This is a genomic window from Enterobacter sp. RIT418 (assembly GCF_003057745.1).
In the GTDB taxonomy this organism is placed as follows: Bacteria; Pseudomonadota; Gammaproteobacteria; order Enterobacterales; family Enterobacteriaceae; genus Enterobacter.
Window position 1 is genome coordinate 1 of record NZ_QBJD02000005.1, and the last position, 57,671, is coordinate 57,671.

At 57.3% G+C, this 57,671-nt stretch carries 44 protein-coding genes and 1 riboswitch (1 of these 45 running past the window's edge); of the genes, 33 read left to right on the forward strand and 11 right to left on the reverse strand.

The genetic code is table 11. The features are described 5' to 3' along the window. The first annotated feature begins 1,040 nt into the window (after positions 1-1,040). From DBY73_RS22075 to fbaB, 4 genes are all read left to right on the forward strand, one after another. Positions 1,041-1,220: a hypothetical protein gene (locus DBY73_RS22075; RefSeq protein ID WP_146745753.1), complete on the forward strand. Its 180-nt coding sequence runs from the start codon at positions 1,041-1,043 to the stop codon at positions 1,218-1,220. Positions 1,221-1,440: 220 nt separating this feature from the next. Continuing rightward, positions 1,441-1,538: riboswitch (TPP riboswitch) on the forward strand. Positions 1,539-1,573: 35 nt separating this feature from the next. Further along, the gene (gene thiM, locus DBY73_RS06785) at positions 1,574-2,344 is read left to right on the forward strand and encodes a hydroxyethylthiazole kinase (protein ID WP_112010421.1); all 771 of its coding nucleotides are present in this window, start codon (positions 1,574-1,576) and stop codon (positions 2,342-2,344) included. Continuing rightward, complete coding sequence (gene thiD / locus DBY73_RS06790) at positions 2,341-3,141, forward strand: bifunctional hydroxymethylpyrimidine kinase/phosphomethylpyrimidine kinase (protein ID WP_112010422.1); 801 nt, start codon at positions 2,341-2,343, stop codon at positions 3,139-3,141. Before thiM ends, thiD begins: the two co-directional genes overlap by 4 nt. A gap of 139 nt (positions 3,142-3,280) precedes the next feature. Beyond that, positions 3,281-4,333, forward strand: a complete 1,053-nt coding sequence (gene fbaB / locus DBY73_RS06795) for a class I fructose-bisphosphate aldolase (protein ID WP_112010423.1) — start codon at positions 3,281-3,283, stop codon at positions 4,331-4,333. A 114-nt stretch (positions 4,334-4,447) separates the two neighbouring features. Here fbaB and yegS read toward each other — a convergent pair whose 3' ends face one another. The 8 genes from yegS to DBY73_RS06835 form a co-directional block, all read right to left on the reverse strand. Further along, positions 4,448-5,347, reverse strand: coding sequence for a lipid kinase YegS (gene yegS / locus DBY73_RS06800; protein ID WP_112010424.1), 900 nt, complete (start codon positions 5,345-5,347; stop codon positions 4,448-4,450). A gap of 248 nt (positions 5,348-5,595) precedes the next feature. Then, the gene (gene yegQ / locus DBY73_RS06805; RefSeq protein ID WP_112010425.1) at positions 5,596-6,957 is read right to left on the reverse strand and encodes a tRNA 5-hydroxyuridine modification protein YegQ; all 1,362 of its coding nucleotides are present in this window, start codon (positions 6,955-6,957) and stop codon (positions 5,596-5,598) included. Between the two features lie 205 nt (positions 6,958-7,162). Next, positions 7,163-7,885 (reverse strand): two-component system response regulator BaeR, encoded by a 723-nt coding sequence (gene baeR / locus DBY73_RS06810; protein ID WP_112010426.1) that lies wholly within the window; start codon positions 7,883-7,885, stop codon positions 7,163-7,165. Next, positions 7,882-9,285, reverse strand: coding sequence for a two-component system sensor histidine kinase BaeS (baeS, locus tag DBY73_RS06815; RefSeq protein WP_112010427.1), 1,404 nt, complete (start codon positions 9,283-9,285; stop codon positions 7,882-7,884). Before baeS ends, baeR begins: the two co-directional genes overlap by 4 nt. Next, a complete protein-coding gene (locus tag DBY73_RS06820) occupies positions 9,282-10,697 on the reverse strand; it encodes an MFS transporter (RefSeq protein ID WP_112010428.1) in 1,416 nt (471 codons plus the stop codon). Before DBY73_RS06820 ends, baeS begins: the two co-directional genes overlap by 4 nt. Continuing rightward, a complete protein-coding gene (mdtC, locus tag DBY73_RS06825) occupies positions 10,698-13,775 on the reverse strand; it encodes a multidrug efflux RND transporter permease subunit MdtC (protein ID WP_112010429.1) in 3,078 nt (1,025 codons plus the stop codon). Beyond that, on the reverse strand, positions 13,776-16,898 hold the full coding sequence (locus DBY73_RS06830; protein WP_112010430.1) for an MdtB/MuxB family multidrug efflux RND transporter permease subunit: 3,123 nt from the start codon (positions 16,896-16,898) through the stop codon (positions 13,776-13,778). It lies immediately after the preceding gene. Beyond that, positions 16,898-18,127, reverse strand: coding sequence for an MdtA/MuxA family multidrug efflux RND transporter periplasmic adaptor subunit (locus DBY73_RS06835; RefSeq protein WP_112010431.1), 1,230 nt, complete (start codon positions 18,125-18,127; stop codon positions 16,898-16,900). The genes DBY73_RS06830 and DBY73_RS06835 overlap by 1 nt, the downstream gene beginning before the upstream one ends. Positions 18,128-18,851: 724 nt before the next feature. On the opposite strand from DBY73_RS06835, the gene DBY73_RS06840 reads away from it, so the two are divergent. The 8 genes from DBY73_RS06840 to DBY73_RS06875 all read left to right on the forward strand — a co-directional run bounded on the left by DBY73_RS06840 (position 18,852) and on the right by DBY73_RS06875 (position 28,127). Beyond that, a complete protein-coding gene (locus DBY73_RS06840) occupies positions 18,852-19,439 on the forward strand; it encodes a common pilus major fimbrillin subunit EcpA (RefSeq protein ID WP_112010710.1) in 588 nt (195 codons plus the stop codon). 49 nt (positions 19,440-19,488) lie between these two features. Then, entirely contained in the window at positions 19,489-20,166 is a 678-nt protein-coding gene (locus tag DBY73_RS06845; RefSeq protein WP_112010432.1) for a hypothetical protein, read from the forward strand. A gap of 47 nt (positions 20,167-20,213) precedes the next feature. Continuing rightward, positions 20,214-22,712, forward strand: coding sequence for a CS1-pili formation C-terminal domain-containing protein (locus tag DBY73_RS06850; protein ID WP_112010433.1), 2,499 nt, complete (start codon positions 20,214-20,216; stop codon positions 22,710-22,712). A gap of 10 nt (positions 22,713-22,722) precedes the next feature. Next, complete coding sequence (locus DBY73_RS06855) at positions 22,723-24,330, forward strand: fimbrial protein (protein ID WP_112010434.1); 1,608 nt, start codon at positions 22,723-22,725, stop codon at positions 24,328-24,330. Further along, on the forward strand, positions 24,327-25,031 hold the full coding sequence (locus DBY73_RS06860; protein ID WP_112010435.1) for a fimbria/pilus periplasmic chaperone: 705 nt from the start codon (positions 24,327-24,329) through the stop codon (positions 25,029-25,031). Before DBY73_RS06855 ends, DBY73_RS06860 begins: the two co-directional genes overlap by 4 nt. Positions 25,032-25,118: 87 nt before the next feature. Then, on the forward strand, positions 25,119-25,847 hold the full coding sequence (locus DBY73_RS06865; protein ID WP_112010436.1) for a winged helix-turn-helix domain-containing protein: 729 nt from the start codon (positions 25,119-25,121) through the stop codon (positions 25,845-25,847). Further along, positions 25,822-26,352: a DUF5094 domain-containing protein gene (locus DBY73_RS06870; RefSeq protein WP_258458387.1), complete on the forward strand. Its 531-nt coding sequence runs from the start codon at positions 25,822-25,824 to the stop codon at positions 26,350-26,352. The genes DBY73_RS06865 and DBY73_RS06870 overlap by 26 nt, the downstream gene beginning before the upstream one ends. Positions 26,353-26,657: 305 nt before the next feature. Further along, on the forward strand, positions 26,658-28,127 hold the full coding sequence (locus DBY73_RS06875; RefSeq protein WP_112010437.1) for an EAL domain-containing protein: 1,470 nt from the start codon (positions 26,658-26,660) through the stop codon (positions 28,125-28,127). Between the two features lie 28 nt (positions 28,128-28,155). Here the strand turns inward: DBY73_RS06875 and yegD are convergent, their stop codons facing one another. Further along, complete coding sequence (gene yegD / locus DBY73_RS06880; RefSeq protein ID WP_112010438.1) at positions 28,156-29,511, reverse strand: molecular chaperone; 1,356 nt, start codon at positions 29,509-29,511, stop codon at positions 28,156-28,158. Between the two features lie 130 nt (positions 29,512-29,641). Between yegD and alkA the strand changes: the two genes are divergently transcribed. Further along, positions 29,642-30,481 (forward strand): DNA-3-methyladenine glycosylase 2, encoded by an 840-nt coding sequence (alkA, locus tag DBY73_RS06885; protein WP_112010439.1) that lies wholly within the window; start codon positions 29,642-29,644, stop codon positions 30,479-30,481. On the opposite strand, the gene DBY73_RS06890 is transcribed toward alkA, so the two are convergent. Continuing rightward, positions 30,478-33,807, reverse strand: a complete 3,330-nt coding sequence (locus DBY73_RS06890) for a diguanylate cyclase (RefSeq protein WP_112010711.1) — start codon at positions 33,805-33,807, stop codon at positions 30,478-30,480. The two genes, alkA and DBY73_RS06890, sit on opposite strands and share 4 nt — an antisense overlap. Positions 33,808-34,150: 343 nt before the next feature. Between DBY73_RS06890 and udk the strand changes: the two genes are divergently transcribed. From udk to asmA, 3 genes are all read left to right on the forward strand, one after another. Then, the gene (gene udk / locus DBY73_RS06895) at positions 34,151-34,792 is read left to right on the forward strand and encodes a uridine kinase (protein ID WP_112010440.1); all 642 of its coding nucleotides are present in this window, start codon (positions 34,151-34,153) and stop codon (positions 34,790-34,792) included. Positions 34,793-34,883: 91 nt separating this feature from the next. Next, on the forward strand, positions 34,884-35,465 hold the full coding sequence (gene dcd / locus DBY73_RS06900) for a dCTP deaminase (RefSeq protein ID WP_112010441.1): 582 nt from the start codon (positions 34,884-34,886) through the stop codon (positions 35,463-35,465). 22 nt (positions 35,466-35,487) lie between these two features. Then, positions 35,488-37,338 (forward strand): outer membrane assembly protein AsmA, encoded by a 1,851-nt coding sequence (gene asmA / locus DBY73_RS06905; protein ID WP_112010442.1) that lies wholly within the window; start codon positions 35,488-35,490, stop codon positions 37,336-37,338. Positions 37,339-37,505: 167 nt separating this feature from the next. On the opposite strand, the gene DBY73_RS06910 is transcribed toward asmA, so the two are convergent. Next, positions 37,506-39,089, reverse strand: coding sequence for a TerC family protein (locus DBY73_RS06910; protein WP_112010443.1), 1,584 nt, complete (start codon positions 39,087-39,089; stop codon positions 37,506-37,508). A gap of 693 nt (positions 39,090-39,782) precedes the next feature. On the opposite strand from DBY73_RS06910, the gene DBY73_RS06915 reads away from it, so the two are divergent. The 17 genes from DBY73_RS06915 to wzxC all read left to right on the forward strand — a co-directional run. After that, positions 39,783-40,922, forward strand: coding sequence for a polysaccharide export protein (locus DBY73_RS06915; RefSeq protein WP_112010444.1), 1,140 nt, complete (start codon positions 39,783-39,785; stop codon positions 40,920-40,922). A gap of 6 nt (positions 40,923-40,928) precedes the next feature. Then, the gene (wzb, locus tag DBY73_RS06920; RefSeq protein WP_112010445.1) at positions 40,929-41,372 is read left to right on the forward strand and encodes a low molecular weight protein-tyrosine-phosphatase Wzb; all 444 of its coding nucleotides are present in this window, start codon (positions 40,929-40,931) and stop codon (positions 41,370-41,372) included. Position 41,373: 1 nt separating this feature from the next. Then, positions 41,374-43,536, forward strand: coding sequence for a tyrosine-protein kinase Wzc (gene wzc / locus DBY73_RS06925; protein WP_112010446.1), 2,163 nt, complete (start codon positions 41,374-41,376; stop codon positions 43,534-43,536). A gap of 149 nt (positions 43,537-43,685) precedes the next feature. Next, positions 43,686-44,528: a colanic acid biosynthesis glycosyltransferase WcaA gene (wcaA, locus tag DBY73_RS06930; RefSeq protein ID WP_112010447.1), complete on the forward strand. Its 843-nt coding sequence runs from the start codon at positions 43,686-43,688 to the stop codon at positions 44,526-44,528. Then, positions 44,528-45,019: a colanic acid biosynthesis acetyltransferase WcaB gene (gene wcaB / locus DBY73_RS06935; RefSeq protein WP_112010448.1), complete on the forward strand. Its 492-nt coding sequence runs from the start codon at positions 44,528-44,530 to the stop codon at positions 45,017-45,019. The genes wcaA and wcaB overlap by 1 nt, the downstream gene beginning before the upstream one ends. Beyond that, positions 45,016-46,233, forward strand: coding sequence for a colanic acid biosynthesis glycosyltransferase WcaC (wcaC, locus tag DBY73_RS06940; RefSeq protein WP_112010449.1), 1,218 nt, complete (start codon positions 45,016-45,018; stop codon positions 46,231-46,233). The genes wcaB and wcaC overlap by 4 nt, the downstream gene beginning before the upstream one ends. Further along, positions 46,208-47,428 (forward strand): colanic acid polymerase WcaD, encoded by a 1,221-nt coding sequence (gene wcaD, locus DBY73_RS06945; RefSeq protein ID WP_112010450.1) that lies wholly within the window; start codon positions 46,208-46,210, stop codon positions 47,426-47,428. Before wcaC ends, wcaD begins: the two co-directional genes overlap by 26 nt. Before the next feature lie 16 nt (positions 47,429-47,444). Further along, on the forward strand, positions 47,445-48,191 hold the full coding sequence (gene wcaE, locus DBY73_RS06950) for a colanic acid biosynthesis glycosyltransferase WcaE (RefSeq protein ID WP_112010451.1): 747 nt from the start codon (positions 47,445-47,447) through the stop codon (positions 48,189-48,191). A 16-nt stretch (positions 48,192-48,207) separates the two neighbouring features. Beyond that, positions 48,208-48,762 carry a colanic acid biosynthesis acetyltransferase WcaF gene (gene wcaF, locus DBY73_RS06955; RefSeq protein WP_112010452.1) on the forward strand — a complete coding sequence of 185 codons (555 nt, stop codon included), beginning with the start codon at positions 48,208-48,210 and terminating at the stop codon, positions 48,760-48,762. 21 nt (positions 48,763-48,783) lie between these two features. After that, on the forward strand, positions 48,784-49,905 hold the full coding sequence (gene gmd, locus DBY73_RS06960; RefSeq protein WP_112010453.1) for a GDP-mannose 4,6-dehydratase: 1,122 nt from the start codon (positions 48,784-48,786) through the stop codon (positions 49,903-49,905). 2 nt (positions 49,906-49,907) lie between these two features. Continuing rightward, positions 49,908-50,873, forward strand: coding sequence for a GDP-L-fucose synthase (locus DBY73_RS06965; protein WP_112010454.1), 966 nt, complete (start codon positions 49,908-49,910; stop codon positions 50,871-50,873). A 2-nt stretch (positions 50,874-50,875) separates the two neighbouring features. Then, positions 50,876-51,355: a GDP-mannose mannosyl hydrolase gene (locus DBY73_RS06970; RefSeq protein WP_112010455.1), complete on the forward strand. Its 480-nt coding sequence runs from the start codon at positions 50,876-50,878 to the stop codon at positions 51,353-51,355. Continuing rightward, positions 51,352-52,575 carry a colanic acid biosynthesis fucosyltransferase WcaI gene (gene wcaI / locus DBY73_RS06975; RefSeq protein WP_112010456.1) on the forward strand — a complete coding sequence of 408 codons (1,224 nt, stop codon included), beginning with the start codon at positions 51,352-51,354 and terminating at the stop codon, positions 52,573-52,575. Before DBY73_RS06970 ends, wcaI begins: the two co-directional genes overlap by 4 nt. 3 nt (positions 52,576-52,578) lie before the next feature. After that, positions 52,579-54,015 (forward strand): mannose-1-phosphate guanyltransferase, encoded by a 1,437-nt coding sequence (cpsB, locus tag DBY73_RS06980; RefSeq protein ID WP_112010457.1) that lies wholly within the window; start codon positions 52,579-52,581, stop codon positions 54,013-54,015. Between the two features lie 108 nt (positions 54,016-54,123). Beyond that, positions 54,124-55,494, forward strand: a complete 1,371-nt coding sequence (gene cpsG / locus DBY73_RS06985; protein WP_112010458.1) for a colanic acid biosynthesis phosphomannomutase CpsG — start codon at positions 54,124-54,126, stop codon at positions 55,492-55,494. 133 nt (positions 55,495-55,627) lie between these two features. Next, entirely contained in the window at positions 55,628-57,022 is a 1,395-nt protein-coding gene (gene wcaJ / locus DBY73_RS06990; RefSeq protein ID WP_112010459.1) for an undecaprenyl-phosphate glucose phosphotransferase, read from the forward strand. Between the two features lies 1 nt (position 57,023). Next, positions 57,024-57,671, forward strand: the 5' portion of a protein-coding gene (gene wzxC, locus DBY73_RS06995) for a colanic acid undecaprenyl disphosphate flippase WzxC (RefSeq protein ID WP_112010460.1). It continues 831 nt past the right edge of the window; only the first 648 of its 1,479 coding nucleotides appear in the window; its start codon is at positions 57,024-57,026; its stop codon lies off the right edge, out of view.

Sequence of the window (57,671 nt, forward strand, 5' to 3'; positions counted from 1 at the left end):
AAATATTTGGTATTATCCCAAATTATGACGAAAATTAATCTATTTTTAACTTTTTTTTAAATATTGGTGAAAGTGGAACCAAAAACGCTATTTTTGTAATATATGCTTATAGCATAGCTATTTAGCATGTGTGCAGGGCACACTAGCTAAGCTGCGTAAGAGATAAGCTATAAGCATAAAGTTCAGCCCTAGCTCTATCTAAAGATAGATGATCTTCTTCTTATAAAAGAAAACAGATCCGTTAGAAAAAGGAACTCATTCACTCTGTTCATTCGTAAAAGAAAAAGTATGATGTGATTAGAGTAAATTAATTTCCCTCCAATATCCTCTAATAGCTGTAGAAATCAAAAATTTCTCAGCGCCAAAAGAAAAGTAATATCCCTAGAATATCTTATTAATGCGTCGGAATTAATCTATAACTTTCTTTTGCCTTTAATCATTTCCTTATCGGACGTTCACGCATGTGAACATAATTATATCCGTGAAAATAATCACTTTCAAACTGTGGCTTTTTTGCCAGCATTTTTTCTGTCAGTAAACCTATAAATATTCCGACAGATTAAACTAACTTTATTTTTTATCTCTTAATTAGTGAAGATAGGAACTAAATAACTAACATTTGTAATATGCATATATACAAGGATGATAAATAATATGGATGATTAAAATCTATGACGACTATTTCTATTTTAAAAGTTGGTGATGTATTTGAATATAAAGATTTTGGGGATTTTTAAATAATTGAAATGGTCAGTAGCAAGCATGTTAAAATCAAATTCAAAAATACAGGTTATGAAAAAACTGTAATTAAATCCCTAGTCCGTCAGGGAATGATTAAAGATCCCAATTCCAGAAGTGTCTACGGTGTCGGATTAATTGGGGAAGGTCACAAGGCACAAAAAGACGGCAAAATGTTTAGGCCGTATGTGCTTTGGAAAGAGATGTTACGCCGTTGCTATGATGTAAAGCATTTAGCTAAATATCCGATATATAGAGGGTGTGAAGTGTCTCCACGTTGGCATAATTACTAAAACTTCTATATGGATATTCAAACTCTTGAAGGGTATGAATCTTGGTTAGATCCTGAAAATAAATTTCAGCTTGATAAAGATATTAAGATCCCTGGTAATAAAGTTTATGGCGAAGCTACCTGCATGTTTGTTTCCGACACACAAAATTCAATCGATGCTAACGCTAGACGACACAACAAAAAGAGCTAATCTGTAACCTCGCATTCTGGCGGGGTTTTGTTGTTTTTGGGGGAGATGTTGACCGATTCAAATCTGTTAGAAAATCACCACTCACTTAAACATAGCTGAGATAGTTACTTTGATAGATGTTTAAAAAACAATCTAAAAAGAAACCTCTTGCGCTAGGACTGTACACCCGGTTAAACTAATCACCTACGAAATATTTACGTGTAATTGATTGAATTAAATAGAATTTGACTCGGGGTGCCCTTCTTAAATGAAGGCTGAGAAATACCCGTATTACCTGATCTGGATAATGCCAGCGTAGGGAAGTCAGATGCCTTCCCGGTCATCGCTTCTTCACGTAAGGCAGGAGCGAAACCATGCAGCCTGACCTGCTCGATCTACACGTTTTACATCAGTTCCATTCCCACTCGCCGCTCACGCACTGTATGACCAACGACGTCGTGCAGGCCTTTACCGCCAACGTGTTACTGGCCCTCGGCGCCTCCCCGGCGATGGTGATCGAGGCCGATGAAGCGGAACACTTTGCCTCTGCGGCAGACGCTCTGCTGATTAACGTCGGTACGCTGACCGCGCCGCGCGCCCAGTCGATGCGCCGGGCGATTGAAAGCGCCGTCGCGGCGGGAAAACCCTGGACGCTCGACCCGGTTGCCGTCGGCGCGCTGGCGTTTCGCACCCGCTTTTGCCAGCAGGTTCTGTCCCTTAAGCCCGCCGCCATTCGCGGCAATGCCTCCGAAATTCTGGCCCTGGCCGGAATGAGCGCAGGCGGTCGCGGCGTAGATTCCACCGACAGCGCGTCCAGCGCGTTGCCCGCGGCGCAGGCGCTGGCCGAACGGACCCGCGCCATCGTCGTGGTCACGGGGGAGGTGGATTACATCACCGACGGACAGCGAACCCGCACGGTCGCCGGCGGAGATCCGCTGATGACCCGCGTGGTAGGGACGGGGTGCGCGCTTTCTGCGGTTGTGGCCGCCAGCTGTTCGCTCCCGGGGGATCGGCTGGACAACGCGGCGGCGGCCTGTAAGTGGATGAAGCGCGCCGGGTCGCGCGCGGCTGCGGACGCTCGCGGGCCGGGCAGCTTCGCCTCCGCTTTTCTTGACGCGCTGTACGCGCTGGAGGTGCAGGCATGAAGCGGATTAACGCACTCACTATCGCAGGCACCGATCCGAGCGGCGGGGCGGGGATCCAGGCCGATTTAAAAACCTTCTCCGCGCTTGGCGCGTACGGGTGTTCGGTCATTACCGCGCTGGTGGCGCAGAATACGCGCGGCGTGCAGTCGGTCTACCGCATTGAGCCGGATTTTGTCGCGGCCCAGCTGGACTCCGTGTTCAGCGACGTGCGTATCGATACCACCAAGATTGGCATGCTGGCGGAGACGGATATCGTGGAGGCCGTGGCCGAGCGGCTGCAGCGCTATCAGGTGCAAAACGTGGTGCTCGATACCGTGATGCTGGCGAAAAGCGGCGATCCGCTGCTCTCTCCGGCCGCGGTTGACACGCTGCGCAAAAAGCTGCTGCCGCAGGTGGCGCTCATTACGCCAAACCTGCCCGAAGCCGCCGCGCTGCTGGATGCGCCGCACGCGCGGAATGAACGCGAAATGAAGGCGCAGGGCCACGCGCTGCTGGCGCTGGGCTGCGGTGCGGTGCTGATGAAGGGGGGACATCTTGACGATGCCGAAAGCCCCGACTGGCTGTTCACCCGCGACGGGGAGCAGCGTTTTACCGCGCCGCGCGTGCAAACGAAAAACACCCACGGGACGGGCTGTACGCTCTCCGCGGCGCTGGCCGCCCTGCGCCCGCGACATCAACGCTGGAATGATACGGTGCTCCACGCCAAGACCTGGCTTTCCGCCGCGCTGGCGCAGGCCGACACGCTGGAGGTCGGCCACGGTATTGGGCCGGTTCATCATTTTCACGCGTGGTGGTAACGCGGCGCGATGTACACGAATCGAGCCAGCAGAATGTGCTGAATAACGTTGCAAATGGTGGAAAATCTGTTAAGTCGGTACCAGGCTTAGTCTGCCCACAACGCTGTGGGCCTGGATAACACGCTACGGGAGAATAGCTATGACCGATATTGCGCAGTTGCTTGGCAAAGACGCCGACGGCCTTTTGCAGCATCGCTGTATGACCATTCCATCCGACCAGCTTTACCTGCCTGGCCACGACTACGTAGACCGCGTGATGGTGGATAACAACCGTCCGCCGGCGGTGCTGCGAAACATGCAGACGCTCTACAACACGGGCCGACTGGCCGGTACGGGCTATCTGTCCATTCTGCCGGTTGATCAGGGCGTTGAACACTCTGCGGGCGCGTCGTTCGCGGCCAATCCGCTCTATTTCGATCCGAAAAACATCGTGGAGCTGGCGATTGAAGCCGGCTGTAACTGCGTGGCGTCAACCTACGGCGTGCTGGCCTCCGTATCGCGCCGCTACGCGCACCGCATTCCGTTCCTCGTCAAGCTGAACCACAACGAAACCCTGAGCTACCCGACCGAATACGATCAGACGCTCTACGCCAGCGTCGAGCAGGCGTTCAATATGGGCGCGGTGGCGGTCGGGGCGACGATCTATTTCGGCTCCGAGCAGTCTCGTCGTCAGATTGAAGAGATCTCCGCGGCCTTCGAGCGCGCGCACGAGCTGGGCATGGTGACGGTGCTGTGGGCCTATCTGCGCAACTCCGCGTTCAAGAAGGACGGCGTGGACTATCACGTTTCTGCCGATCTCACCGGGCAGGCGAACCACCTGGCGGCCACGATTGGTGCGGATATCGTCAAGCAGAAAATGGCGGAGAATAACGGTGGCTACAAGGCGGTGAACTTTGGCTACACCGATGACCGTGTCTACAGCAAGCTGACCAGCGATAACCCGATCGATCTGGTGCGTTACCAGCTGGCGAACTGCTACATGGGCCGCGCGGGGCTGATTAACTCCGGCGGCGCGGCGGGCGGCGAAACCGACCTTTCTGACGCGGTACGCACGGCGGTGATTAACAAACGCGCGGGCGGCATGGGGCTGATTCTGGGCCGTAAGGCGTTTAAAAAATCAATGGCCGACGGCGTGAAGCTGATCAATGCGGTTCAGGATGTCTATCTGGACAGCAAAGTCACGATTGCCTGACGCCTCCATCCCCCTCTCCCAGTGGGAGAGGGGACAGGCCGAGCGCGGTATGGTTTTCTCCCTCTCCCGTGGGAGAGGGTTGGGTGAGGGCATCATCGCGCACCGTGTAAAACATCAGCGCAGCAGCACGCAGTCCGGCGGCAAGCGGCACTGCAGCGCGCCCGGAATGACCTCAATGCGGAACTGCGTCCCGCTCAACGGCTCGCCGTCAAGGTTAAACGTCATCCCGTGCGGGGCGTTAATCTCAAACCATGCCGATTTCCCGGCAATGATATTCGGGCTCTCTTCCGGCTGCGTCAGCGTGGTAAACAGCGCGGGCAGCAGCCCGTCTCCGGTAAAAATACGCAGCTGGAGCTGACCGTCGTTGATCAGCGCCTCCGGGCACAGCTGCTGTCCGCCGCCCGCCTGGCGGCCGTTGCCAATCCCAATGACCAGCGCGTCGCCCTGCCAGTGGAAATTCTCGCCGTGAATCTCACAGCGGTCGGGCTTCAGCGTATCCATGCGCATCAGGCCATGAATCAAATACGACACGCCGCCCAGCGCGGCCTTTAGCTTCTCCGGCGTTTCGCTGGTGATGCGGGTGCCAAAGCCGCCCGTGGCCATATTGATAAAACAGGTTTTATCATTCACCTGGGCAATATCCACCGCGGTCGCCTTGCCGAGGATCGCCAGCTGGAGTGCTTTGCCTAACTCCTCCGGAATCCCCGCGCTGGTGGCGAAATCATTGGCCGTGCCGAGCGGTAAAATGCCCATCGCCGGACGTTCAGCCGCGTCCAGATCGACAAGCGCGCTCGCAATTTCGTTGATCGTGCCGTCGCCGCCGCCGGAAATGATGGTCTCGACGCCCAGCCGACGGCCTTCGTCGATATAGCGCGCCGCGTCGCCTTTCTCCCACGTGACGCGCACGTGGATGCGGGCTCCGTCTTCGCGTAGCGCGGTAATTGCCTGGCGCAGAATATCGTTGCCTGCACTTTTGCCATTCAGAATCAATAAACTGTCTGGATAGGTTGCCATTTACATTATTCCCTTTTTAGCTCTATCAAGAGTGTATCGCAGCGGGGAAAAAAGCGGGTAAGAACTGGACGAAAGGCAAAAAATAAGCCCACGTAAGGGAGATTACGCGGGCTAAGGAGGTGGTTCCTGGTACAGCTAGCATTTATGGGTTATGTTTTTCAGCGGGAGGGATAATACCCGCATTGAGCGAAGCGGTATGTGATCCGATTCTAAGAATCATCCCCGCGTGAAAAAATTACCCTGATTAACTATTTGCCGTGGGGATTACGCGTGCTTTCGCCGTTGAAGTTGCGCATCAGCAGCGCAAATTTCAGCTCGATCTCTTCCGGCACCGGCATCCAGACGGTGTGCCCGTCGCCCGGTGCGACCTCAATCGCTTCCCCTTTGCCGTTTTCCAGATGCTCCAGCGTGAAGTTCATGTTGCCCTGCGGGGTCATCAGCTCCAGGCTGTCGCCCTTGGTGAACTTGTTTTTCACCGCCACGGCCGCCAGCGCGCCCTTGCGCTCGCCGGTGAAATCGCCGACGAACTGCTGGCGCTCGGAAACGGAGTAGCCGTGCTCGTAGTTCTGGTAGTCGTCGTGGGTGTGACGACGCAGGAAGCCCTCGGTATAGCCGCGGTGCGCCAGGCCTTCCAGGGTTTCCAGCAGGCTGGTATCAAACGGTTTGCCGGCTGCGGCATCGTCGATGGCCTTACGGTATACCTGGGCGGTGCGCGCGCAGTAGTAGTAAGACTTGGTGCGGCCTTCGATTTTCAGGGAGTGCACGCCCATCTGCGTTAAACGCTCAACGTGCGCAATGGCGCGCAGATCTTTCGAGTTCATGATGTAGGTGCCGTGCTCGTCTTCAAAGGCGGTCATGTACTCGCCCGGACGCTTGGCCTCTTCAATCATAAACACGCTGTCGGTCGGCGCGCCGATGCCGAGCGTCGGCTCCACGTTGGTAACCGGAATCGGCTCGTGCTTGTGGACGATATTGCCGATGTCGTCTTCTTTGCCTTCCTGAACGTTATATTCCCAGCGGCAGGCGTTGGTGCAGGTGCCCTGGTTCGGATCGCGCTTGTTGATATAGCCGGAGAGCAGGCAGCGGCCGGAGTAGGCCATGCACAGCGCGCCGTGAACGAAAATTTCGATTTCCATATCCGGCACCTGGGTGCGGATCTCTTCGATCTCTTCGAGAGACAGTTCGCGAGACAAAATGACGCGCGTCAGCCCCATCTGCTTCCAGAACTTGACCGTCGCCCAGTTGACGGCGTTGGCCTGCACGGACAGGTGAATGTCCATCTCCGGGAAGTTTTCGCGAACCAGCATGATTAAACCCGGATCCGACATGATCAGCGCGTCCGGCCCCATATCCACCACCGGCTTCAGGTCGCGAATGAACGTCTTCAGCTTGGCGTTGTGCGGCGCGATGTTAACCACCACGTAGAATTTTTTGCCAAGGGCATGCGCTTCGTTGATGCCGAGCTGCAGGTTCTCGTGGTTGAATTCGTTGTTACGCACGCGCAGCGAGTAGCGAGGCTGGCCCGCGTATACGGCGTCGGCACCATAGGCGAAAGCGTAACGCATATTTTGCAGCGTTCCCGCCGGGGAGAGGAGTTCCGGTTTAAACATGTTTGTTCTCGTTCTGATGACAGGTCAGATCCGCGCGCACCCGGTGCCGCGGTGAGGGGATGATCCCCTACTTTAAGGGCGGGCATTGTAGCGCCGAGGGGCAGGGAGGTAAAGTTTTTGCCCCCTCACCCCAAAGAGGAGAGGGTGAAAACCGCAGCTTACGGTCCCCTCGCCCCTTTGGGGTGAGGGGGAGGAGAATATTGTGTCACGCAATCCTGCACGCGTCCGCTTCCCAGCGATACCCCACGCCGTACACCGCGCGAATAAACGACTGCTCGGCGTCCAGCGCCTCCAGCTTGCGGCGCAGGTTTTTGATATGGCTGTCGATGGTGCGGTCGGTTACCACGCGGTAATCGTCATACAGGTTGTTCAGCAGCTGCTCGCGCGAGAACACCTTGCCCGGCTCGTGGGAGAGCGTTTTAAGCAGGCGAAACTCGGCGGGCGTCAGGTCCAGCAGCTTGCCGCGCCAGCTTGCCTGGAAGCGGCTTTCGTCGACGATCAGCGGGCTTTCGGCATCCAGCGTCTGCAGCTCGCGCTGCGGCCTGCAGCGGCGCAGGATGGTCTTCACGCGGGCCACCACCTCGCGCGGGCTGTAGGGCTTGCAGATGTAATCGTCCGCGCCAATTTCGAGGCCCAGCAGGCGGTCGATCTCTTCGATTTTGGCGGTGACCATTACGATAGGCACGTCCGAGAAGCGGCGGATTTCCCGGCACAGGGTCAGGCCGTCGGTGCCTGGCAGCATCAGGTCCAGCAGGATCAGGTCCGGCGGCGTCTGGCGCACGTAGGGCAGCACCTGGTCGCCGTGGCTAATCAGCGAAGGGGCGTAGCTTGCCGCGCGCAGGTAGTCGATCAGGAGCTGCCCAAGCTTGGGCTCGTCTTCCACGATCAGGATGCGCGGCGTGTTTTCATCAATGGGTAACTCGGTCATGCTTCTCTCGATAACTCCCGTTCCAGCGGTAATTCTACTGTAATGCTAACCCCGCCAAAAGGCGAATGGGCGGCGCGGATCGTGCCGTTGTGCGCTTCGACGATGTTCACGCAGATTGCCAGCCCCAGTCCGGAGCCGCCGCTCGCGCGGTTGCGCGAGCCTTCCGTGCGGTAAAAACGCTCGAACAGCTTTTCCAGCTGCGCCTCCTGCACGCCGGGGGCAGAATCCGCAAAGGTGAGGGCAAAGCGGCCGTTTTCCCGCGTGCCGGAAATGTGCAGCCCGCCGCCGCTGTCGGTGTAGCGCAGGCTGTTTTCCAGCAGGTTGTTGAAGAGCTGCATCAGGCGGTCTTTGTCGCCAAACACCACGGCGCTGTCCGGCAGCGAAAGGTCAATCTTCAGGTTACGGCTGGCGAAGCGCTCGCGGAAGGCGCCGCTCGCCACTTCAAGAATGTTAATCACGTCCACCGGCGCTTTCTGGTAGGCCAGCGCGCCCTCGTCGGACATGGAGAGCTGGTGCAGATCGTCCACCAGCTTGGTCAGCGTGCCCACCTCCGCCTGCAGGGAAGCGACGGATTCAGGGGTGAACTGGCGCACGCCGTCCTGGATTGCCTCCAGCTCGCCGCGCAGCACCGCCAGCGGGGTGCGCAGCTCGTGCGAAATGTCGGCCATAAAGTCCCGGCGCATCTGCTGATTTTTTTCCAGCGTGCTCGCGAGCTGGTTAAAGTCCTGCGCCAGCTTGCCCAGTTCGTCCTGGCTGCGGGTGTCTACGCGGGTGGAAAAATCACCGGCGGCCAGCCTGTGCGTGCCCTCCACCAGCCGCTTGACCGGCGCAAGCAGGCCGCGCGCCAGCGGGAAGGTGGCGAGTGCCGCCAGCAGCGTGGAGAGCGCGACGATAAGCCAGCTGGTCTGGCGCTGCTGGCGGTCAAAGTTGATATCGGTATTGCGCGTCAGGCGCTCCACCGGAGAGGCGATCACCCAGCCGACGATGGCATTGTCTACCTTGACGGCGCGCTTTGAGCCGTCCGGCGGTACCGGCGCGCGCGGGCCGACCAGCACGCGCTGGTCCTGGTCGATCACCCAGAACTGGGTGCGCCAGCCGTGCGGCGGCATGCCGGGGCCAGGGCGATCGTCGTCGTTATCGTGCTCCAGCGAGCGCAGGATCTGGAAAATAAAACGGTCGTTATTGCGCAGGAACCGCCAGTTGCCGTGCAGGGCGTACTGCTCGCCCAGCGCGTCGCTCAGCCCCTGCAGGCGCTGCTCGTTGCCGTGCTTGATGTAGTCGATAAACCCGCGCTCAAAGCTCACCCGCACCGCCCAGTGCATGGTGATCAGCAGAACCATACAGGTGGCTAAAATCGCCACAAAAAGCTTGCCGGTAATGCCCGGTCGCCACAGTTTCATGGTGCACTCCTTTTGCCGCGCCGGATAACGACGTTCTTGCTGGTATCCGCCGGTACTCTGGCGAAGATGAAAGCGGGCAGGGCGATAATCACCGCCATGCTGAGGTAGGTATATAAAAAGACCTGGTGGGCAACCGGGGTGTCTACGCTGAGATGGTGCTGCCCGTACATCCCGAGCAGCAGCCCCGCAACGGTAACGCCCACGCTCATGGAGAGCTGCATGATCATCGACAGCAGGCTATTGCCGCTGCTGGCCAGCTCGTCGGGCAAATCCTTCAGCGTCAGGGTATTCATCGACGAGAAGCGCATGGAGTTGATAATTCCCTGGCAGAAGAGCACCAGCGGCAGCGCGTAGTACCAGCCCATCAGCGCCACGCCCATGAACAGCAGGCTGACCAGCGCCAGCCCGAGCGTGGCGGCGACCAGCACGCGGCGATAGCCAAAGCGGTTAACCACCTGCACCACGATGCGCTTCATGCCCATGCTGCCGAGCACCATCGGGATCATCATCAGGCCCGCGTGGAACGGCGAAAAGCCCATGCCGATCTGTAGAAATACCGGCGTCATAAACGGCAGCATGCCGCTGCCGATGCGCCCGGCAAAGCTGCCGAACAGCCCCAGACGGTAGGTGGCGTTTTTGAACAGCGCCAGGCTGAACAGCGCGCGCTCGTTGCCTCTGGCGTGCCACAAATACCACAGGATGGCAGCGATACCGATCGCCACCAGCGCCGCGAGCGAGAGCGATGAAATTCCCAGCCCCTTTTGGCCGTCGAGCGCCAGCGTCAGCGTGGCCATCCCCGCCGCCAGCAGAATAAAGCCGGTGAAATCAAAGCGCCGGGTCTGCATTTTGTAGTTCGGCATCAGCGTCAGGGTGGCAATCGCCCCGATGATGCCGACCGGCAGGTTGATCAGGAAAATCCAGTGCCACGAGGCGTACTCCACCAGAATACCGCCCAGCGCCGGACCGAGCAGCGGCCCCACCTGGCCGGGCAGGGTGACGAAGGTCATCGCCGCCATATACTGCTCGCGCGGCACGATTTTCATCACCGTCAGCCGCCCGACGGGCACCATCATCGCGCCGCCCACGCCCTGCAGCACGCGCGCCATCACCAGCTGGTCGAGCGTGTTGGCCTGGGCGCAGAACAGCGACCCGGCGGTGAACAGCACTATCGCGGTGAAAAAGATATTCCGCACGCCCACCTTGTCCGCCAGCCAGCCGCTGGCGGGCAGCATGATCGCCACCGTCAGCACGTAGGAGACAATCACCATATGCATATGCAGCGGGCTCTCCCCCAGGCTTCTCGCCATCGAGGGAAGGGCGGTATTGACGATGGTCGTGTCCAGCGACTGCATAAAGAAGCCGAAGGCGACAATCCAAAGCTGCCAGCGAACGCTGCTGGGGAGAACGGTCATTTACTCGGTCACCGTTGTTCTGTTTTTACGCGAAAAGCGCAGCCGCAGGCGGTCAAAGAAAAGATAGACCACCGGCGTGGTATAGAGCGTGAGCAGCTGGCTCATCACCAGCCCGCCGACGATGGTGATCCCCAGCGGCTGGCGCAGCTCGGAGCCGTCTCCGCCGGAAATCACCAGCGGCAGCGCGCCAAACAGCGCCGCCAGCGTGGTCATCATAATCGGGCGGAAGCGCAGAAGACAGGCCTGGAAGATGGCCTCTTCCGGCGTCATGCCGCCGCTGCGCTGGGCGTCCAGCGCGAAGTCGACCATCATGATCGCGTTTTTCTTCACGATGCCGATGAGCAGCATGATCCCAATCAGCGCGATAAGGCTAAACGGCGCGCCGAACAGCTCCAGCGCTAGCAGCGCCCCGACGCCCGCCGACGGCAGCGTGGAGAGAATGGTCAGCGGATGCACGTAGCTTTCGTACAGCACGCCGAGCACGATGTAGACCGTCGCAATCGCCGCCAGAATCAAAATGACCTGCGAGTTCATCGTCTCCTGGAATACCTGCGCCGTGCCGGCAAAGCTGCCGCGCACCGTGGACGGCACGCCGAGCTGGGTCATGGCCCGAGTAATGGCGTCGCTGGCCTCCGAAAGCGAGGAGCCGGTTGGCAGGTTAAACGAGATGGTTGACGCCGCGGACAGCCCCTGGTGGTTCACCGAAAGCGGCGCGTTCGACGGCTGCCAGCTGGCGAAGTACGAAAGCGGAATCGCCTTGCCGTCGCTGTTGATCACAAACATTTTGTCCAGCGCGCTGATGTCCTGGGTATAGCGCGGGTCAACCTCCATCACCACCTTGTACTGGTTCATCGGCTGGTAGATGGTGGAGATCTGGCGCTGGCCAAAAGCGTTGTTGAGCAGGCTGTTCGCCGCCTCGACGTTAATGCCCAGCCGCGACATGGTTTCGCGATCGTAAATGAGCGCCATCTCCGCACCGTTATCCTGCTGATCGGAGTTAACGTCCGCCAGCTCCGGCAGGGCGGCCAGCGCCTTGCGGATCTTCGGCTCCCACTCGCGCAGGGCGGCAAGGTCGTCAGAGAGCAGGGTGTACTGGTAGCTGGCGTTGGCCTGGCGGCCGCCGACGCGGATATCCTGAACGGCCATCAAAAACAGGTTTGCCCCCGGCTCTTTGGCGAGCTTCACGCGCAGGCGGTCGATCACCTGCTGCGCGGTTTCGCTGCGTTCGTCGCGCGATTTGAGGGTGATAAACATCATGCCGCTGTTCACGCGGGAGCCGCCGGTAAAGCCGGTCACGTTATCCACCGCCGGATCTTCGCGGATGATCTTCATGAAGTCCTGCAATTTACCGCGCATCGCCTGGAACGAGATGCTCTGGTCGGCCTGAATGCCGCCCATCAGCACGCCGGTGTCCTGCTCCGGGAAGAAGGTTTTCGGGATGGTAATGTACATCCAGACGTTCAGCGCGATGGTGCCAATCAGCACCAGGCCAACGATGCGGGTGTGCCTGAGCACCCAGCGCAGTGATTTCCCGTAGCCTTCCTGCATCGCCACAAGGACGCGGCCAAAGCCTTTGCGGCGCGGCTGCGACTGCGGCCTGCTGCGCTTGAGCATCCAGCCGCACATCATTGGCGTTAGCGTCAGCGAAATCACCAGCGAAATGCCTATCGCCACCGAGAGCGTGACCGCAAACTCGCGCAGCAGCCGCCCCGGCAGGCCGCCCATCAGCAGCAGCGGCAGGAAGACCGCCACCAGCGACAGGCTCATGGAGAGCACCGTAAAGCCGACCTCGCGCGTCCCCTGAAGCGCCGCCTGCAGCGGCTTCATGCCCGCCTCAAGGTGGCGGGAGATGTTCTCCAGCACCACGATGGCGTCGTCGACCACAAAGCCGGTGGCGATAGTCAGCGCCATCAGCGACAGGTTGTTAAGGCTAAACCCGCACAGGTACATGGCGGCAAACGTCCCAATCAGCGACACCGGAACGGCCACCGCGGGGATCAGCGTTGCGCGCCCCGAACGCAGGAACACGAACACCACCAGGATCACCAGCGCGATGGAGATGATCAGCGTTTGCTCCACCTCCTCAAGCGAGGCGCGGATCGTCGGGGAGCGATCCTGGGCAATTTGCAGGTCGATCGCTGCCGGAATGGTCTCCTTCAGTTCCGGCAGCCGTTCGCGAATGCCGTTGACCGTCTGGATAATGTTGGCTTCCGGCAGCTTGCGGATCATCAGCAAAATCGCCGGCTTCGCGTTGGTCATCCCGGCGTTGCGCACGTCCTGCACGGAGTTGGTCACGCTGGCAACGTCGCTTAGCCGCACCGCCGCGCCGTTGTTGTAGTGAATAATCAGCGGCTCATACTCGGCGGCCGTTTTTAGCTCGTCGTTGGTCTGGATCTGCCAGCGGTGGCTGTCGTTCTCAATCGCGCCCTGCGGCTTACGCACGTTGGCATTGCTGATGGCGCTACGCACGTCGTCCAGCGATACGCCCTGGTTAAACAGCGCCTGCGGGTTAAGGCCCACGCGCACGGCGGGCAGCGAACTTCCGCCCACGTCCACGTCGCCCACGCCGTCGATCTGGGCGATGGTTTGCGCCAGCTGGGTGGAGGCGAAATCGTACAGCTCGCCCTGGGAATAGGTGTCCGAGGTGAGCGTTAAGATCATAATCGGCGCGTCGGAGGGGTTGGCCTTGCGGTAGGTCGGCCTGCTCGGCATGCCGCTCGGCAGCAGGCTCTGCGCGGCGTTGATGGCCGCCTGCACGTCGCGCGCCGCGCCGTTGATGTCGCGATCGAAGCTGAACTCCAGGATGATGCGCGTGCTGCCGAGCGAGCTGCTGGAGGTCATCTCGTTGACCCCCGCGATGCGCCCGAGCGAGCGCTCAAGCGGCGTGGCGACGGACGAGGCCATGGTCTCCGGCGACGCGCCCGGCAGCGAGGCGCTGACCATAATCACCGGAAAATCCACCTGCGGCAGCGGGGCCACCGGCAGCAGCCGGAAGCCGAGCACGCCGCACAGGGTGATAGCGACCGAGATTAAAATCGTTGCCACCGGGCGATAAATGAAGAGGGCGAAAAACTTCACTTACGCCTCCTCTTCACGTTTCGGGAAGCGGCTTTTGGTCCACAGCGCCAGGCGGTCAAACAGCAGGTAGATCACCGGTGTTGTAAACAGCGTCAGCACCTGGCTGACCAGCAGCCCGCCGACCATGCCGATCCCCAGCGGGCGGCGCAGCTCGGCCCCGACGCCGGTGCTGAGCATCAGCGGCAGCGCGCCTAACAGCGCCGCGAGGGTCGTCATCAGGATCGGGCGAAAGCGCAGCAGGCAGGCCTGGAAAATGGCGTCGCGCGGGGACATGCCCTGCTCGCGCTCGGCGGCCAGGGCGAAGTCGATCATCATGATGGCGTTTTTCTTCACGATGCCGATCAGCAGGATGATCCCGATAATCGCAATCACGTCCAGCTCGCTGCCCGCCAGCATCAGCGCCAGCAGGGCACCCACGCCGGCGGTCGGCAGGGTAGAGAGAATGGTGATCGGGTGAATAAAGCTCTCGTACAGCACGCCGAGCACGATGTACATCGCCACCACCGCGGCAACGATCAGCCAGACGGTGCTGCCCAGCGCGGCCTGAAACGCCAGCGTGCTGCCCTGGAACTGGGTCTGTATATCCGACGGGAAGCTGATGGTTTTTTCCGCATTCTGGATCGCCTCGACCGCGTCGCCCAGCGAATACCCGTCCGCGACGTTAAACGAAACGGTGGTGGACGGGAACTGATCCAGATGGTTGATGGAAAGCGGGGCGTAGCGCTCTTCGACGCTGGCAATGGCGCTGAGCGGCACGATGCCGCCGTCCTTGCTGGTCAGGCGCACCGTGTCCAGCGCGGCGAGCCCCGGCGTGCTGTCGGTGTTGTGCTCCAGCACCACGCGATACTGGTTTGCCTGGGTGTAGATGGTCGAAATCAGGCGCTGGCCGAAGGCATTGTACAGGGCGTTATCCACGTCCGCCATGGTGATGCCCAGGCGGCTGGCGGCGTCGCGGTTCACGTTGACGTAGGCCGCCAGACCTTTGTCCTGCCAGTCGCTGCTGACGTCGGAAAGCTGCGGCAGCGCCTGGAGCGTGTTGACCAGCTGCGGCACCCAGGTGCTGAGCGCGTCGAGGCTGGTGGCCTGAAGCGTAAACTGGTACTGCGTGCGGCTCACCTGGGTGTCAATGGTCAAATCCTGAATCGGCTGCAGGTAAAGCGAAATGCCCGGCACCTTCGCCACCGCCTGCTGCAGGCGCTCAATCACCGCGTTCACGCGGTCCTCACGCTCGTCGAGCGGCTTGAGGTTAATTTGCAGCCGCGCGCTGTTCAGCGACGGGTTGGTGCCGTCCACGCCGACGTAGGCGGTCAGGCTTTCCACCGCCGGGTCCTTCATCACGATCTCGGATACCTGCTGCTGGCGCTGGGCCATGCTGGCGAACGAAACCGACTGCGGGGCCTGGAGGGTGCCCTGGATGATGCCGTTGTCCTGAATCGGGAAGAAGCCTTTCGGGATGAAAATCCACAGCATCACGCTCAGGGCCAACGTACCCAGCGCCACGCCGAGCGTCGCCCACGGGTGGTTCAGCACCTTCGCCAACAGGCGGCCGTAGGCGGCAATGATGCGCTCGAACATGCGCTCGGAGGCGCGCGAGAAGCGGTTTTGCTTGCGCAGGGATTCCGCGCTCAGCATGCGCGCGCACATCATTGGCGTTAGGGTTAGCGACACCACGGCGGAGATCAGGATCGCCACCGCCAGCGTGACCGCAAACTCGCGGAACAGGCGGCCCACGATATCGCCCATAAACAGCAGCGGGATCAGCACCGCAATCAGCGAGAAGGTCAGCGAGATGATCGTAAAGCCAATCTCCCCCGCACCCTTAAGCGCGGCGGCGAGCGGCTTTTCGCCCTTTTCGATGTAGCGCGAGATGTTCTCGATCACCACGATGGCGTCGTCCACCACGAAGCCGGTGGCGATGGTGAGCGCCATCAGCGTCAGGTTGTTAATCGAAAAATCAAGGAACACCATGACGGCGAAGGTCCCGACCAGCGACAGCGGTACGGCGACGGCGGGAATAATCGTCGCCGGAACGTTGCGCAGGAACAGATAGATGATCATCACCACCAGCGCGATGGCGAGCATCAGCTCGAACTGGGTGTCGGTGACGGAGGCGCGAATGTTGGTGGTGCGGTCGGAAAGCACCTTCACGCTGACCGACTTCGGCAGGCTCTCAATCAGCTGCGGCAGCATCGCGCGGATGCTGTCGGCGGTATCAATGATGTTGGCGCCGGGCTGGCGCTGAACGTTCATGACGATCGCCTGCTGTTTGTTCGCCCACGCGCCCAGCCAGCTGTTTTCCGCGCCTTGTTCAACGGTCGCCACGTCGCCCAGGCGAATCGGCGCGCCGTTCTGGTAGGCAACGATCAGCTGACGATACTCGTCGGCGGACTGCATCTGATCGTTTGCGGAAAGCGTGACCGCGCGCGTTGGGCCATCGAGCGAGCCTTTCGCCGAGTTGACGTTAGCGTTGCTGATGGCGGTGCGGATGGTCTCGCTGGTTAAGCCCAGCGCGGCAATCGCCTGCGCGTTCAGCTTCACGCGCACGGCCGGGCGCTGCCCGCCCGCCAGCGTCACCAGGCCGACGCCGGAAACCTGAGAAATTTTCTGCGCCACGCGGGTTTCGACCATGTCTTCCACCTGCGTCATCGGCAGGGCGGAGGAGGTGACCGCCAGCGTCATGATCGGCGGGTCCGCCGGGTTGACCTTGCTGTAGACCGGCGGGTTGGGCAGGTCGGACGGCAGCAGGTTGGTGGCGGCGTTAATCGCGGCCTGCACCTCCTGCTCGGCGACGTCCAGCGACAGCGTAAGCTGGAACTGCAGCGTGACCACCGACGCGCCGCCGGAGCTTTGCGAGGACATCTGCTTGAGGCCGGACATCTGGCCGAACTGGCGCTCCAGCGGGGCGGTAATGGCGGAGGTGACCACGTCCGGACTGGCGCCCGGATAAAGGGTCACCACCTGAATCGTCGGGTAGTCCACTTCCGGCAGCGCCGAAACCGGCAGGAAGCGGTAGCCAATAATCCCGGCCAGCAGGATCGCCACCATCAGCAGGGTCGTGGCAACGGGGCGCAGAATAAACAGGCGTGATGGCCCACCTGTAGCGCTTGGCGGCATCACCTGCATCAGTCTTTCGCTCCCCGTTTCGCAGGCTGTTCGGCTGCTGCTGTGCCTGCGTGCGCCTCGACGACTTCGACTTTGGCTCCTTCGGTCAGGCGGTCAATGCCGTCGGTGACGACGCGGTCGCCCGCTGAAAGCCCGGCGGCAATCACCACCGTCTGGCTGTCCTGAATCCCGGTTTTCACCAGATGTTTGCTCACCTTATTGTCGCCGTTCAGCACCCAGACGAAGTTTCCTTCATTACCCATCTGCAGCGCGGCGGTGGGGATCACCACGGCGTTCTCTTCCGTCGCAACCAGCATGCGCGCATTGACGAACTGGTTCGGGAAGAGGGCGTCATCCTCATTGTTAAAGCGCGCCTTCAGCTTGATGGTGCCGGTCGTGGTATCGATCTGGTTATCCAGGCTGAGCAGGGAACCTTCGCTGAGCTTCTGTTTGTTGGTGCGGTCCCAGGCCTCGACCACCAGCCCTTTTCCGGCCTTCTGCGCCTGCACCACGGTGGCGATGTCGCTCTCCGGCAGGGTAAAGACCAGATCGATTGGGTGGGTCTGGGTGATGACCACGATGCCCGTGGTATCGCCGCTGGAAATCTGGTTGCCGATGTCCACCTGCTTGAGGCCTACGCGGCCGTCAATCGGGGCGGTGATGCGGCTCCAGTCGAGCTGGAGCTGCGCGCTGGCAACGGCGGCTTCATCGGCCTTGACGGTGCCCTGCGTTTCGCTAACCAGCGAGCGCTGGGTGTCCAGCTCCTGTCTGGAGACCAGGTTGGTTTTCACCAGCTGCTGGTAGCGCGCCAGATCGCGCTGGGCGTTGGCGAGCGTGGCTTTATCTTTGGCGAGCTGCCCCTGCGCCTGCGCAAGGTTGACCTTAAACTGGCTCGGATCGATTTCGGCGAGGAGATCCCCGGCCTTTACCTGCTGCCCTTCCTGAAAATGCAGGGCCATCAGCTGGCCGTCAACGCGGCTGCGCACCGTAACGGTGTTGGCGGCGGTAATGGTCCCTAAACCCGTAAGATAACGCGGCACGGCTTTATTCACCGCGGTGGCCGCCTGAACCGGAGCCAGCGCGCCGCCGCGCATGCCGCGACGTCCGCCCGAGGCCTGCTGCGGGTGGCTGCTGGCACCCGCAGGTGCAGACGTTTTTGCAGAGTGGTTATGCCAGTACCAGGCGGCGGCAAGTGCCACCACAATGATGCCGGCGGCAATGGCCCAGCGGGATTTGTTACGGCCTTTCATCGTTATACGTTCTCATCCTGAAACACTTCGGGGAATGATACTAGTTTAGTCAGGCATCCCGGCAGAAAAATGGAGGAAATGTGGAACACCGTAGGGAATTGTCTGATAGGGACGTACGGCGAGAGGCAACGTGATGTGCTTCCGGCTTTTAGATTTACGCGGCGCAGGCAGCGCTTTTAAGTAATAGGCGTAAAAACGCAATGCCCAGAAATAGACAATAAAAATTAAAAGAAGAAAAAATAAAAATGGATGAATGATTTTCTAAGATAATTTCCAATATATTTAAAAAGGCTTAGGAATTTTCTCTAATTAAATATTTTATAGCGTTTTTATATCATTTCATTAACAATCAAATGGTTTTAGGGTGTCGTGATATAGAGTATTGATTTAATTGCCAAATTTTACCTTCAGGACGATGCGTGCAATTTGATGTGGATCAAAAATCAAAATTAGTGAAAAAATATGAATTTGAATATATTATTGGTTTTTAATTCTTATTAAAATAGCATTGCCGGGTTTTAATGCTAGTTTTGTCGACTTTTGCTGATTTTAGGTTAGGGGTTTTCTCAAGTAGGTTGAGAATATTCGTATTTTTGTTTGTTGTTATGTAACTTAATTCAAATAATAATTTTTTTCGCGCAGCGGTTATTGCTCGCATCTAATGGAGCTTCTGACATATCCCTAATATTGTCAGGTAGCAAGTATGTTCTCAGGAGAAGATAAAATGAAAAAATTATTACTGGTTGCCTCTTTGGCTTCTGTATTTGCTACAGCAAATGCGCTGGCGGACGTCACCGCTTCGGCCACCGCATCATGGGATGCGACCGCGACGAAAGACACGACCAGCATGCTGGTGGTGACCCCTCTGAACTCTCTGACGTTCCAGTACGCCGAAGGCCTGAAGGGCTTTAACGCTCAGGACGGGGCGTTTGACGTCACGATTCAGGGCCAGGACAGCGCAACGGATTTCAAATTGACCGCGCAGGTTATTAGCAGCACGCTGACGAATGCCAGCGGTGATGCCTCGACGCTGAACGTTGGCGTGGCGTGGAATGGCAAAGCCCTGTCAAACGCCTCTGAAACCATCCTTGTGAACGGATCCTCAACGTCCGGTCTTGAAAGCCTGATGGCCGACGGCGCGTACAACGGTACGAAGCGCGTTAGCGATCGGTCCAGCTTCAAGTTCACCATTGCCTCCGCCACGTCTGACGGAACGACGGCCGTAACGGATTACTCCTCGCTACCGGACGGCTACTGGACGGGCGACGTGAAGGTACAGTTCAACGCAACGTGGACCACCCCAACGGCGTAATGCATCAGAATTCGGGGGAGATCTCCCCCGAGTTTTTAGAGGAAATGTCATGAAGAGATATTTGCCAATAACCTTTTTGGCAGGGATGGTGCTGTCCTTTTCGTGCCTGGCAATAAACGTGGGCGATATTACGTCGATAATGACCGCAGAGCAGAGTTCATTATCGAAAGAAATTACCAATACTACCGATGCTGCCCGCTACGTCAGCGTCTCCATAAAGCCGCTTTCTTCACCGCTGCCCGATGGTGTGGAAATTAAACCCAATAATGCGGGCGAGATTTTGCTGACCCCGGCCAACCTTATTCTGCCCGGCCAGGCGAAAGACGTATTTCGTTTTTTCTATAAAGGCCCCGCCGATGACAGGGAGCGCTATTACCGGCTGCAGTGGATCGATGAGCCGGTGAGTGAAACCGGCGTAACGCATGCCAGCAAGGCCGCCGTTGCGACGGCATCCGCTGAAATCGGTACGCTGCTCGTCGTCGCGCCGCGAAAAGAGCGGTTCGATTACGCTCGACGTGATGACGTCATTGAAAATAAGGGAAATGTATCGTTTCGAGTCATCGCCTACGGCGCATGTAAAGACCCCTCTCACGACCGCGGGAAAGGCTGTCGCGAGCGGTATTACGTGATGCCGGGTACGAAAATTAAGCTTCAGCGTACGGACGTAAATAATAAAAATTCACATGTCGGTATCTGGCATGGCAAACAGTTTATTTCCGCTAAGTAATAAGCAATGACGTTTTCCGGTCGGGATTAAAATAGCGAAGCGTAAGGATGCATATGTCATTTAACTCTCTGGCAGGGAGAGGCGTTATTCTCTCTTTGACGTTAATTCCTGGGTACCTGAATGCCGCGCCTGTTAAAATTGGTCATTACGTTATTCCCGGTGCCTTTGCACAATCCCTGGAGCAGGGGATGAGCGTCCCCGTTTATATTCGATATGAGAAAACTGATGAAAAAAGCCAGCAAAAGATAGCTGATGCAGTTATTTCATTGGATAACGGAAATATTATCGTCAGGTCTATTACGCTGGTTGATTTGCCGGATAACGCCGTGCTGTCGGATAAAACCCGCGCGATGGTTGATAAAATGCGCGACGTAAAGTTTCGCGATAACACCTCAATCGTCCTGACGCCCGACGCCAGCCTGACGCTTAACGTCTCATCGTTTCATCTGGAAATGATCGTCAGCAAGGATGCGCTCACGGAAGCAATCGTGGCGCGAAGCAGCCTGCTCGGGCCTTCCAGCGTTAACGGCGTCTCCAACGTGCTGAATTATAATTTTGGCTCGTATTACAATGATTATAAAAACGGCAGCAGCTCACGGAGCTATTTAACCGTCGATAATATGACGGCGCTCCGGGAGCACCATTTTAATATCAACGGCTCGCTTTATGGCATTGGCAACAGCAATAGCACCGGCAAACTTTATCGGGCGATGTACGAGCGCGACGTTGGAGGCTACCGGGTGGCGCTGGGGATGCTCGATACCTGGAACGTTCAGTCTATTGCCAGCCTTAACGCGCTAAACGGCGGAAAAATCTACGGCGTAAGCTACGGCAATAAAGGCAGCACGGTTATCGAGAATACGACGCTGGCGCTAACCCCGATAAAGGTATTTCTGCCCGCGGCAGGTGAAGTGCATGTTTTCCGTGAGGGGCGGCTGCTCAGCGTCCAAAACTTCAATATGGGCAGCTATGAAATTGATACCAGCAAATTCCCCTACGGCGTGTACGACGTCAGGGTCGATATTGTGGTGAATGGCCGCACGGTCAACACTCTCGTAAGCCGGGTCAATAAAATCTTCTCGAGGCGACAGCAGGCGGGGGCCGGTTCATTCTCGTGGCAGGTTTTTGGCGGCTCCCTGGACTACGACCGCGTAAGCTACCGACGTCATCATTACCGCGACGAGGGCAGCGAGCAGACGTGGATTGCAGGAGGCGCCGCGTCCGCCACCCTGGCGGTGCTGTCCGGGCTCAACGTGAAATCGACGCTTTACGGTTTCGACGCGAACGCCGTCAACGAAACGGACGTGACGCTCAGCGTCAATGAGCACGTGAGCGTGGGCGCCCAGACGCTGGTGGCAAACGACGGCACGTGGCGAAACGTGAGCAATATTACGCTGTCGTCGCCGGGAGGATTTGGCTCGCTGTGGGCGTCCCGCGAGGATAGCCATATCGGGTCGCGTTTGCCTGTGCAGGAGCGCGATAACGACTCGGTGGGCGCGACGCTCAATCTGAGCAAATTTGTGCCTCACGGCGGTTCACTTACCGTGAGCCAGACCGTGAACCGCTATTCCGGCAACAAATATCGCAATCTCGACTACAGCACGACGCTCTATTCCGGTCGTTATGCCACGGTGGGGTTGCGCGCGGGGCTCCAGCGCTATTACTACAACAACGTCAACGATGACGGACGCCAGGAGCGCTATATCAGCCTGGATTTCTCCCTCCCGCTGGCCTCGTGGATGAGCCTGGGCGTTTCGAGGGATCGTTACGGCAGCACGCAGGGGAATATCAGCGCCCGCAAGCAGTTCGCAGAAGGGGCGATCAGGTCGGTGGGGCTTTCTGCATCAACGCGCCTGAGCGGTGAGCAGGCCGGCGATAACCGCTACTCCGTCAACGGCAACCTGGGGTATGACACGAAATACAATGCCGGCACCGTTTCCGTGACCCGCGCCGGGGATGCCTCTACCAACATGAACTATTCCTCGCAGGGCTCGGTCGCGTGGGCGGGCGGAGAGTTTGGCCTGAGTAAGGAAAGGGAGCGTTCGGGGATAATCATTAAAACCGATAGCGTGGGCGACGGAAGGCTGGCGGCGAAAATTAATAATCAACACTATGTGCTGAGCGGCAGCTCGAGCTTTATCGCCCTGCCGCCGTATGCCCAATACAAGCTGGAAATAATGAACGATAAAAATTCGGAAGACAGCTTTGATATTGTTTCCGGGCGTAAAGATACGCTTAACCTTTATCCCGGCAACGTCGGCATCGTGTCGCCCGATATAAAAAGCATGGTGACGGTATTTGGCCGCATCCGCTATCCCGACGGTAACCTCGCGGCGAACGTCGATATTCACAATCACATTGGAAAAACGCGTACCGACGATAAGGGCGAGTTCGCCATTGATATCGATAAAAAATTCCCCGTGATTACCCTCGTTTCACGCAGCGGAAATATTTGCGAAGCCGATTTGGATCTTAACAAGGCGCGCGGTGCCGCGTGGGTGGGCGATATTCAGTGTAACGCTCAGGAATCGCTGGCCCAAAGGTAAGGATAAAAAAATGAAATTACTTCCTGGATTGCTTTTTGCCTGCGCCATGCTGCCGGTCTCGGGCCCGGCGCTGGCCCTCACGGCGTCAACGCAGGCGGCGGTGAGCAACACGTTTTTGTTTATCGAGAATAACGTCGATAATGAATTTTTCATCACGCCCTCGTCGCTCGATCCGCGCATCAGCGGCGCGAACACGTGGGTGAAATATGGTTCCGATCAGGACAGCCTGGGCTATATGGGCATCGTCGGCTGGGTTGCCAATACGAATTATTATAAAGACATGTGGATTGAAAACTCGCCAATAAGCGAACCGTTCCGCGGGATCCGCTGTACGACGGGCGCTAACTGCCCGTCGTCAGGCTACATATCCGCGGATTTAACCGACCGATTCGGTTTCTATCACACGAAAGCGACGGGGGGAGGCATTGGCGGAGGGTATTACGGCTTCGCGTCTTTGGGCGACGCTGCCTATGACTATTTCCGCAATATGTCCGTGGGGGCCACAGAAACCTATAACCTCAACTTTTGCCGCACGACGGTCGACTATGATTATGCAGCCGGCGAGCGCTGTAAGGATCAAAGCAGCGGCAACTGGTACATTCGGCCCTATTCACTGACCAAGGTAGGGCACCTGTCGCTTGAATCAACCAACGCGTTCCAGGAATTGTGGATCGCCAGCGACGGTACGCCCAGCATCGCCAAAGACAGCGGCTTCTGCGAGCTGGGCGTGGTGGGCAACGTCGACGGCGTGATCTGCAAAATGATCTCGTATCATTTTAGCCAGTCCAGCAGCCTGACAAATTCGCTGCGTATTCGAATGTACGCCGACAGCGCGCTGCTGGGCTTTTCACCGGCTGCGGCAACGATTAAATATTCCGGCGATGGGCAAAGCTGGACAAACTTCAGCAGCGCGGTGATTTACAGCAACCTCTTCAGCAGCGGCGGAGAGTATGTCTATGTCTTTCTCTCAAAGACGTTTTTAAAGAATATGGTCGACGCTGGCGTGAGTATTTCGAACACGCAGCCCTTTACGTTTGCATTTACGAATAGCGTGACGCCGGAGTCGGGTTATTATCAGTTTTCACCGTCGCTACAGCTGAATATTGTGCCGAAAGAGTATGGGATAAGCATATTGACGTCGGACAATACCACCTCAGCCAGCGGCAGCGGCGTTATTGGAGAAGAAACGCCAATTGAAATGGATTATGTCATTACCGTATCCGGCCCGCGCCAGGCAGATAGCATTACGGCGCAGGTTACCGGAGACAGCACGACGATCAATTCTGTTCCTTACTGCCTGTTTACGTCCGGGCAGGACGGCATAAATGTGCCCATTCCGGCGTATCTGCGCTACAGCGACCGTTCCGGCGGCACCGTGCAGGCGCGCAACAGCTGCAGCGAAGAGGCCATAAGCCTCAGCAATGCGCTATGGCAGCAGGCTCCATGGGATGCAAACAACACCGACGACGGCAGCTTTTTCACGACAAACCTGACGCTGCTGTTTCCTATGAATGACTCCCGCTCTTTGCTCACGGTCTCCGGCAGCGACTGGGAAGGCGTGGTGAGCGCAAGCGGCGAGCTGCGGGTGACGGCAAACTGGGTGGGAGTCACGCCATGAGCCGTGGGCGCGTAGCGATTTTTTATTCAGCACTCCTGCTGGCGGCGTTATTTTTACCTCGCGCGAACGCCATTTATATGGACTCAACGATCTATGAAATGGCGTCCGACGAGTCGTTTATCAGCAAGCGAATCGTGAACGACGGCAGCAAACAGAATTTGTACGGTATCGCAGCCGTAAAAATAGACCGGCCGGGAGCGGGAGGCGAACGTCGTGAACGTATTGCAAACGGAGAGCTTCTCTTTGCTCCGCTGAGCTTCTCGCTGTCTCCGGGAAGCGGTGAGTTTTTCAAGATTTTCTATCGCGGACCGGAAGACGATCGGGAGCGCTACTACAGGATCCTGTATAGGGAGATGCCTATGCTGCTGTTTCCCGAGAAACGTGGAGGAAAAAAAAGCGAGGCGGTACCCGTCGTTGCCATGGAAACCATTCTGGTGGTTCGCCCCAGAAAAATCAGTTTTAGCTATTCGCTGGACGAGAGTCGAGGCGTAATAAAAAATACCGGAAATACATTTTTTAAGCTCATTCTGCACAAAGGCTGTCACTCGGCGGACGATGAGGCCGAGATGATTTACCTGCTGCCCGGCGAAACGTTTGATAGCGCAAGGTTGAAGGGGCAAAATAAAAAATTCATTGTCGCGATGAAAAAATATATACCCTTGGGTAATGCCTGTTTTGATGCTCAAAACAGCATCAAATGAAAAGAATATTATATTGCTAACTCTTTTCAATAAAATTATTCTGGATCGGGTGATGATATCTCCATGAGAATATAAGAGCCTATTCAGATGAAATGTGTGATTAATGAACGGATCGTATATGATTTCAACAATAGAGAGTTGAGTTTATATTCCAGAAAGGTAACTTTACCCGCAGCAACGGCAAGATTACTCGCATTGTTTATTATGCATAATGGTCAGCAGGTTAATCGTGAGCCTATTATTGAGGAGGTGTGGGGAAAGCATGGCATGGCACCCTCTGGACACAGTCTCAATAAAAATATTAGCCTTTTACGCAAAGCATTTTCTGAACTTGGCGAATTAAATTTAATTGAAACCATCCCTCGCGAAGGCTTCGTTTTTCGGGCCAGCATCAGAAGTCTGGATCCTTATTCTCTGGACATCACACCGTCAACGGCAATGGACAGAAATGAAGAGGGGCACAACAGCAATAGGATATTTTATTTTCTATGGCTAACGGTTGGCGTATTAGTGTTGCTTGCCTCAGGACTTTTGTATTGTGGTTTCTTCAAAAATGACGATGTTACCTTCGTGCGGAAAATAGGAGGCTGTAAAATATTCACAACGCGTGATAACCCTCCTGGGAAAATTGCCCATTTCCTGCTGACGGAAAAATGGCAGAAGATCCGCTCCGTCTGTTCAGAAGGACAGCGGGTTATCGTGTTCTATGATGACAACAGTCTTTCAGGGGATAACAGGCTAAAAGAACATTTTCTAAGCGTGTGTCCGGCGGATAAAAAAGGTATGGCGTATGCGTGCGAAAATTACGTTTATTAGCCTGAGCGTGCTTCTTATGGTTATTTTCTTGCTGGCTTTACTGATTCACGCTAACCCCAGCGCGCTGGTGTGTACTGCCCGATATCATCTCGCGTTAAGTACGCAGCAGGATGGGATCGCTATCAGCGGTGAGGTTTTACAGGTTTTTCGCATCGCTTCGAAGTCAGAAGGAGTTGTTTCACAGGTGGGCGTGATAACAGTGAATGAGAAAGGCTATTCGGTAAACCGAACGACAATCATAAAGTTTGTCGGTAAGGACAGCGATGGGTATCTGCGCACCCTGCGCAAGGGGATCGTTAAGAATGAGAATGACGATCTCCCTGACGCCATCACGGATATCCTGATGTCTAAGCAAAAGCTATTTTTTTATAAAGTCATGCCCATATCCGGGAATATTTATGGAATAAGAGATTTACGTCGTACGATTGCTGTTTGCAGAGCCGACCGGCCGGAAGGCATGCACCGGTTCACCAGGATTTTTTCGCCCGCCATGTCGTCGTGGTGAATATAAATCCTGAATAACGCAGCTCTGTATTATTTTATGCTGTCTTGATGTGAATTTCAGGACGTTTATGTGTACTGGACCCTGACTGCGTTTTCTCCTGTCCGGATTCTTAAAAGGATTTTACTATGCCCATAAAGCGATAAAGCACTTTTTAAGGGAGGGGATTAACCGAAATTCCGACTTAAAACGTCACGCTGCGCCTGGCGCGTAGCGTCTATAAGCCGTTCCATGCGAAATACAAATTCAAAGGCGCTTTTAAACGGGCGAGAGGATTACGTTGTATAAATAACGGTGTGGTAATTATTATGAATGCGAAAAAGATATTTCTTCTAAGCTATGATATTTATCTTTTCTCAGGGATTAAATCATTCATACCTAATCTGGTACTGGTAGATGCAAACACGTTTGTCCTGGATGCGAGCTTATTAACGCCTCGGTTCAGCTTGTGCCTGCTTATTGTGGATACGCGCGTGCCTTTTCTTTGGGTGAATAAATGGCTGCAGCGAAACAGCAGCCAGTTCAGCAATTTCAAATGCGTCGCGTTAACGATGAGTGAAAGTCAGTGCATTAATCGGGGATATGAGTCTCTCGAGTCGGTAAGCGGCAGTTTAACCAGTAAGAGTATTATCCACTTTTTGCAAAGCAGAGCGCTGAATCCAATGGTCAATGGCATAGCGCAGGGTGAGGAGGTGATGACATTTCAGCTTACCGATTTTGAAGAGGAATTATTCAGAGTTTCCTTTGATAAGGAGGCTCTGGACGATTTCTGCATCGCCAACTCGCTGAGCAAAAAAGCGCTGTATCGCTACAGGGAAAAAATCACCCATCGCCTGGGCCTGAGCCATTTTAATGAAAGCATCATTTTCGTTTGCCGTAATAATTTGCTTGGCTTCTCTGCGCACGGAAAAGAGCACGCCCACGCGCCGGCTGATAAAAACGGATCGGAAAGCCCTGAGGCCCAGCGGTTGAGTCTGGCATTAAAAAATGACGAAATTGTTCCCTGGTTTCAGCCCATCGTCGATGGTCAGGGAGAAGTGCGCGGCGTGGAAATACTTGCGCGCTGGCCAATGGGCCATAACTACGCAATCTCGCAGCGCGAATTTATTCCTCTCGCGGAGCAAAGCGGGCTAATGAGCGAGCTCACAAGCTATCTGATGAATAAAGTGGCTGAGGATCTTAACCTTTGCCGCGGATGGGGGGATAAATCGCTTTATGTCGCGTTTAACGTCAGCCCGGCGCATTTAAGCAATCCGGTATTTTATTGGGAATGCCTGCATTTCCTCGAGCTTACGGCTTCGCTACCGGTTACGCTGATGATTGAAATTACGGAAAACCAAACGCTTCAGGTTAACCTTGCCCTGAAGGAGCTCATGCGCTCTTTACGAAATAGAGGCGTCCTGTTTGCGCTCGATGACTTTGGTACGGGCTATGCCAATTTATGTTATTTAAATGAACTCGATTTGGACGTTATTAAGATTGATAAAGTGTTTATCAATACTATTAAGAACGAGGAGCAGACGTTGCCGATGCTGGAGTCGATCATCAATCTGGCAAAATTGCTGGGGCTGGGCATCGTGGCGGAAGGCGTGGAGCGTGAACCGCAGCATCAGTGGCTTACCGATCGTCAGGTCGACCTGCTGCAGGGATATTATTATTTACCGCCGGTCAGCTTTTGCGACTTCGCTTACTATGCCCGGCTTGAACATGCTTCCGGCCTCGGTGCAGAGAAGGGCTGGCGCTATGGTGATGATAGCGTGAGGCTCACCGCACCTTAGGGGAGAGCCTCTTTCGTGGATGCGGGGCTTAACCGCTAAACACCACCTGCGCCCAGCGGGCCAGCCCCGCGGTTACGGAGCCAAAGTCATCGCCTCCCGCAATCGGAATGCCCGGCAGCTGTTCCGCCAGCGCTTTTTTGACGAGCGGTGAGCGGGCGCTGCCGCCGGTCAGGTAAATCACGTCCGGCTTCTCGTTGCCGTTTTCGAGCGCCAGCTGCACCTGCTCCAGAATCCGCTGCAGCGGCTGGGAAAGCGCCGCCTCAAGCCCTTCCTGTGAAATCGCCGTGGCCAGGTCGTCGCTGATGAACGGCAGAGACACCGCGTGTTCCGGGCGATCGGAAAGCGCGATTTTGCTCTCTTCAGCGGTTCGCACCACGCGATAGCTCAGGCGCTGGCGCCACACCTTATGCAGCAGGGCGACTTTATCCGCGTCCTGCGCGTCGCGCACCAGGTCGTTGAGGAAGCGGCCGTTGGCGGTGCTGTAAAAATCGCTCTGCGCCGGCACGTCGTTGATGGCGATGGCGTTCCACCACGGCAGGATCGGCAGGGCGATGCCTTTTTCAGTTTGCCCGCCCATGCCGAGCAGCGGCATCAGGCTTTTGAACGCCAGGGCGATATCCAGATCGTTACCGCCGACGCGGCAGCCGCTGTGGCCGAGAAGGCTGTTTTCGCGATCGCGACGGGCGTGCCACTGCGGCCCCATCAGCAGCAGCGAGCAGTCCGTGGTCCCGCCCCCGATGTCGACAACCAGCACGCGCTTCTCTTCCGTTAGCGTGGCCTCGAAGTCCAGACCGGCCGCGACCGGCTCGTACTGGAACACCACGTCGCGAAAGCCCGCGCGGTGCGCGGCGCGCTCAAGGATGCCCTGAGCCTGCCGGTTCGCCTCATCGCCGCCCAGCCCCTGGAAGTTAATCGGACGACCAATCACCGCCTGGTCAATCGCCTCCGTCACCTGCGTTTGCGCCTGGTTGCGGATGTGCAGCATCATGGCGCAGACCAGATCTTCAAACATCGCCACCTGCTGCGGCTTCAGGCCGCTGGCGCCGAGGAAGGATTTTGGTGATTTAACGAAGTACACCTCTTCCGGGTCTTCAATATAGTGCCCGAGCGAGGAGAGGCCGAACTGCACGCTGGACGGCGTAACCTCAATGTCTTCATCGCGGTTAAAGCTGACCGCCCGGCGCAGCAGGGCCTGGCTTTCCGCCGCGGTGGCAGGAACCTGGTGATGGCGATACAGCCATTCGCTGACCGCTTCACGCGTCGGGGCGCAGAGCATTGACGGCAGCAGGGTGCTCTCCTTCTCCATTTTCAGGAGCTGAGGCTGGCCGTTTTGCATAATCGCCACCGAGCAGTTCGCGGTGCCGTAGTCGAATCCAATAAACACGTTAAGTCCCCATGCCGGTGAGAAGGGGCGAGACTTTAGCGAAATGTCCGCCTGGCGACAACAGGAATATGAAAGCAAGGCGAAACCGATGCTTTCCGTTTAGACTCAGGAAAACCTGAAAGGAGCGACGATGTATACCCTGACCTGGCAACCCCCCTACGACTGGCACTGGATGTTTAGCTTTCTTGGCGCGCGTGCGGTGACCGGCGTCGAAACCGTCACGGAGGCCTACTACGAGCGCAGCTTTGCCTGCGAGGGGTACCAGGGGATATTTCGCGTGACGCCGGACGAGCAGGCCCAAACGCTTCAGGTGACGCTCAGCCCCGGGTTAATTCCGGTTGCGCAGGCCTGCCTTGCGCGAATCGGGCGGCTTTTCGATCTCGACTGCGATCCTGCTGCGATCCGCTCGGCGCTGGGGGAGCTGGGGGCCGAACGGCCCGGCCTGCGCCTGCCCGGCGCGATGGATGCGTATGAACAGGGCGTGCGGGCGATCCTTGGGCAGCTGGTGAGCGTGGCGATGGCGGCCAGGCTGGCGACGCGCGTGGTCGAGCTGTGCGGCGAACCGGTGAAAGACGCCCCGGGATACCGCTGCTTCCCAACGCCATACGCGCTGGCCGCGGCCGATCCGCTGGCGTTGAAAGCCCTCGGCATGCCGCTAAAGCGCGCGGAGTCGCTGATTCATCTGGCTCAATCGGTGGTCGACGGCGAGTTTCCGCTATCGCCGCCCGAGGACGTCGAGGCCGGAATGAAGGGCCTGCAGCAGCGGCCTGGCATTGGCCGATGGACCGCAAACTATCTCGCCCTGCGCGGCTGGCAGGCGAAAGATGTTTTTCTTCCGGACGATTATCTGATCAAGCAGCGCTTTGCCGGCATGACGGCCGCGCAGATACGCCGCTACGCCGAGCGCTGGCGGCCCTGGCGCTCGTACGCGCTGCTGCACATCTGGTATACGGAGGGCTGGAAGCCCTAGTTAATCGCGAAGTAGCTGGTGTTCAGCAGAAGCTCCAGCGGTTTCGGTTCCGAGAGGGTATCCCCGTAGATGTAGTCGATGCCAATACCGGAAAGCGTGTCCATCATGATCGGCTGATTGCACGGCCCGGCCAGCGTTTTCATCCCCAGCCGCTGGGCGTGGCCCTGAATAATGGTCACCATCATTTCGTCCATCAGGTTCCCGTGGACGTGCGTGACGATGTCCGGATCGAGCATCAGGTAATCGGCCACGTTGGCGCTCAGGTGGTTGAATATGTCCATATCCCCCCCGACCTGGCTCAGCACAACGCGGCAGCCCGCGCCGCGGAGTTTGTGCAGCCCCTGCTGGAGCTTGACGTCTTCAGAGCGAACGACGTTAACGGGGATAACCAGGTGCAGCAGCCGTCCCGGCAGCGGCCCGTTCTGCAGATGATCGAGCAGCTCATCGACCAGCGTGGCGCTGGACAACCCCGCCTCCGACAGCGGCAGGGCGACGCCGAGCCCCTTCGTGGCCACCAGCGCGGCGAAGGTGCGGAAAAACTCCCCGAAGAGACGCCTGTCGAGCGCGTGCAGCAGCTCCCGCTCGGTCAGCCCTGCGCGGAAGGCCTGCTCCTCCTGCATCTCTCCCTGGCTGGTCCACAGGCGTAGCGAAATCAGCCAGAAGCTGCACGTTTCCGGAATGCGCGGAGACGCAACGCTGCGGGCCATCATCACCAGCGGGTTGTCTTTAATCATGTGCCACTGTTCATCCAGAGACATCATGCTGCGCATGCTGTGCGCGCGTTCCTGCTGCGGGGTGTAAACCGTCACTACGCCGCGTCCGTTATTTTTCGAGGCGTAGCAGGCAATATCCGCCTGCGACATCACCTCCGCGGCCTGATAGTTCGCGTCGTCGAGGATCGTAATCCCGGCGCTGGCGCCGATACGGTGCAGGCGGCCTTCCCACATAAAGTGATAGTTGTTGATCGAATGAATCAGGCGACCCGTAATATAGCGTGCGCTCTCAACGTTGCAGTCCGGCAGCAGCAGGCCAAACTCATCGCCGCCCAGGCGCGCCAGCACGTCGCTTGAGCGCAGCATGGTCAGCATCAAAGAGGAGAGCTCGCGAAGCAGGGCGTCGCCCGCGGCGTGCCCCGCGGTGTCGTTGACGGCCTTAAAGCGATCGAGATCGATAAAGACCAGCGCGTGGCGCTGGTGCGTCTCCTGCACGGTTTGCAGCAGACGCTTGAGGTGCGCTTCGAAACTGACGCGGTTCGCCAGGCGGGTGAGGGCGTCATGGGATGCGCTGTAGCTAAGCTGGCGCAGCATTTTGCGCGACTCGGTGACGTCCTGAATGACCAGCACCGAACCGATGTTTTGCCCGTCCAGCGTGCTGAGCGGGGTGATGCTGTAGTGAATGTCGAAGCTGCCCCCGTGGCGGCAGTTGAGCACCAGCTCCTGATCCATCTTCGAGCGGGATATATCGCCGCTGTGGATGTTCTCCATGATCGGGCCTTTTACCCCGAAGGTAATATGCAACACCTTGAGGAGCGGTTGACCGATCGCTTCACCCTGCGGCCAGCCGCTCATTTTCTCCGCCACCGGGTTCATGAAGGTCACGTTCATGTCGACGTCCGTACACAGCACCGCTTCGCCGATGGAGTCGAGGGTAATATGCAGACGCTCTTTTTCCTGAAACAGCGCTTCGTTAAGCTGTTTCACCTCGGTCATGTCCATGTTAATGCCGAGCAGGCGCTCCACGTCGCCGTCCTTGCTCAGCACCCGGTTCGCCAGCGAGCGAATGTGGCGCACGCCCTCTTTGACCCGAATACGAAACTCAAGCTTGAACGGCTGTCTCGCCGTCAGCGAGTCGCGAATGACCTGCTCGGCGTGCTCGCGGTCTTCCGGCACAACCGAATCATACCAAAGCTGCCAGGTGGGCTTGATGTGGGGCGGGATTTCGTAAAGCTCAAACATCCGCTTATCCCAGCTGATAACGTCCGGCGCTAAATCCCACTCCCAGATGCCGATGCCGCCCGCTTCGTTGGCGAGGGTGATGCGCTCCATCAGCCGCTTATTGACCCACTCCGTCTGCTTGAGGTCGTTGATGTCCTCAATCTGAGCAATAAAGTAGAGCGGCGATCCGTCGGCGTGGCGAACCAGTGAAACCGCCAGTAGCGCCCACACCACTTCTCCGCTACGCGTGTAATAGCGTTTCTCCATGGAGTAGGTGTTGATATCGCCGTTCAGCAGCTGTTGGAGCTGCTCAAGGTCGATGTTCAGATCGTCAGGCCACGTTAACTGCTGGAACGTGAGCGATTGCAGCTCCGCCTGGCTGTAGCCCAGGAACTGACACAGCGCTTTGTTCGCCTGCAGCCATTGGCCTTCAATTCCTACCAGCGCCATCCCGATGGCGGAATATTCCATCGCGTTGCGAAAGCGCTCTTCGCTCTCGGTGATGTGTTTACGCTCGGCGCGGAAGGCGTACATCACCATCGTCATGATGTTCGCGGGGAGCAGCATCATCAAAAACGGCAGCCACGGCGCGTTAAGCATCGCGTTGGAGTGCTGCGAGACCAGAAGAGAGGGCGCGTGAGCCATCATCAGGGAGACCATCATTACCGTCGCCAGGAAGACCATGAACGCTTCCATGCGGGGCAAGCGTACCGCGCTCCACATCAGCAGAACGATAATGCAGGTAAATGGCCACGGCATCCAAAGGATAGAAATCCAGCTGAACGCCAGGGTAATCGCCATGGTTACCAGCGTCTCAAACAGCAGATGGGGATTGCGGTGGCGCAGCAGGTAGTGCGGTTTGAACAGTAACCCCAGCGGCACCAGCGCCAGCGCGCCAATGGATTCTGATAATACCCAAACCAGGAAGTGGCGTAGGGGTTCATCGTCTGGCACCAGAAGGTGCACCAGCACGCCGCCTACGATTGGCGGCACGATGGCGCTGCCGATGGCCAGCCGAACCCAGTCGTTCAGATTTTGCAGCGGGTTATACCAGGGAAGGAGCTTGCGCAGCAGCAGCGCGCCGATGCAGGCCTCGATGACGTTAATCGACGTATATATAACGCTTATCGACTCCCACGAAAAAAGTAGCCACGAGGCAAACACGTTGCCAAAGGAGCAGGCCAGCGCAATGCCGGGCCACATTTTCCCGGCATGACGGTAAAACGCCACCATCATAATTGACGTCGGGAACCACACCGGCGCCAGAAGCGTGCCGAAGCGGGCGAGCTCAAGCGAGAAAAGCGTAAAAATAAAGGTGACCAGGCCCAGACAGACAAGTCGCAGTAAAGGATGTGAGGAGGTAACCAAAACCCGATGGTGTTGTTTATTCATTACCGCGTTATCCAGGGACGCCATGCCGTCAGGAGCGAAATCCGGACGCGTGAAAGTGAGAGTGGGGTTTATGCTAGTACAAACAATTTACAATTCCTATGCCGACTGCTCATAATTTGACATCATAGACTTATTAAAGAGTTACTCTGCTAAAAATTCATCCCAGACGCTGAAAAAACAGGCGTTAAAATTTAGCTCAGGGAGTGATAAACGACTTTGCTGCCCCTCTCGCAATACCTGCGCATTCGACTGGTATCGCGCAGGCGAAATCCCTATAATTGCCGCGTTTGACGCTACGGCGTCGTCCTTCCTTAACATCCAGGTCAATCAGGTCGCTAAATTTATGACTGATAAGTCTCATCAGTGCGTCATTATCGGCATCGCCGGCGCATCAGCTTCAGGTAAAAGTCTTATTGCCAGTACGCTTTATCGCGAACTGCGCGAACAAGTTGGTGATGAGCATATCGGCGTCATACCCGAAGACTGCTATTACAAAGACCAATCTCATCTTTCGATGGAAGAGCGCGTTAAGACCAACTATGACCATCCGAACGCGATGGATCACAGCCTGCTGTTCCAGCATTTAGAGGCGCTGAAAAGCGGCCAGGCCATTGAGCTGCCGGTTTACAGCTACGTCGAGCATACTCGCCTCAAGGAGACCGTTCGCATTGAGCCGAAGAAGGTCATCATTCTGGAGGGCATTCTCCTGCTGACGGACGCGCGCCTGCGCGAATCGATGAACTTCTCTATCTTCGTCGATACCCCGCTGGATATCTGCCTGATGCGCCGTATTAAGCGCGATGTCAACGAGCGCGGCCGCTCAATGGACTCCGTGATGGCGCAGTATCAAAAAACCGTGCGCCCGATGTTCCTGCAATTTATTGATCCTTCCAAGCAATATGCCGATATTATCGTCCCTCGTGGCGGCAAAAACCGTATCGCCATTGATATCTTAAAAGCGAAAATCAGCCAGTTTTTTGAATAAGCCGTGCGAATTGTGTACCGTTCAGAGATAACCTGGTTTTGCCCTGAGCCTGTACGGCGTCAGGGCGCGATGCACGAAAGGAGAGAGTGCCATGCGTCTTTGTGACCGTGATATAGAAGCCTGGCTGGATGAAGGCCGCCTGTCTATTACCCCGCGTCCGCCGGTGGAGCGTATTAACGGCGTCACCGTCGACGTGCGTTTGGGGAATAAATTCCGCACCTTCAGCGGCCATACTGCACCGTTTATCGACCTGAGCGGGCCGAAAGATGAAGTCAGTGCGGCGCTTGACCGGGTGATGAGCGACGAAATTGTTCTTGAAGACGGCGAGGCGTTTTATCTTCATCCTGGCGAACTGGCGCTGGCCGTGACCTTTGAGTCGGTCACGCTGCCGGCCGATCTGGTGGGCTGGCTTGACGGACGCTCCTCGCTGGCGCGCCTGGGGCTGATGGTCCACGTGACCGCGCACCGAATCGATCCGGGCTGGTCAGGGCGCATTGTGCTGGAGTTTTTCAACGCCGGTAAACTGCCGCTGGCGCTGCGCCCGGGCATGATGATAGGTGCGCTCAGCTTTGAACCGTTAACGGGCCCGGCGGATCGTCCCTACAACCGCCGCCAGGACGCAAAATACCGCGATCAGCAGGGTGCGGTCGCCAGTCGTATTGATAAAGACTGATTGCTAGTCCACTGAGGATGCCATGAGAAGAGTTCTGACAACGCTGATGATTTTGCTGGTGGTGCTGGTGGCTGGCCTTTCAGCGTTGGTTCTGCTGGTAAACCCGAATGACTTCCGCACCTATATGGTGCGGCAGGTTGAGGCGCGCAGCGGTTACCAACTTAAGCTCGACGGGCCGCTGCGCTGGCACGTTTGGCCCCAGCTCAGCATTCTTTCTGGCCGCATGTCGTTGACCGCGCCGGGGGCGGCACAGCCGATCGTGGCGGCAGACAATATGCGCCTTGACGTGGCGCTCATTCCGCTCTTTTCCCATCAGCTTCAGGTCAATCAGGTGATGCTGAAAGGCGCGGTGATTCAGCTGACGCCGCAAACGGAAGCCGTACGCCAGCCGGACGCGCCGGTGGCACCGCGAGAAAATACGCTTCCTGACGTGCCGTCCGACACCGGCTGGTCGTTTGACATCGCGACCCTGAAGGTGGCCGACAGCGTGCTGGTCTTCCAGCACGAAAGCGACGAGCAGGTCACCGTTCGCGGCATCAACCTAAAAATGGAGCAGGATGCGAACCACGTCGGCACGCTCGATTTTTCTGGCCGGGTCAATCGCGATCAGCGTGACCTGACCCTCTCCCTGAACGCCAACATCGATGCATCCGATTACCCCCATCGCCTGATGGCCGATATCCAGCAGATGAACTGGCAGCTGACCGGGGCTGACCTCCCAGCCAAGGGCATTACCGGCCAGGGCACCCTTCAGGCCGTGTGGCATGAAGAACAAAAGCAGCTGGAGCTGGACAAGCTCGACCTGCAGGCCAACGACAGCAGCCTGAAAGGTCAGGCCAGCGTCCTGCTCGCCGAAAACCCTAAATGGGTCCTGGATCTCCAGTTCGACAAGCTGAACCTGGAGAATCTGCTTCCGCCGGAACCGGATAGCGCCGCAGCACTCGATAATGGACAGATCGGAAAAAACCCGATGTCGCAGTCGCGCCCGGTGATCTCCTCGAATCTCGAACAGCCTGACTACAACGGGCTGCGCGGCTTTACCGCCGATATTCTGCTGAAAGCCAACAGCGTGCGCTGGCGCGGCATTGACTTCACCGACGTCAGCGGCCAGATGTTTAACCACGGCGGCCTGCTGGTGATTTCCGAGCTGGCGGGCAAGATGGGGGCAGGGAATATCTCACTGCCGGGCACGCTGGACGTGCGCACGGATACCGCCAGCGCGGAGTTCAAGCCGCGCCTTGAAAACGTAGAGATTGGTACGATCCTCAACGCCTTTAACTATCCGATTGCGCTGACGGGGAAAATGTCGCTGGCAGGGGACTTCTCCGGCACCAAAATTGACGCCGAGGCGTTCCGCCGCAGCTGGCAGGGCCAGGCGCACGTTGCGCTCAAGGATACCCGCATGGAAGGGCTTAACTTCCAGCAGCTGGTGCAGCAGGCGGTCGAGCGCAGCAGCAGCGTGAAGGCGCAGGAGAATTATGACAGCGCCACGCGTCTCGACAGCTTTAGCACCGACCTGACGCTGAACAATGGAAACCTGTCCCTGAACGGGATGCAGGGCACGTCCTCTATGCTGGCGCTGACCGGGTCCGGCACGATGGACCTGGTAAAAGAGACGGCGGACACCCGCTTCAACGTTCGCGTGCTGTCAGGCTGGGAAGGGCAAAGCGAGCTGATTGATTTCCTGAAGGTTACGCCGATACCGCTCACCGTTTACGGTAAATGGCAGGCGCTGAACTACAGCCTGCAGGTCGACCAGATCCTGCGTAAGCATCTGCAGGATGAGGCAAAACGCCGCCTGAACGAGTGGGCGGATCGCAACAAGGATTCGCAGAACGGGAAGGACGTGAAGAAGCTGCTGGATAAGCTTTGATAGCGCGAGTGCCGGGTGGGATGTGCGGCCTGATGCCCTCACCCAAGCCCTCTCCCACGGGGAGAGGGAGTATTCGGTGCCAGACTGTAATTTGTGGGGAACCCTCAGCCCACGGGGAGAGGGGGCAAACAGTAAAAAAGGCAACGGCGTTGCCGTTTTGCTTTTATCTACACTTCATAATCCAGGTCATCCTCACCGCGCAGCGGAATAAGCTGCACCTTCTGCACGCGGTGGCTTTCAACCTGCAGCGTCTTAATCATGTAATCCCCCACCTGAACCTCTTCGCCCGGCGTGGGGATACGCTGCAGGTACTCCATGAGCAGCCCCGCGATGGTGTGGTACTCGCGCTTCTCATCAAGCGGCAGAGGAACAAACTGCACCAGATCTTCAAGCGGCATATGGCCGTTTGCCGTCCAGGTGCCGTCGGCGTTCTTCTGGATATCGTGACGGGCGTCGATCTCGTCCACCTCGTTCGGTAAATTCCCGGCGATGGTCTCCATCACGTCGCTGAGCGTCACCAGACCCTCCACGGAACCAAATTCATCCACCACGAACGCAAAGTGGGTGCGCGCGTTGCGGAACTGCTCCAGCGCGGAGAGCAGCGGTAGCCCCTCCGGGAACACCAGCGGCTGGCGCACCAGCGCGCGCAGGTTGAGCGGCTCGCCGTGAAGCTGCTGCTGCAGCAGGTCGATCACGTGCACCACGCCCAGCAGCTCCTCTTCCTCTTCACCGCCGGTGACCACCACGCGGGTGTGCTGATTTTTGTCCAGCAGGGCGCGCACGTGCTCTTCGGGCGCCGTCAGGTCGATATGCTCGATATCGTGGCGCGAGGTCATAATGCTGCTGACCGTACGCTGGTTCAGGTTCAGCACCCGCTCGATCATCCTCCGCTCCTGCGGGTTAAAGATCGGCTCGTCGCGATGGTCGGCCAGCATCGCGGAGGATTCCGCATCCAGCTCCGCGTCCTCTTTTTTCCCGCTGAGCAGGCGCATCACCGTGTCGGCCGTGCGCTGGCGCAGCGTCTGGTTGGCGGAGAGGAAGCGGCGGCGGTTAAACGACGCCAGCTGGTTAAGCGCTTCGATAATCACCGAGAAGCCAATCGCCGCGTACAGATAGCCTTTAGGAATGTAGAAGCCGAACCCGTCGGCCACCAGGCTAAAGCCGATCATCAGCAGGAAGCTCAGGCAGAGGATCACAATGGTCGGGTGGCTGTTCACAAACCGCGTCAGCGCCTTGCTGGCCATCACCATCAGCGTAATGGCGATGATCACGGCGGCCATCATTACCGCGAGGTGGTCCACCATCCCGACGGCGGTGATCACCGAGTCCAGCGAGAAGACGGCGTCCAGCACCACGATTTGCGCCACCACCGGCCAGAATTTGGCGCCCCGGCGCTGGGTCGGGTTTTCGCTGTCCTTGCCCTCAAGCCGCTCGTTGAGCTCCACCGTGGCTTTGAACAGCAGGAACAACCCGCCGAACAGCATGATCAGGTCCCGGGCGCTAAAGCTCAGGCCGTGAACGGTGAAGAGGGGAGTGGTCAGCGTCACCAGCCAGGAAATTGACGCCAGCAGCAGCAGGCGCATCACCATCGCCAGCAGCAGGCCGGTGACGCGCGCGCGGTCACGCTGCGCAGGGGGCAGTTTTTCCGCGAGGATAGCGATAAAAACCAGGTTATCAATACCGAGGACTAATTCAAGAACAACCAGCGTAACCAGCCCGGCCCAGATTGATGGATCGGCAATCCATTCCATAGTAATAGCAATACCTTCTGTTGTATGACCAATGTCACACTTCGATCATGGATAATATGCAGGAAAAATGCAATGCCATGCTGAGATTTCTCTTAATACTGCCGAGATATAAGATCGCCAAATAATGTGTCTGTAAATAAGCCAGTTGCGCAGAATATATTACATAGTTACGTATTTAGGAAATATCGCAGGCCAGGGCTTTTAATAATATTTTGTCAATATAAAGAAAATCCTAAAACCACGAAAACTTGCGCTTAATATTATTCTTAAAAACCAATATTAGGACGGTTGTCTCCTTGCCTGCTATTAGGTTAGCTGCAACAATTCTCCCAGCATCAAATGTTAAATTTCCTTGTTGCTATTATTGTTTCGGTCTGACGAGAAGGTTATTCATTTTCAGCCGACGTCAAACGTTGCTGAACTATTTTCCAAAAGACCTCATCCAAGAGGGAGTTTATCCATAACACATTGTTTAGTCAGTGGATTGGTAACTGAAAGCCAAGGGCGGTAGCGTGCCCGAAAGCGTGTGAGTCAGCCTCAATTATTCTGTCAATAGCCAATGGATGAATAAGCTTTTTTTAGGACTGATGCCAGTTATATTTCTTTCGTGTTAACTGCATTCTGAATGACATAACGATCCGCGCTTATTTAATTTGCACAGGATAATTACTCTGCCAAAGTGATAAATAATCAATGATGAAATCCAAAATGAAATTGATGCCATTATTGGTGTCTGTGACCTTGATGAGTGGTTGCACGGTGTTTCCCGGCAGCAATATGTCAACAATGGGAAAGGATGTGATTAAACAGCAGGATGCTGATTTTGACCTCGACAAAATGGTGAATGTGTATCCGTTAACCCCGCGTCTGGTTGAACAATTACGCCCGCGTCCAAATGTTGCGCAGCCGAATATGTCCCTGGATCAGGAAATCGCCAACTACCAGTATCGCGTCGGGCCGGGTGACGTCATTAACGTGACCGTCTGGGACCACCCCGAACTCACCACGCCAGCGGGTCAGTACCGCAGCTCAAGCGACACCGGCAACTGGGTGCAGTCTGACGGGACGATGTTCTATCCGTATATTGGCAAAGTGCATGTGGCAGGCAAAACGCTTGCCGAGATCCGTAGTGATATTACCGGCCGCTTAGCGCAGTACATCGCCGACCCGCAGGTAGACGTTAATATCGCCGCGTTCCGCTCGCAGAAAGCCTACATTTCCGGCCAGGTGAACAAGTCCGGCCAGCAGGCCATCACCAACGTTCCGCTGACCGTGCTGGACGCTATCAACGCCGCCGGCGGCCTGACCGACGGCGCCGACTGGCGCAACGTGGTGCTGACGCACGGCGGAAAAGAGCAGCGCATCTCGCTCCAGGCGCTGATGCAAAACGGCGATCTGACGCAAAACCGCCTGCTTTATCCGGGCGACATTCTCTACGTGCCGCGCAACGACGATCTGAAAGTGTTCGTGATGGGCGAAGTGAAGAAGCAGAGCACGCTCAAAATGGACTTCAGCGGCATGACCCTGACCGAAGCGCTGGGCAATGCGGAAGGCATCGACCTGACCTCCTCCAACGCCAGCGGCATCTTCGTGATCCGCCCTCTGAAGGACGACGCCAGCAGCAAAGGCAAGATTGCCAACATTTACCAGCTCGATATGTCCGACGCCACCTCGCTGGTGATGGCAACGTCGTTCCGCCTCCAGCCTTATGACGTGGTGTATGTCACTACCGCGCCGGTTGCCCGCTGGAACCGCCTGATCAACCAGTTGCTGCCAACCATCAGTGGCGTTCGCTACATGACGGATACGGCGCGCGACATTCACACCTGGTAAGCCGCGATGTTTAACAAAATTTTGGTGGTATGCGTGGGGAACATTTGCCGTTCCCCAACGGCTGAACGTCTGCTGAAGCAGTACCAGCCTGCGTTAACGGTTGATTCTGCGGGTCTGGGCGCGCTGGTCGGCAAAGGCGCCGACGAACGCGCCTCAAACGTCGCTCTGGATCATCACCTCTCCCTCGACGGGCACGTTGCCCGCCAGGTCACCGGCCGGATGTGTCGGGAATATGACCTGATCCTCGCGATGGAAAAGCGCCACATTCACGCGCTCTGCGATATCGCACCCGAAATGCGCGGCAAGGTGATGCTCTTTGGCCACTGGGACGGCGAGCGCGAAATTCCCGACCCGTATCGCAAGAGCCGTGAGGCATTTGAGGCGGTATACACCTTACTTGACCAGTCTGCCCAACAGTGGGCGCAGGCACTGAAAGCTCAGCAGGGATAACATGACAGAAAAAACAAAACCTTCTGCCGCCCCGACGTCGGGCAGTGATGAAATTGATATTGGCCGCCTGGTTGGCACCGTTGTCGAAGCGAAGTGGTGGGTGCTTGGGATCACCGCCGTATTTGCCGCCGCCGCGGTGATCTATACGCTTTTCGCCACCCCGATCTACAGCGCCGACGCGCTGGTGCAAATCGAACAAAACACCGGCAACTCGCTGGTGCAGGACATTGGCTCCGCGCTGGCGAACAAGCCGCCCGCCTCGGACGCTGAAATTCAGCTGATCCAGTCTCGCCTGGTGCTGGGAAAAACGGTTCACGATCTGGGCCTGGATATCTCCGTGACCAAAAATACCTTCCCGATCTTCGGCGCGGGCTGGGACAGGCTCATGGGCCGCAGCAATGACACGGTAAAAGTGAGCGATTTCGTGCTGCCGAAAGGGACAGGCGACCAAACCTTCACCCTTACCGTGCTAGGGCCAACCCGGTATCAGCTGACCAGCGACGCGGGCTTCAGCGCGCGCGGTGAAGTTGGGCAGATGCTGACCAAAGACGGCGTGAGCATGCGGGTCAGCGCGATCCACGCGCAGGAGGGCGGCGAGTTTACCGTCACCAAATTCTCCACGCTCGGGATGATCAACAACCTGCAAAACAACCTGACCGTGACGGAAAACGGTAAAGACACCGGCGTGCTGAGCATGACCTTTACCGGGGAAGATAAGGATCAGATCCGCGACATCCTCAACAGCATCACCCGCAACTACCTTGAGCAGAACGTTGAGCGCAAGTCGGCCGAGGCTGCGAAAAGCCTGGCCTTCCTCGGTAAACAGCTTCCTGAAGTGCGTGCTCGCCTGGACGACGCCGAAAACAAGCTGAACGCGTTCCGCCAGGATAAAGACTCCGTTGACCTGCCGCTGGAAGCGAAGTCCGTTCTCGACTCGATGGTCAACATCGACGCCCAGCTGAACGAGCTGACCTTTAAGGAAGCGGAAATCTCCAAGCTCTATACCAAGCGCCATCCGGCCTACCGCACGCTGCTGGAAAAACGCCAGACGCTGGAAGAAGAGAAGGCGAAGCTTAACAACCGCGTAACCGCCATGCCGAAAACGCAGCAGGAGATCGTTCGCCTGACGCGCGACGTGGAGTCCGGCCAGCAGGTTTACATGCAGCTGCTGAACAAGCAGCAGGAGCTGAAGATCACCGAGGCCAGCACCGTTGGCGACGTGCGCATCGTTGACCCGGCCATCACCCAGCCCGGCGTGCTGAAGCCAAAGAAAGCGCTGATTATTTTCGGCAGCATTATTCTCGGCCTGATGCTCTCCATCGTCGGCGTGCTGCTGCGCTCCCTGTTCAACCGCGGTATCGAAAGCCCGCAGGTGCTGGAGGAGAACGGTATCAGCGTCTACGCCAGCATCCCGCTGTCCGAGTGGCAGAAGTCGCGTGACAGCGTGAAAACCGTGAAGGGCGTTAAGCGCTACAAGCAGAGCCAGCTCCTTGCCGTGGGTAACCCGACCGACCTGGCGATTGAAGCGGTGCGCAGCCTGCGTACCAGCCTGCACTTCGCCATGATGCAGGCCAAGAATAACGTGCTGATGATGACCGGCGTCAGCCCGTCGATTGGTAAAACCTTCGTCTGCGCCAACCTGGCGGCGGTGGTGAGCCAGACCAACAAGCGCGTGCTGCTGATCGACTGCGATATGCGTAAGGGCTATACCCACGAGCTGCTGGGCACCAACAACGTTAACGGCCTGTCTGAAATTCTGCTCGGCAAAGGGGAAATCAGCGAAAGCGCTAAGCCGACCTCGATTCCTAAGTTCGACCTGATCCCGCGCGGCCAGGTGCCGCCGAACCCGTCCGAGCTGCTGATGAGCGAGCGCTTTACGCAGCTGATTGAATGGGCGAGCAAACACTATGACCTGGTGCTGATCGATACCCCGCCAATTCTGGCCGTGACCGATGCCGCCGTCGTGGGCCGCCATGCGGGCACCACGCTGATGGTGGCGCGCTATGCGGTTAACACGCTGAAGGAAGTGGAAACCAGCCTCAGCCGGTTCGAGCAAAACGGCATCGAGGTGAAAGGGGTGATCCTGAACTCCATCTTCCGCCGCGCGACCGGGTATCAGGATTACGGTTATTACGAGTACGAATATAAGTCTGACAGTAAATAACAAAATACCCACACCCCTCACCCTAACCCTCTCCCCACAGGGGAGAGGGGACTGTCCGGTGCGGGAGTTTGGGTATGAACATAATGACGACTACTGACTGCCTTTCACCCTCTCCCCTTTGGGGAGAGGGCTGGGGTGAGGGGAAGACCATGAACACACAACGCCCTTTAATTTCGATCTATATGCCGACATGGAACCGTCAGCAGCTGGCGATCCGCGCCATTAAGTCGGTGTTACGTCAGGATTACGATAACTGGGAGCTGATTATCGTCGACGACTGTTCATCCTCCTTCGAGCAGCTGCAAAAGTTTGTCGCCGACCTCAACGACCCGCGCGTGATGTATACGCACAACGCCATCAACTCCGGCGCGTGCGCGGTGCGCAACCAGGCGATTATGCAGGCGAAGGGCCAGTACCTGACCGGTATTGACGATGACGACGAGTGGACGCCGAACCGCCTGTCGATTTTCCTGTCGCACAAGGCGCAGCTGGTGACGCACGCGTTTTTATATGCCAACGACTACGTCTGCCAGGGCGAGGTGTACTCGCAGCCCGCGAGCCTGCCGCTGTACCCGAAATCGCCGTACTCTCGCCGCCTGTTCTACAAGCGCAACATTATTGGCAATCAGGTCTTTACCTGGGCATGGCGTTTTAAGGAGTGTCTGTTCGATACCGAGCTGAAGGCGGCGCAGGATTACGACATCTTCCTGCGCATGGTGGTGGAGTACGGCGAGCCGTGGAAGGTAGAGGAAGCCACGCAGATCCTGCACATCAACCACGGCGAAATGCAGATTACCTCGTCGCCGAAAAAATTCTCCGGCTACTTCCACTTTTACCGCAAGCACAAGGACAAGTTCGACCGCGCCAGCCGTAAATATCAGCTCTTCACCCTTTACCAGATCCGCAACAAGCGCATGAACTGGCGCACGCTGATAACGCTGCTGTCGGTACGCAACGGCAAGCGTCTGGCCGACGGGCTTCGGGGGAAATAATGTTTCTGGAAGATTGCCGCGCAAATAGCTGGAGCCTGCGCCCGTGCTGCATGGTTCTGGCCTATCGCATCGCGCACTTTTGCTCCGTATGGCGCAAGAAAAACGTGCTAAACAACATTTGGGCCGCGCCGGTGCTGGTGCTGTACCGCATCGTCACCGAGTGCATTTTTGGCTATGAGATTCAGGCTGCCGCCACCATCGGCCGACGCTTCACCATTCACCACGGCTATGCCGTCGTCATCAACAAGTTTGTCGTCGCGGGGGATGACTTCACCATTCGCCACGCCGTGACCATAGGCAACCGCGGGCCGGACAGCCTGGCCTGCCCGGTGATTGGCAACAACGTCGAGCTGGGGGCGAACGTGGTAATGATTGGCGACATCGCGATCGGCAATAACGTGACGATTGGCGCAGGCAGCGTGGTGCTGGACAGCGTTCCCGACAACGCGCTGGTGGTGGGCGAGAAGGCCCGCGTGAAGGTGATTGAATGAACATTCTGCAATTTAACGTGCGCCTCGCAGAGGGCGGGGCGGCAGGCGTGGCGCTGGATCTGCACCAGCGCGCGCTGCAACAGGGACTTCATTCGCGCTTTGTCTACGGCTACGGCAAGGGCGGCAAAAAAAGCGTCAGCCACGACAGCTATCCGCACGTCGTAAAGCAGACGCCGCGCCTGACCTCAATGGCCAACATTGCCCTGTTTCGCCTGTTCAACCGCGATCTGTTTGGCAACCTCAACAACCTTTACCGCACGGTCACCCGCACCAGCGGCCCGGTTGTGCTGCATTTCCACGTGCTGCACAGCTACTGGCTGAATCTGGAAGAGGTGGTGTCGTTTTGTGAAAACGTGCAGGCCCACAAGCCGGACACCCGCTTCGTCTGGACGCTGCACGACCACTGGAGCGTGACCGGGCGCTGCGCGTTTACCGACGGCTGCGAAGGCTGGAAAGATAACTGCCAGAAATGCCCGACGCTCAGCAACTATCCGCCGGTGAAGGTGGATCGCGCCCACCAGCTGGTAGCCGGCAAGCGCCAGCTGTTCCGCGAGATGCTTTCGCTCGGCTGCACCTTTATTTCACCGAGCCAGCACGTGGCGGACGCCTTTAACAGCCTGTACGGGGCAGGGCGCTGCAAAATTATCAATAACGGCATCGACGTGGCGACGGAAGAGATTCTGGCAGAGCTCACGCCGGTTGCGCAGACCGCAGGCAGGCCGAAAATTGCCGTGGTGGCGCACGACCTGCGCTACGACGGCAAAACTAACCAGCAGCTGGTGCGCGACATGATGGCGCTCGGCGACAAGATTGAGCTGCATACCTTCGGCAAATTTTCACCGTTTGACGGGGCCAACGTGGTGAACCACGGGTTTGAAACCGACAAGCGTAAGCTGATGAGCGCGCTGAATGAAATGGACGCGCTGGTGTTCAGCTCGCGCGTCGACAACTACCCGCTGATCCTCTGCGAAGCGCTTTCCATCGGCGTGCCGGTGATTGCGACCCACAGCGACGCGGCGCGTGAGGTGCTGGAAAAATCGGGCGGTAAAACCTTTGCGGAAAACGAGGTGCTGCCGCTGGTGCAGATGCCGAAGGCGGAGATTGCGCAGGCCGTTTTTGGCACTGACCTGGAATCGTTCCGCAAGCGCAGCCGCAAGGCCTACAGTGGACAACAGATGCTGGAGGAGTATGTCTCGTTCTATCAGAATCTGTAGCTATCTGCTGCTGCCGCTGATCTACCTGCTGGTCAACGTCAAGATTGCCCAGCTGGGCGAAAGCTTCCCGATTACCATCGTGACCTTCCTGCCGGTGCTGCTTTTACTCTACGTTGAGAAAATCAGCCTTAAGAAGCTGATGATCGCGCTGGGGCTTGGGTTTGGCCTGACGGCGTTTAACTACATCTTTGGCCAATCGCTGGATGCCAGCAAATACGTCACCTCCACCATGCTGTTCGTCTATATCGTGATTATTATCGGCATGGTGTGGAGTATTCGCTTTAAAACAATTTCTCCGCACAATTATCGGAAAATCCTCAGGTTCTTTTATATTGTCGTCGGGCTGATTGTTATGCTTGCCGCTATGGAGATGGCGCAAATTATTTTGACAGGCGGCAGCAGCCTGATGGAAATAATTTCGAAATATCTTATATACAGTAACAGCTATGTACTGAACTTCATTAAGTTTGGCGGGAAGCGTACTACGGCGCTTTATTTTGAACCGGCGTTCTTCGCTCTGGCGTTAATCTCAATTTGGCTCAGCATCAAACAGTTTGGTATCAAAACCCCTAAAACCGATGCTATGATTCTTGCAGGAATTGTTCTGTCGGGATCGTTCTCAGGGGTAATGACATTTATCCTGTTTTACCTGCTGGAGTGGGCCTTTCAGTACCTGAACAAAGACGCGATTAAGAAAAAGCTGCCGCTGGCGATTATCTCTCTGACGGTATTTTTAGTTGGCGTGATATTTGCCTTCCCGTACATCTCTGAACGTCTGGGAGATTTGGGAACGGAAGGGTCATCATCTTATTATCGCATCATTGGTCCACTGGTAATGGTGGGTTATTCCTTAACCCATATTGATGGCGTAGTAAGATTCGGCTCACTTTATGAATATGTTGCATCATTCGGAATCTTTAACGGTGCGGATGTCGGAAAAACCATAGACAATGGTCTGTATCTGCTGATTATTTATTTTTCGTGGTTCGCCGTACTGTTGACCCTGTGGTATCTGTTTAAAGTTTTCAAAATGATGATTAACGCGTTTGGTGATAACCAAAACTTCCGCGTGCAGCTTTATCTTTTTACGCCGGTGTCGCTGTTTTTTACCGGGTCAATATTTAGCCCGGAATATGCATTCTTGATTGTCTGTCCGTTTATTTTGCGCAAGGCGCTTAATATTACGCGCGTATGACGAAATGAGGTGATTTATGTTTCTTAGCGTGGTTACCGTCGCCTTTCGCAACTACGAAGGGGTGGTAAAAACCTGGCGCTCGCTGCGCAATCTGGCGCGCGATCCGAGTATCACCTTTGAGTGGATCGTGGTCGACGGCGGCTCAAACGACGGCACCGCAGAATTTCTGGAAAAACTCAACGGTGAGTTCAACTTACGCTACGTCAGCGAGAAAGATAAAGGCATCTACGATGCCATGAATAAAGGCATCAATATGGCGCAGGGCCGTTACGCCATCTTCCTGAACTCGGGCGATGTGTTCCATAACGATGTCGCGCTGTTTGTCCGCCAGCTGGCCCGTCAGAAAAAAGAGGCGCTGTATATTGGCGATGCGCTGCTCGATTTTGGCGAAGGGAATAAAGTGCTGCGTAGCGCAAAGCCGGGCTGGTATATCTACCACAGCCTGCCGGCGAGCCATCAGGCTATTTTCTTTCCGGTAAAAGGTCTGAAAAAACAGCCTTACGATTTGCAGTATAAAGTGTCTTCCGATTATGCACTGACCGCCAGCCTGTACAAGGCAGGCTATCCGTTCCGTCGAATTAAAGGGCTGGTGTCCGAATTTTCAATGGGCGGGGTGTCAACCTCGAATAATCTGGAATTATGTCAGGACGCAAAAAACGTGCAGCGCAAAATACTGCGCGTGCCGGGATTCTGGGCAGAACTCTCTTATTACCTGCGCCTGAAAACGACGGGTAAAGCCAAAACCTTATATAACAAAGCCTGAGATATAAGGAAACGTAATGCAGGAATTAAACGGATTCTCCGTGCCGAAAGGTTTTCGCGGCGCGGGCGGAATTAAGGTGCAGCTGTGGTGGGCGGTGCAGGCAACGTTATTTGCCTGGTCGCCGCAGGTACTGTACCGCTGGCGCGCATTTTTACTGCGCCTGTTTGGCGCAAAAATAGGAAAAAACGTAGTTATTCGCCCATCGGTAAAAATTACCTATCCGTGGAAATTAACCCTCGGGGATTATGCCTGGGTAGGCGATGACGCGGTGTTATATACCCTTGGCGACATTACCATTGGCGCAAATTCGGTAGTCTCACAGAAGTGTTATTTGTGTACCGGCAGCCACGATTTTATGAGCCCGCATTTTGATATTACCGCCACGCCTATTGTGATTGGCGAAAAATGCTGGCTGGCAACGGATGTCTTTGTTGCACCCGGCGTTTCTGTTGGCGACGGCACGGTTATTGGTGCCCGCAGCAGCGTTTTTAAATCGCTACCGGCAAATACAATTTGCCGTGGCAACCCCGCAGTGGTGATACGCGAACGCGTTGAAACTGAAAAACTTTGATAAGTACAGAGGAATATAAACATGTCTAAAGTCGCTCTCATCACCGGCGTTACCGGGCAGGATGGTTCTTACCTGGCAGAACTGCTGCTGGAAAAAGGGTATGAAGTTCACGGCATTAAGCGTCGTGCGTCTTCATTCAACACCGAGCGCGTGGATCACATCTATCAGGATCCGCACGCGGCAAACCCGAAATTCCACCTGCACTACGGCGACCTGACCGATACCTCCAACCTGACCCGCATCCTGCAGGAAGTGCAGCCGGATGAAGTGTACAACCTGGGCGCGATGAGCCACGTTGCGGTTTCTTTCGAATCCCCGGAATACACCGCAGACGTTGATGCCATGGGCACGCTGCGCCTGCTGGAAGCCATTCGCTTCCTCGGCCTTGAGAAGAAAACCCGCTTCTACCAGGCGTCCACCTCCGAGCTGTACGGCCTGGTGCAGGAAATCCCGCAGAAAGAGACCACGCCGTTCTACCCGCGCTCTCCGTATGCGGTCGCCAAACTGTACGCCTACTGGATCACCGTGAACTACCGTGAATCCTACGGCATGTATGCCTGTAACGGCATCCTGTTCAACCACGAATCCCCGCGCCGCGGCGAAACCTTCGTCACCCGCAAAATCACCCGCGCGATCGCCAACATCGCTCAGGGCCTGGAGTCCTGCCTGCACCTCGGCAACATGGATTCCCTGCGCGACTGGGGCCATGCGAAAGACTACGTGAAAATGCAGTGGATGATGCTGCAGCAGGACAAACCGGAAGACTTCGTGATCGCCACCGGCGTCCAGTACTCCGTTCGCCAGTTCGTGGAAATGGCCGCGGCACAGCTGGGCATCAAGCTGCGCTTTGAAGGCACCGGCGTGGATGAGAAAGGTATCGTGGTATCCGTGACCGGGCACGACGCGCCGGGCGTGAAGCCGGGCGACGTGATCGTTCAGGTTGACCCGCGCTACTTCCGCCCTGCCGAAGTGGAAACCCTGCTGGGCGACCCAACCAAAGCGCACGAGGTTCTGGGCTGGAAGCCGGAAACCACGCTGCAGGAGATGGTGTCCGAGATGGTGGCTAAAGATCTCGAAGCGGCGAAAAAACACTCCCTGCTGAAGTCCCATGGCTACGAGGTTGCCATCGCGCTGGAGTCCTGAGAATGACCAAACAACGTATTTTTGTTGCCGGCCACCGCGGCATGGTGGGCTCGGCGATTGTGCGCCAGCTTGAGCAGCGCGGCGACGTCGAGGTGATTGTCCGCACGCGCGACGAGCTAAACCTGCTCGATGGCAAAGCGGTGCAGGACTTTTTTGCCAACGAACGTATCGACCAGGTGTATCTGGCGGCGGCGAAGGTGGGCGGCATTGTCGCCAATAACACCTACCCGGCGGATTTCATCTACGAGAACATGATGATCGAGAGCAACATCATTCACGCGGCGCACCTGCACAACGTGAACAAGCTGCTGTTCCTCGGCTCATCCTGTATTTACCCGAAAATGGCGAAGCAGCCGATCGCCGAAAGCGAGCTGCTGCAGGGCACGCTGGAAGCGACCAACGAGCCCTACGCGATTGCCAAGATTGCCGGGATCAAGCTGTGCGAGTCCTACAACCGTCAGTACAACCGCGACTATCGCTCGGTGATGCCGACCAACCTGTACGGGCCGCACGACAATTTCCACCCGAGCAACTCGCACGTGATCCCGGCGCTGCTGCGCCGCTTCCACGAGGCGACCGCCGAGAGCGCGCCGGACGTGGTGGTGTGGGGCAGCGGCACGCCGATGCGCGAGTTCCTGCACGTGGACGACATGGCTGCGGCCAGCATTCACGTGATGGAGCTGGATCGCGAGGTGTGGCAGGAGAACACCGAGCCGATGCTGTCGCACATCAACGTGGGCACCGGCGTGGACTGCACCATCCGCGAGCTGGCGCAGACCATCGCGCAGGTGGTGGGCTACAAGGGCCGCGTGGTGTTTGACGCGACGAAACCGGACGGCACGCCGCGCAAGCTGCTGGACGTGACCCGTCTGCATCAGCTGGGCTGGTACCACGAGGTGTCGCTGGAGCAGGGGCTGGCCAGCACCTACCAGTGGTTCCTGGAAAACCAGCACCGCTTCCGGGGGTAACGATGTTTTTAAGTCAGGAAGATTTTGCCACGGTGGTGCGTTCCACTCCGCTCATCTCGATTGATTTGATCGTGGAGAACGAACGCGGCGAGTTCCTGCTGGGAAAACGAACCAACCGTCCCGCACAGGGCTTTTGGTTCGTGCCCGGCGGGCGCGTGCAGAAGGATGAGACGCTGGCAAACGCATTTGAGCGTCTCACCCTGGCGGAGCTGGGCCTTCAGCTGCCGATGGCGGCGGGCCAGTTTTACGGGGTCTGGCAGCACTTCTATGACGATAACTTTTCAGGCACCGGGTTCACCACGCACTACATCGTGCTGGGGTTCCGCCTGAAGGTGACTCAGGCAGACCTGCGTCTGCCTGATGCTCAGCATGACGACTACCGCTGGCTGGCACCGGACGCGCTGCTGGCGAGCGATAACGTTCACGACAACAGTCGGGCCTATTTCCTCGCGGAGCGTCAGGCCGAGGTGCCGGGCTTATGAAGATCCTCGTTTATGGAATCAACTACTCGCCGGAGCTGACCGGCATCGGCAAATACACCGGCGAGATGGTCGAGTGGATGGCGAGCCAGGGGCACGACGTCCGGGTCATTACCGCGCCGCCGTACTACCCGGAGTGGAAGGTGGGCGAGCGCTACTCGAGCTGGCGCTACCGCCGCGAAGAGGGGGCCGCCACCGTCTGGCGCTGCCCGCTGTACGTGCCGAAGCAGCCTTCAACGCTCAAGCGCCTGCTGCATCTGGGCAGCTTTGCCCTGAGCAGCTTCTTCCCGCTGATGGCGCAGCGTCGCTGGAAGCCGGACCGCATTATCGGCGTGGTGCCGACGCTGTTCTGCACGCCGGGCATGCGCCTGCTGGGCAAGCTCTCCGGCGCGCGTACCCTGCTGCACATCCAGGATTATGAAGTGGACGCGATGCTCGGCCTGGGCATGGCGGGCAAAGGCAAGGGCGGCAAGGTGGCGAAGCTCGCCAGCGCCTTCGAGCGCAGCGGGCTGCACAACGTCGACTACGTTTCGACCATCTCGCGCTCGATGATGAACAAGGCGCAGGAGAAGGGCGTGGCGGCGGAAAAGGTGATCTTCTTCCCGAACTGGTCCGAAGTGGCGCGCTTTCGCGACGTGACGGAGCAAGACGCTCAGTCGCTGCGCGCGCAGCTCGGCCTGCCTGATGACCATAAAATCATTCTTTACTCGGGCAACATTGGTGAAAAGCAGGGGCTGGAGACCGTCATCGAGGCGGCGCAGCAGCTGAGCGCACGCCCGCTGACGTTTGCCATCGTCGGGCAGGGCGGTGGTAAAGCGCGGCTGGAAAAAATGGCGCGCGAGCGCGGCCTGACCAACGTGAAATTCTTCCCGCTGCAGTCCTATGACGCGCTGCCCGCGCTGCTGAAGATGGGCGACTGCCATCTGGTGGTGCAAAAGCGCGGCGCGGCGGACGCGGTGCTGCCCTCCAAGCTGACCAACATTCTGGCGGTGGGCGGAAACGCGGTGATTACGGCTGAAGCCGAAACCGAATTAGGCCAGCTGTGCAACGGCTATCCCGGAATCGCCGTCTGCGTGGAGCCGGAGTCGGTTTCCGCGCTGGTGGCCGGAATCGAACGGGCGCTTGCCATGCCAAAAGAGAACACGGTGGCACGTGAATATGCCGAACGCACCCTCGAGAAAGAGAGCGTGCTGAGCCAATTTATTGCAGATATACGGGGATAAATCATGAGTCAAAGCAAACTGTATCCGGTCGTGATGGCTGGAGGCTCTGGTAGCCGGTTGTGGCCGCTGTCCCGCGTGCTCTATCCAAAACAGTTCCTCTGCCTGAAAGGGGATCTCACCATGCTGCAAACGACGGTTAACCGTCTGCACGGCGTGGAGTGTGAAAGCCCGGTGGTGATTTGTAACGAACAGCACCGCTTTATCGTTGCCGAGCAGCTGCGCCAGCTGAACAAACTCACCGAAAATATCATTCTGGAGCCTGCCGGACGAAACACCGCACCGGCCATCGCCCTGGCGGCGCTGGCGGCAAAGCGCAGCAGCCCGGACTGCGATCCGCTGATGCTGGTGCTCGCCGCTGACCACGTGATTCAGCAGGAAGACGCCTTCCGCGATGCGGTGCGCGCGGCCATTCCGTATGCCGAAAACGGCAAGCTGGTGACCTTCGGTATCGTGCCGGATCTCCCGGAAACCGGCTATGGCTACATCCGCCGCGGCGACGTGACGCCGGGCGAGGGCGACAGCGTGGCGTTTGACGTCGCGCAGTTCGTTGAAAAACCGAATCTGGAAACCGCGCAGGCCTACGTTGCCAGCGGGGAATATTACTGGAACAGCGGCATGTTCCTGTTCCGCGCCGGGCGTTACCTCGAGGAGCTGGAGAAATACCGTCCGGATATCCTGAACGCCTGCGAACGCGCGATGAACGTGACCGACCCGGATCTCGACTTTATCCGCGTCGACGAAAAATCCTTCCTCGCCTGCCCGGAAGAGTCTATTGACTACGCGGTGATGGAGCGCACCGCCGACGCGGTGGTGGTGCCGATGGACGCGGGCTGGAGCGACGTTGGCTCATGGTCATCCCTGTGGGAGATCAGCGCGCATACCCCGGAGGGTAACGTCCACCATGGTGATGTGATCAGCCATAAAACGGAAAACAGCTACGTGTATGCGGAGTCCGGGCTGGTGACCACGGTGGGCGTGAAGGATCTGGTGGTGGTGCAAACCAAAGACGCCGTGCTGATTGCCGACCGTAACGCGGTGCAGGACGTGAAGAAGGTCGTGGAGCAGATCAAGGCCGACGGCCGCCACGAGCACCACATTCACCGTGAGGTTTATCGTCCGTGGGGCAAATACGACTCCATCGACGCGGGCGAGCGCTATCAGGTGAAACGCATCACCGTGAAGCCGGGCGAGGGGCTGTCGGTGCAGATGCACCATCACCGCGCCGAGCACTGGGTGGTGGTGGCGGGTACCGCCAAAGTGACCATCGACGGTGACGTGAAGCTGCTCGGTGAGAACGAATCTATCTACATTCCGCTGGGCGCGACGCACTGCCTCGAAAACCCGGGGAAAATTCCGCTCGACCTGATTGAGGTGCGCTCCGGTTCGTATCTGGAAGAAGACGACATCGTTCGCTTCCAGGACCGCTACGGCCGGGTATAGCACCGTTTTAACGCCGGATGACGCTTCGCTTATCCGGCCTACGAATGAATAAAAACAATTTTGCCTGTTAATCGGGCGGGCCAACTGTTGCCTGAAAAAGGGGTCATCATGGAAAAGTTAACCTGTTTTAAAGCCTACGATATCCGCGGCAAGCTGGGCGAAGAGCTGAACGAAGACATTGCGTGGCGCATCGGCCGCGCGTACGGCGAATACCTGAAGCCAGGAACCATCGTGCTGGGCGGCGACGTGCGCCTGACCAGCGAATCCCTGAAGCTGGCGCTGGCCAAAGGGCTGCAGGACGCGGGCGTGGACGTGCTGGATATCGGCCTGTCCGGCACCGAAGAGATTTACTTTGCCACCTTCCACCTGGGCGTGGACGGCGGTATCGAAGTGACCGCCAGCCATAACCCGATGGACTATAACGGCATGAAGCTGGTGCGCAAGGGCGCGCGCCCGATCAGCGGCGATACCGGCCTGCGCGACGTGCAGCGCCTGGCGGAAGCCAACGACTTCCCGCCGGTGGATGAAGCGAAACGCGGCAGCTACAGGCAGATCAATCTGCAAAAAGAGTATATCGACCACCTGCTCGGCTACATCAACGTGGCGAACCTGAAGCCGCTGAAGCTGGTGATCAACGCCGGCAACGGCGCGGCGGGCCCGGTGGTGGACGCCCTGGAGGCGCGCTTTAAGGCGCTGAACGTGCCGGTGACGTTTATCAAGGTACACAACACCCCGGACGGCAACTTCCCGAACGGTATTCCTAACCCGCTGCTGCCCGAGTGCCGCGATGACACCCGTAATGCGGTGATTGAGCACGGCGCGGACATGGGCATCGCCTTTGACGGCGATTTCGACCGCTGCTTCCTGTTCGACGAGAAAGGGCAGTTCATTGAAGGCTACTACATCGTCGGCCTGCTGGCGGAGGCGTTCCTCGAGAAGAACCCGGGCGCAAAAATCATTCACGATCCGCGTCTCTCCTGGAACACCGTCGACGTGGTGAGCGCCGCGGGCGGCGAGCCGGTGATGTCGAAAACCGGTCACGCCTTCATCAAAGAGCGCATGCGCGAAGAGGACGCCATCTACGGCGGCGAGATGAGCGCCCACCACTACTTCCGTGACTTTGCCTACTGCGACAGCGGGATGATCCCGTGGCTGCTGGTGACCGAGCTGCTGTGCCTGAAGGGCCAGACGCTGGGCGAGCTGGTGCGCGACCGCATGGCGGCGTTCCCGGCGAGCGGTGAAATCAACAGCAAGCTGGCCGCGCCCGCCGAGGCGATTGCCCGCGTGGAGCACCACTTTGCGATCCACGCCCTGGAAATCGACCGCACCGACGGGATCAGCATGTCGTTCCCGCAGTGGCGCTTCAACCTGCGCTCGTCAAATACCGAGCCGGTGGTGCGCCTGAACGTGGAGTCGCGCGCGGATGCGGCGCTGATGGAAGCGCGAACGAAGGACATTCTGGCGCTGTTGAATCAGTAATACCAAAACCTAAAACCTGCCCCTCACCCTAACCCTCTCCCCAGAGGGGAGAGGGAACGTAAACACCCTCTCCCCTCTGGGGAGAGGGTCGGGGTGAGGGGCGGGGTTCGGGTTTTGAACTAAAGGAACAACGATGACGAATCTAAAAAAGCGCGACCGAGCGAGAACGAATGCATCGTTAATCTCTATGGTGCAGCGATTTTCTGATATCACCATCATGGTCGGCGGATTGTGGCTGGTGTGTCAGGTTAGCGGACAGCCGTTCTTATATATGCACCTGCTGATGGCGCTGATCGCGCTGGTGGTGTTCCAGATGATCGGCGGAATGACCGATTTTTACCGCTCGTGGCGCGGCGTGAAGATAACGACCGAGCTGATGCTGCTGCTGCAAAACTGGACCCTGAGCCTGATTTTCAGCGCCGGGCTGGTGGCCTTCAGCCATGCTTTCGATAACCGCCTCGTCACCTATCTGAGCTGGTATCTGCTCACCAGCGTTGGGATGGTGGTCTGCCGCTCGCTGATTCGCTTTGGCGCAGGCTGGCTGCGCAACCGCGGCTATAACACCCGCTACGTGGCCGTGGCCGGTGATTTGCCGGTAGGGCAGGTGCTGCTCGACAGCTTCCGCAAAGAGCCGTGGCTGGGCTTTGAGGTCGTCGGGGTTTATCACGATGCGAAGCCTGGCGGCGTGCCCGCGGAATGGGCGGGCAGCTACGATCAGCTTATCGACGACGCGAAGGCCGGTAAAATTCACAACGTCTATATCGCGATGCAGATGAAGGACGAGACGCGCATCAAAGCGCTGATGCGCGAGCTGGCGGATACCACCTGCTCGGTGATCCTCATTCCGGACGTCTTTACCTTCAACATCCTTCACTCCCGCATTGAAGAGGTGAACGGCGTTCCCGTCGTTCCGCTGTACGACACGCCGCTGTCAGGCATCAACCGCGTGCTGAAGCGCGCGGAAGATATTGTGCTTTCGTCGCTGATCCTGCTGCTGATCTCCCCGGTGCTGTGCTGCATTGCGCTGGCGGTGAAATTGACCTCGCCTGGCCCGGTGATCTTCCGCCAGACCCGCTACGGCATGGACGGCAAGCCGATCATGGTGTGGAAATTCCGCTCCATGAAGGTGATGGAAAACGACAAGGTGGTCACCCAGGCGACGCAAAACGATCCGCGCGTAACCCGCGTGGGCAACTTCCTGCGCCGCACCTCGCTGGACGAGCTGCCGCAGTTTATCAACGTCTTTACCGGCGGGATGTCCATCGTCGGGCCGCGTCCGCACGCGGTCGCCCACAACGAGCAGTACCGTTCGCTGATTGAGGGCTACATGCTGCGCCACAAGGTGAAGCCGGGCATTACCGGCTGGGCGCAGATCAACGGCTGGCGCGGCGAGACCGATACCCTGGAAAAAATGGAAAAACGCGTCGAGTTCGACCTGGAGTACATCCGCGAGTGGAGCCTCTGGTTTGATATCAAGATCGTCTTTCTGACCGTGTTCAAAGGTTTTGTTAACAAAGCGGCGTACTGAGATGAGCTTACGAGAAAAAACCATCAGCGGCGCGAAGTGGTCAGCGATGGCGACCATCGTCATCATCGGCCTTGGCCTGGTGCAAATGACGGTGCTGGCGCGCATCATTGATAATCACCAGTTCGGCCTGCTGACCGTCTCGCTGGTGATTATCGCCCTCGCCGATACGCTGTCCGACTTTGGTATTGCCAACTCGATTATCCAGCGCAAGGAGATTAGCCATCTGGAGCTGACCACGCTCTACTGGCTCAACGTTGGGCTGGGGATTGTTGTGTTTGTGCTGGTCTTCCTGCTGAGCGACGTGATTGCGCAGGTGCTCCACAACCCGGATCTGGCCCCGCTCATGCGCGCGCTGTCGTTCGCGTTTGTGCTGATCCCGCACGGGCAGCAGTTCCGCGCGCTGATGCAAAAAGAGCTGGAGTTCAACAAGATCGGCATGATTGAGACCAGCGCCGTGCTGGCGGGCTTTACCTTTACCGTGGTCAGCGCCCATTTCTGGCCGCTGGCGATGACCGCCATTCTCGGCTACCTGGTGAACTCCGCCGTGCGCACGCTGCTGTTCGGCTACTTTGGCCGCAAGATCTACCGCCCGGGGCTGCACTTCTCGCTGGCGTCCGTGTCGTCCAACCTGCGCTTCGGCGCGTGGCTG

Excerpts from the sequence above, each read along its gene's own strand:
- baeR (WP_112010426.1), bottom strand. The coding sequence starts at position 7,885 with ATGACCGAGTTACCCATTGATGAAAACACGCCGCGCATCCTGATCGTG.
- thiM (WP_112010421.1), top strand. The coding sequence starts at position 1,574 with ATGCAGCCTGACCTGCTCGATCTACACGTTTTACATCAGTTCCATTCC.
- wcaA (WP_112010447.1), top strand. The coding sequence starts at position 43,686 with ATGAACACACAACGCCCTTTAATTTCGATCTATATGCCGACATGGAAC.
- dcd (WP_112010441.1), top strand. The coding sequence starts at position 34,884 with ATGCGTCTTTGTGACCGTGATATAGAAGCCTGGCTGGATGAAGGCCGC.
- DBY73_RS06855 (WP_112010434.1), top strand. The coding sequence starts at position 22,723 with ATGAAATTACTTCCTGGATTGCTTTTTGCCTGCGCCATGCTGCCGGTC.
- DBY73_RS06820 (WP_112010428.1), bottom strand. The coding sequence starts at position 10,697 with ATGACCGTTCTCCCCAGCAGCGTTCGCTGGCAGCTTTGGATTGTCGCC.
- DBY73_RS22075 (WP_146745753.1), top strand. The coding sequence starts at position 1,041 with ATGGATATTCAAACTCTTGAAGGGTATGAATCTTGGTTAGATCCTGAA.
- DBY73_RS06910 (WP_112010443.1), bottom strand. The coding sequence starts at position 39,089 with ATGGAATGGATTGCCGATCCATCAATCTGGGCCGGGCTGGTTACGCTG.
- DBY73_RS06860 (WP_112010435.1), top strand. The coding sequence starts at position 24,327 with ATGAGCCGTGGGCGCGTAGCGATTTTTTATTCAGCACTCCTGCTGGCG.
- wzb (WP_112010445.1), top strand. The coding sequence starts at position 40,929 with ATGTTTAACAAAATTTTGGTGGTATGCGTGGGGAACATTTGCCGTTCC.
- DBY73_RS06830 (WP_112010430.1), bottom strand. The coding sequence starts at position 16,898 with ATGCAGGTGATGCCGCCAAGCGCTACAGGTGGGCCATCACGCCTGTTT.
- wcaE (WP_112010451.1), top strand. The coding sequence starts at position 47,445 with ATGTTTCTTAGCGTGGTTACCGTCGCCTTTCGCAACTACGAAGGGGTG.
- gmd (WP_112010453.1), top strand. The coding sequence starts at position 48,784 with ATGTCTAAAGTCGCTCTCATCACCGGCGTTACCGGGCAGGATGGTTCT.
- DBY73_RS06970 (WP_112010455.1), top strand. The coding sequence starts at position 50,876 with ATGTTTTTAAGTCAGGAAGATTTTGCCACGGTGGTGCGTTCCACTCCG.
- DBY73_RS06875 (WP_112010437.1), top strand. The coding sequence starts at position 26,658 with ATGAATGCGAAAAAGATATTTCTTCTAAGCTATGATATTTATCTTTTC.
- wcaJ (WP_112010459.1), top strand. The coding sequence starts at position 55,628 with ATGACGAATCTAAAAAAGCGCGACCGAGCGAGAACGAATGCATCGTTA.
- DBY73_RS06835 (WP_112010431.1), bottom strand. The coding sequence starts at position 18,127 with ATGAAAGGCCGTAACAAATCCCGCTGGGCCATTGCCGCCGGCATCATT.
- yegQ (WP_112010425.1), bottom strand. The coding sequence starts at position 6,957 with ATGTTTAAACCGGAACTCCTCTCCCCGGCGGGAACGCTGCAAAATATG.
- DBY73_RS06840 (WP_112010710.1), top strand. The coding sequence starts at position 18,852 with ATGAAAAAATTATTACTGGTTGCCTCTTTGGCTTCTGTATTTGCTACA.
- wzc (WP_112010446.1), top strand. The coding sequence starts at position 41,374 with ATGACAGAAAAAACAAAACCTTCTGCCGCCCCGACGTCGGGCAGTGAT.
- yegS (WP_112010424.1), bottom strand. The coding sequence starts at position 5,347 with ATGGCAACCTATCCAGACAGTTTATTGATTCTGAATGGCAAAAGTGCA.
- DBY73_RS06845 (WP_112010432.1), top strand. The coding sequence starts at position 19,489 with ATGAAGAGATATTTGCCAATAACCTTTTTGGCAGGGATGGTGCTGTCC.
- thiD (WP_112010422.1), top strand. The coding sequence starts at position 2,341 with ATGAAGCGGATTAACGCACTCACTATCGCAGGCACCGATCCGAGCGGC.
- DBY73_RS06915 (WP_112010444.1), top strand. The coding sequence starts at position 39,783 with ATGATGAAATCCAAAATGAAATTGATGCCATTATTGGTGTCTGTGACC.
- DBY73_RS06865 (WP_112010436.1), top strand. The coding sequence starts at position 25,119 with ATGAAATGTGTGATTAATGAACGGATCGTATATGATTTCAACAATAGA.
- udk (WP_112010440.1), top strand. The coding sequence starts at position 34,151 with ATGACTGATAAGTCTCATCAGTGCGTCATTATCGGCATCGCCGGCGCA.
- asmA (WP_112010442.1), top strand. The coding sequence starts at position 35,488 with ATGAGAAGAGTTCTGACAACGCTGATGATTTTGCTGGTGGTGCTGGTG.
- alkA (WP_112010439.1), top strand. The coding sequence starts at position 29,642 with ATGTATACCCTGACCTGGCAACCCCCCTACGACTGGCACTGGATGTTT.
- baeS (WP_112010427.1), bottom strand. The coding sequence starts at position 9,285 with ATGAAACTGTGGCGACCGGGCATTACCGGCAAGCTTTTTGTGGCGATT.
- wcaB (WP_112010448.1), top strand. The coding sequence starts at position 44,528 with ATGTTTCTGGAAGATTGCCGCGCAAATAGCTGGAGCCTGCGCCCGTGC.
- DBY73_RS06850 (WP_112010433.1), top strand. The coding sequence starts at position 20,214 with ATGCATATGTCATTTAACTCTCTGGCAGGGAGAGGCGTTATTCTCTCT.
- cpsB (WP_112010457.1), top strand. The coding sequence starts at position 52,579 with ATGAGTCAAAGCAAACTGTATCCGGTCGTGATGGCTGGAGGCTCTGGT.
- fbaB (WP_112010423.1), top strand. The coding sequence starts at position 3,281 with ATGACCGATATTGCGCAGTTGCTTGGCAAAGACGCCGACGGCCTTTTG.
- wcaF (WP_112010452.1), top strand. The coding sequence starts at position 48,208 with ATGCAGGAATTAAACGGATTCTCCGTGCCGAAAGGTTTTCGCGGCGCG.
- DBY73_RS06965 (WP_112010454.1), top strand. The coding sequence starts at position 49,908 with ATGACCAAACAACGTATTTTTGTTGCCGGCCACCGCGGCATGGTGGGC.
- wcaD (WP_112010450.1), top strand. The coding sequence starts at position 46,208 with ATGTCTCGTTCTATCAGAATCTGTAGCTATCTGCTGCTGCCGCTGATC.
- DBY73_RS06870 (WP_258458387.1), top strand. The coding sequence starts at position 25,822 with ATGCGTGCGAAAATTACGTTTATTAGCCTGAGCGTGCTTCTTATGGTT.
- wcaC (WP_112010449.1), top strand. The coding sequence starts at position 45,016 with ATGAACATTCTGCAATTTAACGTGCGCCTCGCAGAGGGCGGGGCGGCA.
- wcaI (WP_112010456.1), top strand. The coding sequence starts at position 51,352 with ATGAAGATCCTCGTTTATGGAATCAACTACTCGCCGGAGCTGACCGGC.
- DBY73_RS06890 (WP_112010711.1), bottom strand. The coding sequence starts at position 33,807 with ATGAATAAACAACACCATCGGGTTTTGGTTACCTCCTCACATCCTTTA.
- cpsG (WP_112010458.1), top strand. The coding sequence starts at position 54,124 with ATGGAAAAGTTAACCTGTTTTAAAGCCTACGATATCCGCGGCAAGCTG.